This window comes from Pseudomonas sp. TH08 (genome assembly GCF_016651275.1).
Lineage (GTDB): Bacteria > Pseudomonadota > Gammaproteobacteria > Pseudomonadales > Pseudomonadaceae > Aquipseudomonas.
The window spans coordinates 1,440,172-1,497,842 of the sequence record NZ_JAEKEE010000001.1 but is presented as its reverse complement, the minus strand read 5'-3'; the positions used below and the strand labels follow the sequence as shown (position 1 = coordinate 1,497,842).

Annotated in this window: 51 protein-coding genes and 1 tRNA gene (2 of these 52 only partly in view); 12 read left to right on the top strand and 40 right to left on the bottom strand. The window is 60.1% G+C overall.

All coding sequences use genetic code 11. The features are described from left to right. The 8 genes from JFT91_RS06965 to dibA all read right to left on the bottom strand — a co-directional run. Positions 1-309, bottom strand: the 5' portion of a protein-coding gene (locus tag JFT91_RS06965; RefSeq protein ID WP_201199578.1) for a sorbitol dehydrogenase. The gene continues 204 nt to the left of window position 1, outside the view; the window shows 309 of its 513 coding nt (coding positions 1-309); its start codon is at positions 307-309; its stop codon lies beyond the left edge, outside the window. Next, complete coding sequence (locus JFT91_RS06960) at positions 306-1,673, bottom strand: cytochrome C (RefSeq protein WP_201199577.1); 1,368 nt, start codon at positions 1,671-1,673, stop codon at positions 306-308. The genes JFT91_RS06965 and JFT91_RS06960 overlap by 4 nt, the downstream gene beginning before the upstream one ends. 256 nt (positions 1,674-1,929) lie before the next feature. Next, positions 1,930-2,919, bottom strand: coding sequence for a sulfate/molybdate ABC transporter ATP-binding protein (locus tag JFT91_RS06955; RefSeq protein WP_115988479.1), 990 nt, complete (start codon positions 2,917-2,919; stop codon positions 1,930-1,932). 3 nt (positions 2,920-2,922) lie between these two features. Next, positions 2,923-3,795 carry a sulfate ABC transporter permease subunit CysW gene (gene cysW, locus JFT91_RS06950; protein ID WP_108224225.1) on the bottom strand — a complete coding sequence of 291 codons (873 nt, stop codon included), beginning with the start codon at positions 3,793-3,795 and terminating at the stop codon, positions 2,923-2,925. A 12-nt stretch (positions 3,796-3,807) separates the two neighbouring features. Further along, positions 3,808-4,626 (bottom strand): sulfate ABC transporter permease subunit CysT, encoded by an 819-nt coding sequence (gene cysT, locus JFT91_RS06945; protein ID WP_007917680.1) that lies wholly within the window; start codon positions 4,624-4,626, stop codon positions 3,808-3,810. A gap of 204 nt (positions 4,627-4,830) precedes the next feature. Then, positions 4,831-5,844 (bottom strand): sulfate ABC transporter substrate-binding protein, encoded by a 1,014-nt coding sequence (locus JFT91_RS06940; RefSeq protein ID WP_201229765.1) that lies wholly within the window; start codon positions 5,842-5,844, stop codon positions 4,831-4,833. 133 nt (positions 5,845-5,977) lie between these two features. Then, positions 5,978-6,160: a sulfur starvation response protein OscA gene (gene oscA, locus JFT91_RS06935; RefSeq protein WP_007917682.1), complete on the bottom strand. Its 183-nt coding sequence runs from the start codon at positions 6,158-6,160 to the stop codon at positions 5,978-5,980. Between the two features lie 280 nt (positions 6,161-6,440). Then, positions 6,441-8,360 carry a phosphodiesterase DibA gene (gene dibA, locus JFT91_RS06930; RefSeq protein ID WP_201229764.1) on the bottom strand — a complete coding sequence of 640 codons (1,920 nt, stop codon included), beginning with the start codon at positions 8,358-8,360 and terminating at the stop codon, positions 6,441-6,443. A 146-nt stretch (positions 8,361-8,506) separates the two neighbouring features. On the opposite strand from dibA, the gene desA reads away from it, so the two are divergent. Beyond that, the gene (desA, locus tag JFT91_RS06925; protein WP_201231907.1) at positions 8,507-9,691 is read left to right on the top strand and encodes a delta-9 fatty acid desaturase DesA; all 1,185 of its coding nucleotides are present in this window, start codon (positions 8,507-8,509) and stop codon (positions 9,689-9,691) included. 236 nt (positions 9,692-9,927) lie between these two features. Further along, positions 9,928-10,917 carry a GGDEF domain-containing protein gene (locus JFT91_RS06920; protein ID WP_201231906.1) on the top strand — a complete coding sequence of 330 codons (990 nt, stop codon included), beginning with the start codon at positions 9,928-9,930 and terminating at the stop codon, positions 10,915-10,917. A 136-nt stretch (positions 10,918-11,053) separates the two neighbouring features. On the opposite strand, the gene JFT91_RS06915 is transcribed toward JFT91_RS06920, so the two are convergent. The 3 genes from JFT91_RS06915 to gabD form a co-directional block, all read right to left on the bottom strand. Further along, positions 11,054-12,265, bottom strand: a complete 1,212-nt coding sequence (locus JFT91_RS06915) for a response regulator (RefSeq protein ID WP_201229760.1) — start codon at positions 12,263-12,265, stop codon at positions 11,054-11,056. A 141-nt stretch (positions 12,266-12,406) separates the two neighbouring features. Next, complete coding sequence (gene gabT / locus JFT91_RS06910) at positions 12,407-13,684, bottom strand: 4-aminobutyrate--2-oxoglutarate transaminase (RefSeq protein ID WP_008080000.1); 1,278 nt, start codon at positions 13,682-13,684, stop codon at positions 12,407-12,409. A 185-nt stretch (positions 13,685-13,869) separates the two neighbouring features. Beyond that, on the bottom strand, positions 13,870-15,312 hold the full coding sequence (gabD, locus tag JFT91_RS06905; protein ID WP_095191630.1) for an NADP-dependent succinate-semialdehyde dehydrogenase: 1,443 nt from the start codon (positions 15,310-15,312) through the stop codon (positions 13,870-13,872). 441 nt (positions 15,313-15,753) lie between these two features. Here gabD and JFT91_RS06900 point away from each other — a divergent pair. Further along, a tRNA-Arg gene (locus JFT91_RS06900) sits at positions 15,754-15,830 on the top strand. A gap of 76 nt (positions 15,831-15,906) precedes the next feature. Here the strand turns inward: JFT91_RS06900 and JFT91_RS06895 are convergent. The 7 genes from JFT91_RS06895 to JFT91_RS06865 all read right to left on the bottom strand — a co-directional run bounded on the left by JFT91_RS06895 (position 15,907) and on the right by JFT91_RS06865 (position 20,590). Further along, positions 15,907-16,215, bottom strand: coding sequence for a type II toxin-antitoxin system RelE/ParE family toxin (locus JFT91_RS06895; RefSeq protein WP_201231905.1), 309 nt, complete (start codon positions 16,213-16,215; stop codon positions 15,907-15,909). Continuing rightward, complete coding sequence (locus tag JFT91_RS06890) at positions 16,212-16,511, bottom strand: type II toxin-antitoxin system Phd/YefM family antitoxin (RefSeq protein ID WP_201231904.1); 300 nt, start codon at positions 16,509-16,511, stop codon at positions 16,212-16,214. Before JFT91_RS06890 ends, JFT91_RS06895 begins: the two co-directional genes overlap by 4 nt. 257 nt (positions 16,512-16,768) lie before the next feature. Further along, entirely contained in the window at positions 16,769-17,029 is a 261-nt protein-coding gene (locus JFT91_RS06885; protein ID WP_201199551.1) for a hypothetical protein, read from the bottom strand. A gap of 20 nt (positions 17,030-17,049) precedes the next feature. Next, positions 17,050-17,646 carry a hypothetical protein gene (locus tag JFT91_RS06880; protein ID WP_201199546.1) on the bottom strand — a complete coding sequence of 199 codons (597 nt, stop codon included), beginning with the start codon at positions 17,644-17,646 and terminating at the stop codon, positions 17,050-17,052. Next, positions 17,643-18,224, bottom strand: a complete 582-nt coding sequence (locus JFT91_RS06875; protein ID WP_201232246.1) for an RNA polymerase sigma factor — start codon at positions 18,222-18,224, stop codon at positions 17,643-17,645. The genes JFT91_RS06880 and JFT91_RS06875 overlap by 4 nt, the downstream gene beginning before the upstream one ends. A gap of 29 nt (positions 18,225-18,253) precedes the next feature. Continuing rightward, positions 18,254-19,939, bottom strand: coding sequence for a vWA domain-containing protein (locus tag JFT91_RS06870; protein ID WP_201231903.1), 1,686 nt, complete (start codon positions 19,937-19,939; stop codon positions 18,254-18,256). Between the two features lie 87 nt (positions 19,940-20,026). Continuing rightward, a complete protein-coding gene (locus JFT91_RS06865) occupies positions 20,027-20,590 on the bottom strand; it encodes a YbhB/YbcL family Raf kinase inhibitor-like protein (protein WP_201229738.1) in 564 nt (187 codons plus the stop codon). Between the two features lie 139 nt (positions 20,591-20,729). Here JFT91_RS06865 and JFT91_RS06860 point away from each other — a divergent pair, with 139 nt between their 5' ends. After that, a complete protein-coding gene (locus tag JFT91_RS06860; protein ID WP_201231902.1) occupies positions 20,730-22,256 on the top strand; it encodes an FAD-dependent oxidoreductase in 1,527 nt (508 codons plus the stop codon). 26 nt (positions 22,257-22,282) lie between these two features. Here JFT91_RS06860 and pgaD read toward each other — a convergent pair whose 3' ends face one another. The 11 genes from pgaD to JFT91_RS06805 form a co-directional block, all read right to left on the bottom strand. Continuing rightward, positions 22,283-22,816, bottom strand: a complete 534-nt coding sequence (pgaD, locus tag JFT91_RS06855; protein ID WP_201231901.1) for a poly-beta-1,6-N-acetyl-D-glucosamine biosynthesis protein PgaD — start codon at positions 22,814-22,816, stop codon at positions 22,283-22,285. Beyond that, positions 22,813-24,168 (bottom strand): poly-beta-1,6-N-acetyl-D-glucosamine synthase, encoded by a 1,356-nt coding sequence (pgaC, locus tag JFT91_RS06850; protein WP_201229732.1) that lies wholly within the window; start codon positions 24,166-24,168, stop codon positions 22,813-22,815. Before pgaC ends, pgaD begins: the two co-directional genes overlap by 4 nt. A gap of 1 nt (position 24,169) precedes the next feature. After that, positions 24,170-26,167 (bottom strand): poly-beta-1,6-N-acetyl-D-glucosamine N-deacetylase PgaB, encoded by a 1,998-nt coding sequence (gene pgaB, locus JFT91_RS06845; RefSeq protein ID WP_201231900.1) that lies wholly within the window; start codon positions 26,165-26,167, stop codon positions 24,170-24,172. A 12-nt stretch (positions 26,168-26,179) separates the two neighbouring features. Next, positions 26,180-28,660: a poly-beta-1,6 N-acetyl-D-glucosamine export porin PgaA gene (pgaA, locus tag JFT91_RS06840; RefSeq protein ID WP_201229728.1), complete on the bottom strand. Its 2,481-nt coding sequence runs from the start codon at positions 28,658-28,660 to the stop codon at positions 26,180-26,182. Positions 28,661-28,917: 257 nt separating this feature from the next. Then, a complete protein-coding gene (locus JFT91_RS06835; RefSeq protein ID WP_201229720.1) occupies positions 28,918-30,423 on the bottom strand; it encodes a YdgA family protein in 1,506 nt (501 codons plus the stop codon). Between the two features lie 319 nt (positions 30,424-30,742). Beyond that, on the bottom strand, positions 30,743-31,378 hold the full coding sequence (locus JFT91_RS06830; RefSeq protein ID WP_201231899.1) for an NADH:ubiquinone oxidoreductase subunit N: 636 nt from the start codon (positions 31,376-31,378) through the stop codon (positions 30,743-30,745). Positions 31,379-31,471: 93 nt separating this feature from the next. Then, the gene (locus JFT91_RS06825; RefSeq protein WP_201231898.1) at positions 31,472-32,914 is read right to left on the bottom strand and encodes an efflux transporter outer membrane subunit; all 1,443 of its coding nucleotides are present in this window, start codon (positions 32,912-32,914) and stop codon (positions 31,472-31,474) included. Next, a complete protein-coding gene (locus JFT91_RS06820; RefSeq protein WP_201231897.1) occupies positions 32,911-33,813 on the bottom strand; it encodes an efflux RND transporter periplasmic adaptor subunit in 903 nt (300 codons plus the stop codon). Before JFT91_RS06820 ends, JFT91_RS06825 begins: the two co-directional genes overlap by 4 nt. Continuing rightward, entirely contained in the window at positions 33,810-34,019 is a 210-nt protein-coding gene (locus tag JFT91_RS06815; RefSeq protein ID WP_007917703.1) for a DUF1656 domain-containing protein, read from the bottom strand. Before JFT91_RS06815 ends, JFT91_RS06820 begins: the two co-directional genes overlap by 4 nt. After that, positions 34,016-36,079: an FUSC family protein gene (locus JFT91_RS06810; RefSeq protein ID WP_201231896.1), complete on the bottom strand. Its 2,064-nt coding sequence runs from the start codon at positions 36,077-36,079 to the stop codon at positions 34,016-34,018. The genes JFT91_RS06815 and JFT91_RS06810 overlap by 4 nt, the downstream gene beginning before the upstream one ends. Next, positions 36,076-36,504: a MarR family winged helix-turn-helix transcriptional regulator gene (locus JFT91_RS06805; protein WP_201229710.1), complete on the bottom strand. Its 429-nt coding sequence runs from the start codon at positions 36,502-36,504 to the stop codon at positions 36,076-36,078. The genes JFT91_RS06810 and JFT91_RS06805 overlap by 4 nt, the downstream gene beginning before the upstream one ends. A 198-nt stretch (positions 36,505-36,702) precedes the next feature. Here JFT91_RS06805 and JFT91_RS06800 point away from each other — a divergent pair, with 198 nt between their 5' ends. Next, complete coding sequence (locus JFT91_RS06800; RefSeq protein ID WP_201199492.1) at positions 36,703-36,981, top strand: antitoxin of toxin-antitoxin stability system; 279 nt, start codon at positions 36,703-36,705, stop codon at positions 36,979-36,981. Further along, positions 36,978-37,259: a type II toxin-antitoxin system RelE/ParE family toxin gene (locus tag JFT91_RS06795; protein WP_201199490.1), complete on the top strand. Its 282-nt coding sequence runs from the start codon at positions 36,978-36,980 to the stop codon at positions 37,257-37,259. Before JFT91_RS06800 ends, JFT91_RS06795 begins: the two co-directional genes overlap by 4 nt. A 3-nt stretch (positions 37,260-37,262) precedes the next feature. Here JFT91_RS06795 and JFT91_RS06790 read toward each other — a convergent pair whose 3' ends face one another. Continuing rightward, positions 37,263-37,508, bottom strand: coding sequence for a DUF2789 domain-containing protein (locus JFT91_RS06790; RefSeq protein WP_201229708.1), 246 nt, complete (start codon positions 37,506-37,508; stop codon positions 37,263-37,265). A 154-nt stretch (positions 37,509-37,662) separates the two neighbouring features. Continuing rightward, positions 37,663-38,124, bottom strand: a complete 462-nt coding sequence (locus JFT91_RS06785) for an aminoacyl-tRNA deacylase (protein ID WP_201199488.1) — start codon at positions 38,122-38,124, stop codon at positions 37,663-37,665. A 153-nt stretch (positions 38,125-38,277) separates the two neighbouring features. On the opposite strand from JFT91_RS06785, the gene JFT91_RS06780 reads away from it, so the two are divergent. Further along, a complete protein-coding gene (locus JFT91_RS06780; protein ID WP_201231895.1) occupies positions 38,278-38,829 on the top strand; it encodes an NfeD family protein in 552 nt (183 codons plus the stop codon). A gap of 2 nt (positions 38,830-38,831) precedes the next feature. After that, the gene (locus JFT91_RS06775) at positions 38,832-39,590 is read left to right on the top strand and encodes a slipin family protein (protein WP_003220464.1); all 759 of its coding nucleotides are present in this window, start codon (positions 38,832-38,834) and stop codon (positions 39,588-39,590) included. Positions 39,591-39,661: 71 nt separating this feature from the next. On the opposite strand, the gene JFT91_RS06770 is transcribed toward JFT91_RS06775, so the two are convergent. The 7 genes from JFT91_RS06770 to JFT91_RS06740 all read right to left on the bottom strand — a co-directional run bounded on the left by JFT91_RS06770 (position 39,662) and on the right by JFT91_RS06740 (position 52,552). After that, complete coding sequence (locus tag JFT91_RS06770; protein ID WP_201199486.1) at positions 39,662-40,606, bottom strand: sulfotransferase family protein; 945 nt, start codon at positions 40,604-40,606, stop codon at positions 39,662-39,664. Then, positions 40,594-41,379 (bottom strand): aspartyl/asparaginyl beta-hydroxylase domain-containing protein, encoded by a 786-nt coding sequence (locus tag JFT91_RS06765; protein ID WP_201205081.1) that lies wholly within the window; start codon positions 41,377-41,379, stop codon positions 40,594-40,596. Before JFT91_RS06765 ends, JFT91_RS06770 begins: the two co-directional genes overlap by 13 nt. Then, positions 41,376-41,984 carry an adenylyl-sulfate kinase gene (gene cysC, locus JFT91_RS06760; RefSeq protein ID WP_201199485.1) on the bottom strand — a complete coding sequence of 203 codons (609 nt, stop codon included), beginning with the start codon at positions 41,982-41,984 and terminating at the stop codon, positions 41,376-41,378. Before cysC ends, JFT91_RS06765 begins: the two co-directional genes overlap by 4 nt. Next, positions 41,968-43,485, bottom strand: a complete 1,518-nt coding sequence (locus JFT91_RS06755) for a TolC family protein (protein WP_201229702.1) — start codon at positions 43,483-43,485, stop codon at positions 41,968-41,970. The genes cysC and JFT91_RS06755 overlap by 17 nt, the downstream gene beginning before the upstream one ends. Positions 43,486-43,529: 44 nt before the next feature. Beyond that, positions 43,530-49,919 (bottom strand): Ig-like domain-containing protein, encoded by a 6,390-nt coding sequence (locus JFT91_RS06750; protein ID WP_201231894.1) that lies wholly within the window; start codon positions 49,917-49,919, stop codon positions 43,530-43,532. 56 nt (positions 49,920-49,975) lie between these two features. Beyond that, positions 49,976-50,821: a sulfotransferase gene (locus JFT91_RS06745; protein ID WP_201229700.1), complete on the bottom strand. Its 846-nt coding sequence runs from the start codon at positions 50,819-50,821 to the stop codon at positions 49,976-49,978. Positions 50,822-50,971: 150 nt separating this feature from the next. Next, positions 50,972-52,552 (bottom strand): glycosyltransferase family 39 protein, encoded by a 1,581-nt coding sequence (locus tag JFT91_RS06740; protein WP_201231893.1) that lies wholly within the window; start codon positions 52,550-52,552, stop codon positions 50,972-50,974. 240 nt (positions 52,553-52,792) lie between these two features. On the opposite strand from JFT91_RS06740, the gene JFT91_RS06735 reads away from it, so the two are divergent. The 4 genes from JFT91_RS06735 (at position 52,793) to JFT91_RS06720 (ending at position 56,195) form a co-directional block, all read left to right on the top strand. Further along, positions 52,793-53,380 carry a phage tail protein gene (locus tag JFT91_RS06735; protein ID WP_201199479.1) on the top strand — a complete coding sequence of 196 codons (588 nt, stop codon included), beginning with the start codon at positions 52,793-52,795 and terminating at the stop codon, positions 53,378-53,380. 53 nt (positions 53,381-53,433) lie between these two features. Further along, positions 53,434-53,745: a DUF6916 family protein gene (locus tag JFT91_RS06730; protein WP_201199478.1), complete on the top strand. Its 312-nt coding sequence runs from the start codon at positions 53,434-53,436 to the stop codon at positions 53,743-53,745. 219 nt (positions 53,746-53,964) lie between these two features. Continuing rightward, positions 53,965-55,296 (top strand): hypothetical protein, encoded by a 1,332-nt coding sequence (locus JFT91_RS06725; protein ID WP_201199477.1) that lies wholly within the window; start codon positions 53,965-53,967, stop codon positions 55,294-55,296. 104 nt (positions 55,297-55,400) lie between these two features. Further along, the gene (locus tag JFT91_RS06720; protein WP_342367167.1) at positions 55,401-56,195 is read left to right on the top strand and encodes a hypothetical protein; all 795 of its coding nucleotides are present in this window, start codon (positions 55,401-55,403) and stop codon (positions 56,193-56,195) included. Between the two features lie 102 nt (positions 56,196-56,297). Here the strand turns inward: JFT91_RS06720 and JFT91_RS06715 are convergent, their stop codons facing one another. Further along, positions 56,298-56,792: a GNAT family N-acetyltransferase gene (locus JFT91_RS06715; RefSeq protein ID WP_201231892.1), complete on the bottom strand. Its 495-nt coding sequence runs from the start codon at positions 56,790-56,792 to the stop codon at positions 56,298-56,300. 10 nt (positions 56,793-56,802) lie between these two features. Next, positions 56,803-57,671 carry the 3' end of an efflux RND transporter periplasmic adaptor subunit gene (locus JFT91_RS06710; RefSeq protein WP_201231891.1) on the bottom strand. It continues 1,228 nt past the right edge of the window, so the window shows 869 of its 2,097 coding nt (coding positions 1,229-2,097); its start codon lies beyond the right edge, outside the window; the stop codon is at positions 56,803-56,805.

Here is a 57,671-nt window from a genome sequence, read left to right as displayed (position 1 = left end):
CTGATACCAGACGCCCAGCAGCCAGAGCTTCATGATCGAACGGGCGGCTTGCGCCGTTTGCGTGGTGGCCGGTTGCGTGCCGTTCATCAACACCGCTTGGGCGATCTGATCCGGCGGCACTTTATCCGCCAGCAAGGTCGCGTATTGGGTTAGTAACGCCTGCAATACCGGGGGAGTGATGCGTGGCCCGATGAACGTCAGGAACTGAGTCGGCAGGTCGATCGGATCGACAGAGGGTGCAATGAACGTTAGCGGAATGCCGGTCAGGGCCGAAGACAGACCGGCAAAATTATCCAGATCGATGCTCATGGCTGACTCCTTGTCGCGCCAGTCGATTGCGCGCGTTCGAGCAAGTAGGTGAAGTCCGCGAAACTGGTGCGCGGCGACTCGGTGACATGGGTGGCGGCGTTGCCGTGGCAGGCGATGCAACTGGAGGACGCTTGCGGCACGGTGCCCTGGATGTAGGTTTCCAGCGTGGTATTGGCGAGGAACGCAGGCGCCGGTCGACCCAGAGGCTCGGTTTTCGAGATCTGGCACGGTGGCTGCGGCGTCAGTGTCGGCCATTGCGTGCTGATCAACTGATAGTTGGCCCACACGCTGTTCGGGTTCACCGTGCGCAACAGCGTCTGATAGGTGCTGTTGAGGGTTTTGGTGGCCGGGGTCAACGACGCTTCGCGCACGATCTGCGATGGCGTTGCCTTGACTGCCGGGTTCCACGGACGCGGCGGTGGCTGGTTGATTTCCGCCTGACTGTTAGCGTTGTAGAACAGATACGGGCCTTTGCGCTCGGCCACGGGGGTGGACTGCTCCGGCACGTTGTCGACGTGTTCGAAGGTCGACCAGACCCACTGCGGCGCACTGCTGGTCTTGTGCACGATGTGCAAGCCCACCAACCCGACCGGTTCGGCCTTGCACGACTCCGGCACTACCGGGCCTTTGCTCGGGTCGCTGTTGCCCGGCGTGTAGACCAGCGCATCGACGGTGTGGAATTTCTCTCGTCGGTCATTGCCGTCGAGGACTTTCCACGACGCCTTCACCATCAGCGATCCGACCTGGCGGGTGTCGTTGTTGCCGCAACTGAACGCCACCGTATTCTTCGGATCGGCCGCAAAGTACGCCTGCTGGCCCTGAATGCTGTACAGACCCTTGTTGACGATGTCGTCGAACATCGGCTGGTTGACGACGATTTCGTTGCGCGTATAAACGCCGCTCTGATCGACCAGCGGCCCGCTCTGGAACGGCTGGATAAACTCGTCGAGCACGTCCGGCACTTTGCCCATCTGTTGCAGCAAGCGCCCGGAACCCAAGCCTTCGCAGGCTTTCGGAATCGTCGCGGGCGCGTTCCAGGGATTCGGCGTCTGGCCGTTGGCGAGGAAAATCTGATAGCTCTCTTTCCAGTTCTCCCAGACCGTCGCACCGTCCTGTTGGCCGATCGGCGTGCCCGTATTCGGGGCGCCGTTTTCCAGCGCCGGCCAGTTCAAGGCGATAAACGTCTGCCACGACATATCGTCGAAATTCTGTTGCAGGCTGGTCAGGGAAAACGGCGGGGTCGCCGTGACATCGAAAGGTATTTGCGTTGACAGCGTGGGGTCGGCGTTGGCCAGTGGGCTGAGCATTGCGCCAAACAGCGCGCAACCGAGCCACGGCGCGGGCCGGTGGACTTCCGTTCTCATCGTTATCTCCTTGGCATCAGGGTCCAGGAGATACGCCGGTCCGTCATGGACTCTTCACTGCGCCTCCTGGCACAGCCTGGAGATTAGGCAAGGAACGCGTCACGGTTGGTGGGGCAGTTAGATCAAATCGAGTTAAGCCCAATAGCCACACAACACCCCCCCTGTAGGAGCTGTCGAGTGAAACGAGGCTGCGATCTTTTGACTTTAAAATCAAAAGATCGCAGCGTGCCGCAGCTCCTACAGGAGCTTTTTAGTTTCAGAGGCTGGCGACTTTCTGCCAGACCTTCGGTTTGAAGAACAGGGTCTCACCCTTGGCCAGGCCGATCAGACTGTCGTGGTCTTTCACCACTTCGGCTTCGATCAGATCGGTCTGCCCTTCCACCTTCAACGTCACCCGCGTGGTCGCGCCCAACGGGCGGATATCACGCACTTCAGCGGCGTGGTGATCTTCCAGTTCATGCCTGGACAACGACACTTCGTGCGGACGGAACAGCACGTGGTTGTCGTCACTCAGCAACAGTCGGTTCGAATCGCCGAGGAAGTGATAAACAAAATCGCTGGCCGGGTTTTCATAAACGTCGCCCGGCGAGCCGATCTGTTCGATCACGCCCTTGTTCATCACCACGATACGGTCGGCGACTTCCATCGCCTCTTCCTGGTCGTGGGTCACGAACACCGACGTCAGGTTGATGTCTTCGTGCAGACGGGCGAGCCAACGGCGCAGTTCTTTGCGCACCTTGGCGTCGAGGGCGCCGAACGGTTCATCCAGCAGCAACACTTTTGGCTCGACCGCCAAGGCACGGGCCAGAGCGATGCGCTGACGCTGACCACCGGAAAGCTGTTCCGGGTAACGATCCGACAGCCAGTCCAGTTGCACCATGTTCAGCAGTTCATGCACCTTGGTCGCGATCTGGCTTTCGCTCGGGCGCTGGTTTTTCGGTTTCATGCGCAAGCCGAACGCGACGTTGTCGAACACCGTCATGTGCCGAAACAAGGCGTAGTGCTGGAACACGAAACCGACGTTGCGATCACGCACGTCGTGACCGGAAACGTCTTCACCGTGAAAGACGATGTTGCCCTGATCCGGAGTTTCCAGACCGGCAATAATGCGCAGCAAGGTGGTTTTGCCGCAGCCCGAAGGGCCGAGCAACGCCACCAGCTCACCGCTGTGAATGTCCAGGCTGATGTTGTCCAGCGCCTTGAAGGCATTGAAATTCTTGCTGACGTTACGCACTTCGATCGACATGAATTATTCCTCCGCGGCGCTGGCGCGCAGGCGGTTGATACGGTTTTCGCTCCACTGCTTGAGCAGCAGGATGAAGAGCGCCAGGATCAGCAACAGGCTCGCCACGGCGAACGCGGCCACGTGGTTGTATTCGTTGTAGAGGATCTCGACGTGCAGCGGCAAGGTGTTGGTCACCCCGCGAATGTGCCCGGAAACCACCGACACCGCACCGAACTCACCCATGGCCCGCGCGGTACACAACACTACGCCATAGATCAGGCCCCACTTGATGTTGGGCACGGTGACGTGCCAGAACATCTGCCAGCCGTTGGCACCAAGCAGGCGCGCGGCCTCCTCTTCCTGCGTGCCTTGTTCCTGCATCAGCGGGATCAGCTCGCGGGCCACGAACGGCACGGTGACGAAAATCGTCGCCAGCACGATGCCCGGCAGGGCGAAGACGATCTGGATGTCGTGATCCTGCAGCCACGGCCCGAACAGGCCCTGGGCGCCAAACATCAGCACGTAGACCAGACCGGCGATCACCGGCGACACCGAAAACGGCAGGTCGATCAGCGTCACCAGCATGCTCTTGCCACGGAACGAGTATTTGCTCACGCACCATGCGGCGCTGACCCCGAACACCAGGTTCAGCGGCACCGAAATCAGCACGGCGAACACCGTGAGTTTCAGCGCGGACAGGGCATCCGGTTCAAAGATCGCGGTGAAGAATGCGCCGAGGCCATTCTTCAAACCCTGCGATACGACGATGAACAACGGCAACAGCAGAAACAGGAAAAACACCAGCCAGCCAAGACCGATCAGAACTCTGCGCGAGGTGGCGCTGCCACGGCGTGCAGCGTTGGCCGAAGAGGCGGCCGCAATAGACGATTGGGACATGTTCGCGCCTCCTTATGGGGTTTCGATGCGCCGCTGCAGCAAGTTGATCAGCAGCAACAGGACGAAGGAAACCACCAGCATCAGCACGCCGATGGCCGTGGCGCCGGTGTAATCGTATTGGTCGAGTTTGACCATGATCAGCAGCGGCAGAATTTCGGTTTTCATCGGCATGTTGCCGGCGATGAAAATCACCGAACCGTACTCACCGACTCCCCGTGCGAACGCCAGAGCAAAACCGGTCAGCCAGGCAGGCAACAGCGCCGGCACCAGAATATGGCGGAACACCTGCCATGGCTTCGCACCCAGGCACGCGGCGGCTTCTTCGACTTCGCGGGGAATGTCGGCCAGCACCGGTTGCACCGTGCGCACCACGAAAGGCAGGGTCACGAAGGTCAATGCGAGGGTGATACCCAGCGGGGTGTAGGCGATTTTGAAACCGAGGTCGGCGGCGAATTGCCCGACCAGACCAGCCGGCGCGTACAGCGCAGTCAGCGCAATACCGGCGACGGCCGTCGGCAAAGCGAACGGCAGATCGATCATCGCGTCGATGACCTTGCGCCCGGGGAAGGTGTAGCGCACCAGCACCCACGCCAGCAACGTACCGATGATGCCGTTGATGATCGCGGCGCACAGCGCAGTGCCGAAGCTCAGCTTCAATGCCGCCAGCACCCGCGGTGCGGAGATGATCGTCCAGAACTGATCCCAGGTGAGTTGGGCGGCGTGGACGAACATCGCCGCCAGCGGGATAAGCACAATCAGGCTGAGGTACACCAAGGTGTAGCCCAGCGTCAGCCCGAAGCCGGGTATGACGGGGGAGATACGACGCGACATAAAAGTCCTTGGTTAAAAACGCATCAATGTGGGAGCGAACCCTGTGGCGAGGGGATTTATCCCCGTTGGGCAGCGAAGCTGCCCCAAAACCATCACATGCGGTGTATATGGTTTTCCGCATTTGCCGATTTTGGGGCTACTGCGTAGCCCAACGCGGATAAATCCCCTCGCCACAAAAGCCCGCTCCCACAGTTTGTAGTCAGATTACTGCGCCTGATAAATCTGGTCGAACACGCCACCGTCGTTGAAGAATTTCGGCTGCGCGGTTTTCCAGCCGCCGAAGTCTTTGTCGATGGTCACCAGGTCCAGTTTCGGGAATTGCTGGGCGTACTTCGCCGCCACGTCCTTGTCACGCGGACGGTAGAAGTTCTTCGCGGCAATTTCCTGACCGGCCGGGCTGTACAGGTGTTTCAGATAGGCTTCGGCGATCTGCTCGTTGCCCTTCTTCTCGGCATTCTTGTCGACCACGGCCACTGGCGGCTCGGCGAGGATCGACAGCGAAGGTACAACGATGTCGAACTTGTCGGCGCCGCCATCTTCTTTCAGGGCCAGGAACGCTTCGTTTTCCCAGGCCAGCAACACGTCACCCTGACCGTTGTTGACGAAGGTGATGGTCGAGCCACGAGCACCGGTGTCCAGCACGGGCACATGCTTGAACAGGGTCTGTACGTATTCTTTGGCTTTGCCTTCGTCACCGCCGTTGGCTTTCAGGCCGTAGGCCCACGCGGCGAGGAAGTTCCAGCGCGCACCGCCGGAGGTTTTCGGGTTCGGGGTGATCACCGAGACGTCGTTCTTGACCAGATCGCCCCAGTCCTTGATGCCTTTCGGGTTGCCCTTGCGCACCAGGAACACAATGGTCGAGGTGTACGGCGTGCTCGCTTCCGGCAGACGCTTCTGCCAGTCGGCGGGCAGGGTCTTGCCGAGTTTGGCGATTTCGTCGATGTCGCCAGCCAGGGCCAGGGTCACGACGTCGGCGCGCAGACCGTCGATGACCGCACGGCCCTGCTTGCCCGAACCACCGTGGGATTGCTGGATTTTCACGGTGTCGCCGGCATGATCCTTCTGCCAGAACTTGATGAATTCGGCGTTGTAGTCCTGATACAGCTCGCGCGTCGGGTCATACGACACATTGAGCAGTTCGTAATCCTTGGCAACCGCGGAACCGGCAAACACAGCGCTGGCCAGCGCGGCCAAAGCGTAACGGCGAATCGACGACATGGTGAAAGCTCCTGGAATTCTGGTGGTGGCTTTTTCTTATGTATTTCGGAAATCGTGTTGCCGGTTCAAAGATCGCAGCCTTCGACAGCTCCTACATAAATCCCCCGTAGGAGCTGCCGCAGGCTGCGATCTTTTAGCCCGGTTGTTTGCCGGGTTGCTGCAAGCGGAATTTCTCTTTGCGTTCGATCTGCACGACTTGTGCGTTATGCACAGTGATCTCCACCGCGCCGAAACGCAGATCGCGCAAAGCGCTCTGGATTTCACGCAAGATGGTGCTTTCGTCCTGACCGTCAACGCTGCGAAGGGATGCGCTCATGGTGCTGCTCCTTTGAATGGGATATGCCTGGCAGTGGGCGGCACTGCGTTCGGCGTGGGAGCAATATAAAAGAGGCGCAGATATTCTTAAAAATACTATTTAAGAATGTTTATATAACCAGAAAACATTATGTGGTGGAGCAAGGGTTTGCGCGGACCCGGAAGCCGACAGATCACCCTGTGGTGAGGGGATTTATCGGCGATGGACTGCGTAGCAGTGCCGATTTTTGGGGCCGCTGCGCGCCCCATCGTGAATAAATCCCTTCGCCACAGGATCGGACTCAGCCGATAACCGGTGCGCGCGCCCAGTCAATCTCCAACGCCGGCACCGGTCGCCCAAACCAGTAGCCCTGCCCCAGATCACATGCCTGTTCCAGCAAAAACACCGCCTGCTCAGCCTGTTCGATCCCTTCGGCATGCACCTGCATGCCCATGCTCTGCGCCAGCGCGATGATCACCCGGACAATCGCCGCGTCATCCTCATCCCCCGGCAAGCCAGCGACAAATCCCTGGTCGATCTTCAACTTCTGCACCGGCAGCCGCTTGAGCCGCAGCAGCGACGAATAGCCTGTGCCGAAATCGTCGATTGCCAGACGAATGCCCAGCTCACGCAGGCGATGCATCTGCTCCAGCGCCACTTCCGGGTCATCCATCACCGCGCTTTCAGTGACTTCCAATTCCAGATACGCCGGATCCAGCCCAGTGTCGCGCAGCACTTGCGCCACCTGTTGATACAGCTCACGCCGCGCGAACAGTCGCGACGAAACATTCACCGCCACAAACGACAACACCACCCCGGCCTGCTGCCATCGGCACATTTGCAGGCAGGCTTGTTGCATCACCCAGGCATCGATTTCGGCGATCAACCCGGTGCGTTCGGCAATCGGGATGAACTCCGCCGGCGACACCAGGCCACGCTGCGGATGCTGCCAGCGCACCAAGGCTTCAACGCCGATCAGACGACTGGTTTTCAGGTCATGCACCGGTTGGTAATAGACCCGCAGTTCCTGCTGTTCCAGCGCGCGGCGCAGTTCGAAGGCGATTTCGACCCTCTGCTGGGCGTGCGCGGTAAGTTCTTCGGTGTACAAGGCGTAACCGTTGCGCCCGCTGCTTTTGGCCTTGAACAGCGCGGCATCGGCATTGCGCAACAGCTGCTCCGCGCTCAGTGCATCGCTGGGGAACAGACTGATGCCGATGCTGGCGTTGATGAACAATTCGTGGCCGTCGATGCCGAACGGCTCCTTGAGTGCATCGATAATGCGCTGAGCCAATGCCGCTGCTTGTCCGGGTTGTGGACAACTTTCAGAGAGTACCGCGAATTCATCGCCGCCGAGCCGCGCCAAGGTAATACCGGGGCCGAACAATGCCTGTAAGCGCGCCGCCACCGCTTTGAGCAGTCGATCACCAACGTTATGCCCGAGGCTGTCGTTGATCATCTTGAAGTGATCCAGATCGAGCATCAGCAACGCACAACCACGCTTATGAGTCTGCGCCGAAGCCAGCGCCTGTTCGGCACGGTCACTGAACAGCAGGCGATTGGGCAGATCGGTCAGCGGATCGTGATGGGCGAGGTGTTTGAGTTCGGACTCGGAGTCCTTGATCGCGCTGATGTCGGAGAACACCGCCACGTAGTGACTGATCCGGCCCTGATCATCGCGAATGACCCGGATGGTTTGCCACTGTGGATAAATCTCGCCGCTTTTGCGCCGGTTCCAGATCTCGCCGCTCCATTCGCCTTGCGCTTCCAGCGTGGCAAACATCGCCTGATAAAAACCCGGCGGATGGTGCCCGGACTTGAACAGGCTCGGTTGCTGGCCGAGTACCTCTTCGCGCTGGTAACCGGTGATCTCGATGAACGCGCGATTGACGTGCACGATCAGCCCCTGATGATTGGTGACCAGCACGCCCTCTCGCGTGCAATCGAACACCGCCGCAGCCTGACGCAAGCGCTCGCGGTCGGCGTGACGCTCGCGCAACCGCGCACCGATCCCGAGAAACTCGCACAAGCGTGCCCGCGCCAGAAAGATCAGCCCGGCGCTGATCGCCGCGAAGACGTAACCGTTGATCAGTTGCCATCGGGCAAGATCGACGGAGTCATCGAAGAAATTGTTTAATAAATGATCAGAACCTTGCAGCCACAGAGCGGCAAGCACGAGATAGAGCAGCGCTGCACGCAAGGCATCGCGATAAGTGGCAGACATTCGGCTGTCCATGTCCCTACAAAAAGGTTGGAATTATAGGTCAAGAAACATTCAGCGACTCTTATCTGAAAGGGCGACTGGTTTTATCTGTGTGCTTAGTGATAATGCAACGGCTGTTTTTATCTTTATCGAGGGCCCTATAGCCTATGTGGTACGAAGGTTTTCTTGGCTTGTCGGCCTGGTCACTGGTCGCAGTCACCCTGCTGATGACTCACGTGACAATTGTCGGCGTCACGGTCTATCTGCACCGTTACTCGGCCCATCGCTCGCTTGAGCTGAATGCTGGCCTGAAGCACTTTTTCCGATTCTGGCTGTGGCTGACCACGGCGCAGAACACCCGCGAGTGGACTGCCATCCACCGCAAACACCACGCCAAATGCGAAACCGAAGATGACCCGCACAGCCCGGTCATCAAAGGTCTTTCCACAGTACTGCGTACCGGCGCCGAGCTTTACCGTACCGAAGCCCAGAACCCGGAAACCCTGCGCATCTACGGCAAGAACTGCCCGGAAGACTGGATCGAACGCAACGTCTACAGTCGCTATCCGCTGTTGGGCGTCGCGATCATGGGCGTCATCGACCTGCTGCTGTTCGGCACCATCGGCATCACCATCTGGGCGATCCAGATGATGTGGATCCCGGTGTGGGCCGCCGGCGTGATCAACGGGCTGGGCCATGCCGTTGGCTACCGCAATTTCGAATGCCGCGACGCGGCGACCAATCTGGTGCCATGGGGCATCCTGATCGGCGGTGAAGAACTGCACAACAACCATCACACCTACCCTAACTCGGCCAAGCTGTCGGTGAAGAAGTGGGAGTTCGACCTCGGTTGGGCATGGATCAAAGTCTTCAGTTTTCTGCGTCTGGCCAAGGTGCAGCGTGTCGCGCCGATTGCCCACCGTGTGGAAGGCAAAGGCAGCCTGGACATGGACACCGCAATGGCGATCCTTAACAACCGCTTCCAGATCATGGCCCAGTACCGCAAGTTGGTGATCGGCCCACTGGTCAAGCAAGAGCTGGCCAAGGTCGATCATTCGGTGCGCCACCAGTTCCATCGGGCCAAACGCCTGCTGTCGCGGGAAACCAGCCTGCTGGAAGACCGTCATCACCTGCGCATCCAGAACATGCTCGAGCACAGCCAGGCGCTGAAGGTAATTTACGAAAAACGCCTCGCCCTGCAGCAGATCTGGGTCAAGACCAGCGCAAATGGCCACGACATGCTCGCGGCCATCAAAGAGTGGATTCACGAGGCCGAGGCCAGTGGCATCCAGTCCCTGCGCGATTTTGCTGACCAGTTGAAAACCTACTCGCTGCGCCCCGCCGCAGCCTGATTGTGTTGTATGAATCCCCTGTGGCGAGGGGATTTATCCCAGATCGGTAGCGTAGCTAGCGCAATTTTGACGACGCGTTCTCATTGTTGAAACGCGTCGCCACTACCACCCGGCAGAACCCCTCTGCCGCTGGGAACTTCGCTTCCATTCCCCTATCTCAAAGACACTTCGCCACCCCGGCGGGCTGTACTGTGGCTGTTGTCGAACTCCCGGCACGCCCTTTGAGACGAGTGCCGATGGTCAATAACAATCAAAAAGACTCATCCCTTGCGCAGTGGCCCGAGGCCGCGCAAACCCTCATGGCATTGATGCACGCCCAAGGCGAAGTCGCGCGGCTGAGCGAACGCGAACAGCTGTTCAGCTCGCTGCTGGTCAGCGTCAACGCCGTGCTTTGGGCCTTCAATTGGGAAACCCGCCAGGTGCTTTACGTCAGCCCTGCGTATGAACGAATTTTCGGCCGCTCTGCCGGGCTTTTACTCGCTGACCACAATCAGTGGCGCGACAGCATCTATCCCGATGACCTTGAATACGCCGAGCGCAGCCTCGCCGACGTCCTGCACAAAGGCGCGGTGGAAGATCGCGAATATCGGATCATCGCCGCTGATGGCTCGGTGCGCTGGCTCAGCGACAAATGCTTCATCAATCGTCAGGACGAACCGGGGCAACCGGTGATCATTGTCGGCATCGCCGAGGACATCACCGACAAGAAGCAGATGGAAACCGAACTGCATCGCCTGGCGACCACCGACGTACTGACCCAAAGCAGCAACCGTCGACACTTTTTCGAATGCGCCAATCGCGCGTTTGAAGAGGCGCGCCTGCAAGGCTTGCCACTGGCGTTTCTGTTGCTGGATATCGATGACTTCAAACTGATCAACGACAGCTACGGCCATCCCGAGGGTGACAACGTGCTGCAAAAAATCGCCGAGTGCGGGCGCGGTTCGTTACGCCGGGGCGATCTGTTCGGGCGGATTGGCGGGGAAGAGTTTGCCGCCGTGTTTCCAGGATGTGCGCCGGACATGGCCATGCAGGTGGCCGAGCGGCTGCAACAGGAGATTCAGCGTTTGAGTTTCAGCCATGACGCCCAGACGTTCGGCATCACCGTCAGCCAGGGTCTGACCAGCCTCACCGAGGCAGATGAAAACCTCGACAGCCTGTTCGCCCGTGCGGACGCGGCGATGTACGAGGCCAAGCGCCAGGGCAAGAACCGCATCATTTCTGCCTGACCCGTATCTCAGCTACACAGAAATCCATTGTAGGAGTGAGCCTGCTCGCGATAGCGGAGTGTCAAGCGAACCATTGTTGTCTGACACTCCGCTATCGCGAGCAGGCTCACTCCTACAGAGGTTTGTGTAAGTCAGGTTATTTGCGCATTCGTATCAACTCCGGCAAGCCGATCTTGAGCAGCCGTGCCGTGCGGCTCTTGGCCAGTTCCTCTATGCCTTCGCGCTCGGTCAGATGGGCCATCTGCGCCGCCATGTTCATCACCAGCGCCTCACGCGAATACACCCCGCCACCGAGCTGGTAGACCGCGGCAATCAACTCACGCAACTCCAGCGGCAAACGCCAGCGGGCTCGCAGCGCCGAACCATAGGCCGCGCCAAATTCTGCCAGTGCTTCGCCGACCTCCTCCAACTCATCCAGCTCTCCACCGGCCTGCTGCCATTCCTGTAAACAACGCAGCAATGCCAGATCACCGAGGCGATGCAGTATGCCCGCGCAATAGCAGCGCTCCTGATCGAGATCGAGCAAGCGCGCCAACGTGCGCGCATATTCAGCGGTGTGCAGCGACAGTCCCCAGTAACGCTCGGCATAGTCAGCCAGACACGGGTCGCTGAGCCTGGCACTGCGCTTGAGCGCCAGCCCCAGAATCAGGTTCATGCTCTGCCCGGTGCCCAAGCGCTGCAGTGCCTGTGCCAGGGTCTGCACCGGCGCGCCATGGTGTTGCGCGGCGCTATTGGCGGCGGCAATCAACACGGCCGTGATCTGCGGATCGGTGCGAATCTCTTCTTCCAGCAGCTTCAGGTCCAGCCCATTGGGATTCAGGCTGCGTTTGACTGCCACCTGCACATCAGTCATCAACGGCGCACCATCGGCCTGCTCACGGCGCCGCTCAAGAAACACCGACAAGGTCATGCCCGATGCCAGGGCCGGTACTTCGCAAAATACCTCTTCGCCAGCATTGAGCAGCAAACCCTGCAAGCGGTCGGTCAGGCTTTCCATGTTCAGCGGTTTGGCAAGGTAAGCGGTCGGCGCCAGCGGCAGGGCTTCGCGCACGCTGGCGCTGTCAGTGCGACTGCTCATCAAAATGAACGGCAGCGGCGGATTGCGTTTGCGCTGACGAACGCTGCGCAGCACGTTGAGACCATCGGTGCCGGGCAATTCCCAGTCAACGATCGCTAGGTCATAGGGCACGTCACGCAGCAGGTCCAAGGCCTGCTGGCCATCGGCACACAAATCGACACGAGCATCGCAACGCACGTTCAGCAACACTTGTTTGAGCAAGTCACGAGACCATGGATCAGCCTCGGCAATCAGCACTCGGGGTACGGCGGGTAATTCAACGGCAGTCATGCGCGCTCTCCCTTGCAATGCCTGAACCTTAGCCAATGCTGGCCATTCGATACAGCGCTAAAGCGCCCGATGTGTTTCAAGGGGCGTAAAAAAACCCGCCGAGGCGGGTTTTTTGTCGATCCGATCACACAGCGCCGGGCATTACAGCTCGGAGAAGCACTCTTCGATGATCGCCAGGCCTTTGTCCAGTTGCTCGTCCGGCGAAGTCAGCGGTACGAGTACGCGCAGCACGTTGCCGTAAGTGCCGCACGACAGCAGGATCAGGCCCTTGTCGCGCGCCTTGGCCACAACCGACGCTACTGCAGCAGCGTTTGGTTTGTGGCTGTCGCCGTTTTCAAACAGCTCGACCGCGATCATCGCGCCCAAGGCACGGACTTCGCCGATGACCGGGTACTTGGCCTGGATGGCTTTCAGGCCGGTTACCAGACGCTCGCCGACTGCCTTGCAGCGATCCAGCAGGTTTTCTTCTTCGAACACTTCCATCACGGCCAGGGCCGCGGCGCAAGCGATCGGGCTACCGGCGTAGGTGCCGCCCAGGCCGCCTGGAGCGATGGCGTCCATGTATTCGGCCTTGCCGCAAACACCGGCCAGCGGGAAGCCGCCAGCGATGGATTTGGCGAAGGTGGTCAGGTCGGCAGCAACGCCCATCTGTTCCATGGCGAAGAACGTACCGGTACGGCCAGCGCCGGTCTGTACTTCGTCAGCGATCAGCAGGATGCCGTGCTGGTCGCACAGCGCGCGCAGACGCTTCATGAATTCCTTCGGCGCGACGTAGAAACCACCTTCACCCTGTACCGGCTCGATGATGATCGCGGCGATGTCTTTCGGCTCGGCGTCGTTCTTGAAGATGCGTTCGATGGAAGCGATCGAGTCGTCGATGCTCACGCCGTGCAGTTCGTTCGGGTACAGCGCGCGGAAGATGCCGCCTGGCATCAGGCCCATGCCGGCCGAGTAAGGCACGACTTTACCGGTCAGGCCCAGGGTCATCATGGTGCGACCGTGGTAAGCGCCGGTGAAGGCGATCACGCCAGCGCGGCCAGTGGCGGCACGGGCGATTTTCACGGCGTTTTCTACGGCTTCGGAACCGGTGGTGACCAGCAGGGTTTTCTTGGCGAAATCACCCGGGATCTTGGCGTTGATCTTTTCGCACACTTCTACGTACGGCTCGTAGGCCAGAACCTGGAAGCAAGTGTGGGTCAGCTTGTTCAGCTGTTCGGTCACGGCGGCGATGATTTTCGGGTGTACGTGGCCGGTGTTCAGTACCGCGATACCGCCAGCGAAGTCGATGAACTCACGACCTTCAACGTCAGTCACGGTAGCGTTCTTCGCGGACTCGGCGAAGATCGGGTGAATCTGGCCGACGCCACGTGGTACAGCAGCGGTACGGCGGGCCATCAGTTCAGCGTTAGTCTTGCTCATTACAGTCCTCATTCGCCGCTCATCGGGCGGCGTGGTTCAAGGATTAAGCGGGAGGAAGCGACGGTGGCAGCATGCGATGATCGACTGCCACGGCGTTCCCGGCCGCAGAGAAAATTCCGGTTTGAAACGACGCAAAGGGACAGCGCTCTCGTGCCCTTTGCGTTTGCAGCGATCTCTTTCTCGGCTTAGATGCCCAGGCAGAGGTATTTGATTTCCAGGTAATCTTCGATGCCGTACTTGGAGCCTTCACGGCCCAGGCCCGAGGCCTTGATGCCGCCGAACGGCGCGACTTCGTTGGAGATCAGCCCGGTGTTGACGCCAACCATGCCGTATTCCAGCGCTTCCGCCACACGGAACACACGGCCCAGGTCGCGAGCGTAGAAGTACGAAGCGAGACCGAACTCGGTGTCGTTGGACATCGCGATCACTTCGGCTTCGTCTTTGAAGCGGAACAGCGGCGCCAGTGGGCCGAAGGTTTCTTCCTTGGCCACGGCTGCGTTTTTCGGCACGTTGGTCAGAATGGTCGGCTCGAAGAAGTTGCCTTCCATCGCCTTGCCACCGGCCAGTACGGTAGCGCCTTTGGCCACAGCGTCAGCAATGTGTTCCTGCACCTTGGCCACGGCTTTTTCGTCGATCAGCGGGCCAGTGGTGGTGCCGTCTTCCAGACCGTTACCGATCTTCAGCTTGGCGACTGCCACTTTCAGCTTCTCGGCGAACGCGTCGTAGACCGAATCCTGAATGTACAGGCGGTTGGCGCAGACGCAGGTCTGGCCGTTGTTGCGGTACTTGGAAATGATCGCGCCTTCGACGGCCTTATCCAGGTCCGCGTCGTCGAACACGATGAACGGCGCGTTGCCGCCCAGTTCCAGCGAGACTTTCTTGATGTCCTTGGCACATTCCGCCATCAGTTGACGACCGATTTCAGTCGAACCGGTGAAGGACAGTTTGCGCACGATCGGGTTGCTGGTCAGCTCGCTGCCGATGTCGCCAGCGCTGCCGGAGACCACGCTGAATACGCCCGCAGGAATGCCGGCACGCTGAGCCAGTTCGGCCAGGGCGAAAGCGGAAAACGGAGTTTGCGAAGCAGGCTTGAGCACCATGGTGCAACCGGCCGCCAGCGCTGGGCCGGCTTTACGGGTGATCATCGCCGCCGGGAAGTTCCACGGAGTGATCGCTGCGGTCACGCCGATTGGCTGCTTGATCACGATCAGGCGTTTGTCCGGCTGGTGGCCAGGAATCACGTCACCGTAGATGCGCTTGGCTTCTTCGGCGAACCACTCGATGAACGAAGCGGCGTACACGATTTCGCCCTTGGCTTCGGCCAGCGGCTTGCCCTGTTCGAGGGTCATCAGGCGAGCGAGGTCGTCCTGGTTCTCGATCATCAGTTCGAACCAACGACGCAGCTTGCCTGCACGCTCCTTGGCGGTCAGTGCACGCCAGGCCGGCAGCGCCTTGTCAGCGGCTTCGATGGCACGGCGGGTTTCGGCGGCGCCCATTTTTGGCACGGTACCGAGGATTTCGCCGGTGGCCGGGTTATTGACCTTGATCGTCTGACCGTTGTCCGCATCAACCCAAGCGCCATCAATGAAGGCTTGCTGGCGGAACAACTGGGTGTCTTTAAGCTGCATGTCGGCTTTCCTTAACAGCACCGCGGCCTGCGCGGAGCAAATTATGATTGTAGAAAGGCGCCTCGCAAGGCTGCCGTCAGGGAAATCAGTGACCGGGTGTGGCGCATCAACCGTGGACATTTCGAACCACCAGCGCTGCAACACCCATCAAAGAGCGTTTGAAATCTCAAACGGATCGTAGGATCAAAGGGGGTAAAGGACAATAGGTCGTTCGAAAAAAAGAACAAAAACGCCGCGTTTGTGGAAATTTTCAGATCAACGCGCCAAAAGCCTTCGCCCCAACAAAACCTTAGATCAACCACACCGAAGCGCCAAGCGAGGGTTTTGCAGGACGTTACAGCTTTATGGAATGCAGCGATTTCAACCGACACGCGCACTCACAATCCACGCCAAAACCCAGCATGGACGCCCCGAGCCGACCTAGGTATGATGTCGCCCGCTGCACCAGTAGCTCAGCTGGATAGAGTACTGCCCTCCGAAGGCAGGGGTCGTGGGTTCGAATCCCGCCTGGTGCACCATTGATTTAAACGAGAAAGCCCCGGACTGTGATGGTCCGGGGCTTTTTTGTGGGCGACTGTTTTTCAGCTGTTCTGGCTATCGATCCGGATTGTTGGGATCAAATAGTCGAGCAATGTCTCGCGCGCTGTGGAGAACCCGCTCTATCTGAATATCGCTCTCAACAATCGAGTAAAAAATCAGGTATCGACCGTGAGTAATCATTTTCACCCCTTTGGCACAATCCTCTCGGGAAATTCCTTGATTCGGCTGGCTGGCCAATTGAACACAGCGCACACGCAACTCACCTACAAAGCTTCGAGCACGTCCGGGGTTGTCGCGAGCAATGTACCGGGCGATCTGCTGCAAATCCTCTCTTGCAAATGCGGAGAATAACAATCGCCTCATAAACGATTTTGCTCAGCTTCGATGTCATCTATAAGCGCATCAAGCTCAGCAAAAACGGTGTCGGCAGCGACCGCCGGACGAGGATCATTGCGACTTGCAGCAATCGCTTCACGCAACTCAGCCGCTCGCAAACGATCCAGCAATTCCTGATAAGTCGCATGCGCCAACAAGTAGGCAGCGGGACGATTATGGTTAAGAACCGCAATAGGTTCCGAGCCAGCCTGCTCGATCACGGAGCTAGGGCTGCGTTTCAATTCGGTAATGCTCACCGAGCGACTTGCTAGCAGTTGCTCCATGACGGCTCCAAAGGTACGAAAAATAGTACCTTATAGTGCTCTTTTTGGCGTGAACGGTCAACGCGCAACGCGACTGATGTAATTCAGTACTCATTGGCTGCACGCGTTTCAAAACCGACTGTTACGTGCGAATGCAGATCGGCTTTGATTCGATGATCGAGTGTGTCGTTCTTCCCATTCACTTGAGCAATGTAGTCGGGCGTCATCGTAAGCAGAGGTTTGGATATTTTTGAAAATGAACCTCGGGCAAATCGGCGTCACTCCGTCGTCCAGTCAAACTCATCGTAATCGTCGTCATCCTCTTCTTCCTCCCCAGCCTCCTCCTCAAAAACCTCGTCTTCATCAACGACATCTTCTTCCGGCTGGTTCAGCAGAAACTCCTTACGCGCCTCGGTAATCGCCCGGCGTATTTCCGGGTTGTCGAGCAGTTGGGCAATGCGGTCAATTTTCGATGCCACGTTGTCCTCCAGCGTATTGGCAATGGCCCGATATTGCGCGTTTTTGCGGGGCAATGCCAAATGGCTGAGGGTTCAGGGGGTCATTTTTCCTGCAACTGTTCGAGTCGGGTGTCGAGATCGGCGTTCGGGTAGCGTTTGTGCAGGTTGTTGAACAGGCTGTCGGCCGCTTGCGACTGGCCGGATTCGCGCAGGCGCAGGACTTCGCGCAGTTGCGCGTCGAGGCCGTTGGCTGGCGCTGCGGCACGTTTGCTGAACTTGGTTTCGTCAGCGCTGAGCGCTTCGCTTTGCATCGGTTTGGCCATTTCCATCATCGGCGCCGGAGCCGGCATGGCACTGGCCGGGGCGGACAAGCGGTGCAGTTGTGCACCGCCCTCCTCGGCCATCGGCACGGCGAGACTTGGGGCCGGGGCGTAGTCGTACTGGCGCTGCGGTTCGGGCACGCGTTGCACCAGCGACAGCATCAAGGCGACGCCGACCAGACTGGCGAATGCCACTTGCCAGCGTGGTTTACGGCAGGCCTGAAGCCAGCGTTGCCCCAGCGTCGGTGACACGGCCGGGGTTTCTCGGCGTGCGGCATTCAAAATGAATGCATCGAGGTGCGCGGGCGGCTCGCCGTCATGCTGTTCGCGGACATGGTTGATCAGCGGATCTTCGGGTGTCTTGCGGGCGTCAGTCATGTCAGTACCTCCTCGGCCAGCAGCCGACGCAGTTTTTGCTGGGCGTAGCGCAGGCGGCTTTTGACGGTTTCCAGCGGTGTTTCGGTGAGGCTGGCGATTTGTGCCAGGTCAAGATCGCCGTGGGCGCGCAGCAGGAACACTTCGCGTTGTTCGGCGGGCAAGGCTTGCAGGGCGTTTTCCAGGCGCTGGCTGTCGCGGCTGAGGCTCAGCAATTGTGCAGGATCGCTGGCTTCGTCGCTGAGCGCATGCGCCTGCTCGTCGTAACTGTCGTGCAGCGGTTGTTGGGCGCCGTGCTTGCGCCAATGATCGATCAGACGATTGCGGGCAATCTGGAACAGCCACGTACGAAAAGTCGCCCGGCCTTGTGGCTGACTGGCGCTGCGAATCAGGCTCAGCCAAGTCTCCTGAAAGATCTCGTCGGCCAGCTCGGGTTTGCCGCTCAAGCCAAGCAAAAATCGATACAGGCCCTGACGATGGCGGGCGTACAAGATCTCGAACGCCGCGCCGTCGCCCTCGCGATAGCGCGCCAACAGCGCTTCATCGCTGTTGGCGGTTGAGCTGTGCGCAGAGGCGAACAGCTGACTGATAAAACCCTTCAGCCGACTCACTATTCAATCCGTCGCTCAGTGGCCATCGCGTTCGATGCGGTTGCAGTGCGCAGGCTTTGCGCCAGCTCGACCAGTTGCACGAACTCGTTACGCAAGCCGAACCGGTCATCGCCCCGCGCACCACGGGCCAGCGCTTCGGTGTCTTTCAGGCTGAAATCACCGGTGTAGCGACCGTCCTTGAGCTGCTGAGAAAACGCCGCAACTGCTGCGGCAAAACGCAGGTCTTCGCTGGCGGGTGCGACCTGATTGGCGATCGGGCGCTCGATCAGCAGACTTTTCCCACCGTCAGGTTGTTGATAACGCACACGCAGCATCGCCAATTCTCCGTTCTTTTCGGACTCAGCCGCACTCGATTTACCGTAGCGCAGCGGCTCCAGCCAACCCTTCTCGCCCGCCGGGACAATTTCGTAGAGCGCAGTCACGGTGTGGCCTGCGCCGATTTCGCCGGCATCGACTTTGTCATTGCTGAAGTCCTCACGTTTCAACGCACGGTTTTCGTAGCCGAGCAGGCGATACTCGCTGACCTGCGCCGGGTTGAACTCCACCTGCAATTTGACGTTTTTCGCCACCACGGCAAGGGTCGAGCTGAGCTGATCGACCAACACTTTGCGCGCCTCGCGCAGGTTGTCGATGTAGGCGTAGTTGCCATCGCCAGCGTCGGCCAGTTGTTCCATCAAGTGTTCATTGTAGTTATCCACACCGAAACCCAGGGTGGTCAGGGAAATCCCGGTTTTGCGTTTATCCACAGCCATTTGCTTGAGGCTGTCGAAGTCGCTGACGCCGACGTTGAAGTCGCCATCGGTGGCCAGCAGGATGCGGTTGATGCCTGTGGGCATGAACGCCCGCTGGGCCATTTGGTAGGCCAGCTCAATGCCTGAGGCACCCGCGGTCGAACCGCCCGCCGTCAACTGATCGATAGCTGTACGAATTTTCGCTTTTTCCCGTCCGGAAGTGGGCTCCAGCACCACTCTCGATTCGCCGGCATACACCACCAGCGACACACGATCCTGCTCGCGCAATTGATCGACCAGCAGTTTCAACGTGCTTTTGACCATCGGCAGGCCTTCGCGGCGATCCATCGAGCCGGACACATCGACCAAAAACACCAGATTGGCCGGGGCCAATTCCGCCACCGCGCGGTCGGAGGCCTTGATGCCGATGCGCAGCAGCCGCGTGTGCGGATTCCACGGTGACGCGGCCAATTCGGTGGTCACGCCAAAGGGCGAGCCGTCGCTGGGCAAGGCGTAATCGTAGGGGAAGTAATTGACCATTTCCTCCAGTCGCACGGCGCCTTCCGGCGGTAGCCGTCCCTGATTGAGCAAGCGACGGACGTTAGCGTAAGCACCGCTGTCGACGTCGGCGCTGAAGGTTGAAACCGGCGTCTCGGCGACACTGTGGATCGGGCTGTCGGCAAGTTTTTGATACTGCTCGCGCGGCTCGTCGCGATAGCCCTGTGGATAACTATCATCACGGGGCATGGGCGCAAAACCAGGATTGGGCAGGGTGTACACGGCACGCTTGGCCAGTGAGACTTCGGCCTTCACCGCTTCCTGTGCAACAGGCGGCGCAGACGGAACGGGCACCCGCACAGCGCCGGTTTCCGGCGTGGAAGAAGCGCCGCAACCGGCGAGGGCCAGCAAAACACCGACCGCAACAGGGCGCAAGAAAGGCAGAGGAAGAGACATGGGGCTGACCTCGGGATGAAATTGAGCATTCATCCACTGAGACGGCCAGCCCTTCCGATTCGGGTTAAACACCGCTAAAAATATTTTTCAGCGGTGATAACGCCGCACCACGCTGCTGTTGCGCAGCACGTGACCTTTGATTTTCTCCATCAGCTCAGCGCGGGTCAGGCCGGCCGGCAGTGCGTCCGGGGCCAGATCAAGCGCGTAGATCTGGATGATGTAGTGATGCGCGCTGTCGCCCACCGGCGGGCACGGCCCCATGTAATGCGTGTTGCCCTTGCTGTTGGTGCCACCGACACCTTCGAGCGCGGATTTCGCGCCGACACCGGCCGCAATCTGCCGCGTTGTGGCTTTGATGCCGTAGTGAATCCAGTGATCGACACCCAGGCCTTTCTGGCCATCCGGGTCGTGCATGACGATCGCATAGCTCAGGGTACCGGCGGGACCGGCGTTCCAGCTCAGGGCCGGCGACTGGTTCTTGCCGCCGCAACCGGCCGCATCGCTGGCCGCTGCTGCCGTGAACAGGCGGTTATCCGAGACACCGGGGATGTCGAGGGTGAAACGCTCCTGGGCCGCCTGCGCCGGAAACTGCACGCAAAGGGCGACGGCGACGGCCGCCAGCCAAGGGTTGAGAGAGGTCAATCGGGTCATTCCGGGAGCACCTTGTGCAGTTGGGCCGTCGTCGGCCTGCAAACTATAGCTGTACCGTTCATGCCGTGGCAGTAGCAAATGGCTGAACCTCGCACTGTTGTGCAAACTCGTAAGAGAAATACCTGCGAGGAAGCCGAACATGCCCCTGCACCTTGTCGCCCGTAGCGCCGATGTACCTGAAGACCGTGGCCTGCAAGTCGAAATCGGCGACTGCAAGATTGTGTTGCTGCGCTCAAACGGCGAGCTACGCGCTTTTCAGGGCGAATGCCCACATGCCGGCGCGCCCCTGGCTGACGGTGCGTTGTGTCATGGACGCCTGATCTGCCCGTGGCACAAGGCTGCGTTTCGCGCTGAAGACGGCGCCTTGTGCGAACCGCCGGCCCTCGACAGCCTCAAGCGTTATCCACTGGAACTGCGCGGCGAAGAGGTTTGGGTCGATGACCAACCACTGCCGGACGCGCATACGCCGCCTGCCGACGATTCACGCACCTTCGTGATTGTCGGCGCAGGAGCAGCGGGCACGGCGTGCGCGGCAGCTCTGCGGGAGAAGGGTTTTAGCGGTCGCATCAAGATGATCGACCGAGAGCCTGACGCCGGGTATGACCGCACCGTGCTGAGCAAATTTGTCCTCGCCGGAGAAATGCCGGTGCAGGAAACCCCGCCGCTGCGCGATGACGATTTTTATCGCGAACAACACATCAATCGGGTCGCAAGCGAAGTCGTCGGGCTCGACGTCGAGAGCAAAACTCTGCACTTGAAGGATGGCCGGACGCTCAATTACCACGCGGCGGTGCTCGCCACAGGGGCCGAGCCCAATCCGCTGGAGTTGCCCGGTGCCGACTTGCCTCAGGTATTTGTCCTGCGCTCAAAAGCCCAGGCCGAGCAGATCATGAGCGCGGCGACACCGGAGCAACGCGCGGTGATCATCGGCGACAGCTTCATCGCCCTTGAATGCGCCTCGGCGCTGCGCCAGCACGGCCTCGACGTCACCGTGCTCGCACGCCACGCCGTGCCTTTCGTCGCCCAGTTCGGCGAGGCCGTGGGCAAAGCCCTGCGTGCACTGCACGAACAAAACGGCGTGAAATTCATCAGCGAGCATGCGGCCACCGAGATCATTGGCGACGGCAAGGTCGAGGCGGTGCTGCTGGACAACGGCTTACGGATTTCTGCGGATCTGGTGCTGGCGGGGGTCGGCGTGCACCCGGCCACAGAAGCGTTTGCTTCACTGCCACGGGAGAAAGACCAATCGCTGCGGGTCGATGACGGCATGCGCGTCAGCGACAGCCTGTGGGCGATTGGCGACATTGCCACCTTCACGCTCAACGGCCAGCCTCAGCGCATCGAGCACTGGCGCCTGGCCCAGCAACATGCGCGAATCGCTGCCGCGAACATGCTCGGAGGCGAAGAGCACTACCTCGACGTAGCGTTTTTCTGGACCTGGCATTTTGGCAAGAACTACGACTATCTCGGTCACGCCGAACATTGGGATGAGGTCGAGTTTCTCGGCGATCCCGAGCACCCGCCGTTTATTGGGCTGTTCGGCAGAAATGGTGTGCTGGTCGCGGCAGTCGCCTGCGAAAAAGAACGCGCCATGGCCATGCTGGCCGAACGCATGAAACAGCCGCTGTCCATTGCAGAGGCGTGGAAACTGATCCGCGATCAATGACCCTCTCCTACATTGGATTACCGTAATCAGGTCGACCGATTGACCGGATCGCGGTTGTCATCGTCTTCGGCGTGCAGAAAGATCACTCGCGGGTTCTCCAGCGGCGCGAGCGGTGGTGGCAACTCTTGTTGTTCCACCGGCCAGAAGTGCGTCACTACACGACTGATATCGCCTTCCTGATCGTTGTGAATCGTCATGATTCCGGGCGTACGCAGTTTCTGAAAACGATCATCGCAAAGCTTGAAGCTCTTGCTCAGCCCTTCATCGTCGATCACTGGCGACGGTAACCGGCGCTGGGCGAAACTGCGACTTTTGCGCTGTTGATAACGCGCCCAACTGATCAGTATCACTGCGTTGACCAACGCCACCCACAGATAAATCTGCAAGGTCCCCAGCGCTTCGAATGCCGAGTTATCGATGCGCGGCCCGCCCGCGTGCGTTTCGATCAGTGGCCATAACCCACGTATTAGCAAAAACAGCAGGCCAACCCACGCCAACACGGTAAGGATCACGTCGATCACCACCAGAAATGGCCGCTGACGGGTCCGGATGATTTTCATTTGATGACCTCCTCTTCGTCGTCGCCGACCGGTTTGATGCCCCGGTCTGGACTGACCCAACGCGCACGCTTCTGATGTTGGCCAAACAGCACTTTGGGGAAACTGACCAACGTGGTCAGCAGGCTGATGAGCCAGAACACCAACGGATACCAGACCACCCAGAACATGGTCTTGCCCAGACCCGGTTCATAGCGACGGTCGATGACGATGCTGACCGCGAACTGCACCAGACAGACGAAGGCCAGCAGTAAACCGGTGAACGCCGGCGGCATCAAATGATCCACCGCGATGGCTTCGGGCATGACCACGAACTTGCCGACGCCCCAGAAAATCACCGACAGCAGGAAGGTGAAGGCCCAACCGGTCGACAGGCAATATTCGAACAGCAACGGCCACAGATAACGGTGCCGGTACTGCCAAATCCCTCGAATGTTTTTGAACAACACCTCGGCGCCGCCCTGAGCCCAACGCAGACGCTGCTTCCACAGGCCGCCAAGGGTTTCCGGCATGAGAATCCAGCACAAGGCGCGCGGCTCGTAGAAGATGCTCCAGTGATCGAGTTGCAGCTTCCAGCTGATGTCGATGTCTTCGGTGATCATGTCCGGGCTCCAGTAGCCCACCCGGTTCAGCGCTGAGCGGCGGAACGCGACGATCACCCCGGAGACGGTGAAGATCCGCCCGAACACCCGTTGCGTACGTTTGATCAGGCCGATGATCGAGGAGAACTCGCCGACCTGCACTCGCCCGACCAAAGTCGAGCGTGTACGAATCCGCGGGTTACCGGTCACGGCGCCGAGGCGGTTGTTGTCGAGCATCGGCGCTACCAGATACGCCGCCGTGTTCGGCGCCAACAGCGCATCGCCGTCGATGCACACCAGGTATTCGCTACGTGCAGCGATGGCGCCCATGCGCAGCGCCACAGCCTTGCCCTGGTTTTCCGCCAAGTGCAGCACGCGCAGGCGTGGATCTTCCTTGGCCAGCCTGTCGAGCACCTCGGCAGTGTTGTCCTTGGAGCCGTCGTTGATCGCGATGACTTCGATGTTCGGGTAATGCTGGGCCAGCGCCGCGTGGATGGTGTCGGCGGCGTTATCACCTTCGTTGTAGCAAGGGATCAGGATCGAGATCAGCGGTTCGCCTTCCAGTGGTGGCGGCAGCGTGTCGTCCTGCCACGGCCAGTGGCGCTCCCAGTGCAGCCAGAAATACAGGCCGCCGGCAATCCACAGCCCGGACATGAACAACGGGTAGAAGAACACGAAGTCCATCAGGAACTGCCCAGTCACCAGGAAGATCAGCCCCAGCGGTACGCCGAGGACAATCGCCAGAACAAGCAGGGCTAACAGTCTATCCAGCATGTCATGGGTTCCATTTGTTGGAGAGCGCAGGCCTTACGGTTTTCAGGTCCGGCAGGTTGTCGAGGAAGTTGTCCGGGTAATAGCCGAAACTGGTCGCGCCCTGACGCTTGAGGCGACCCATCCAGTCCGCGAGATGCGCGCCATCGATATTGGCCTGATCCTTTTTCGTCCAGTCACGGGCCTGTAATTCGAACACTGTGCGGTTCAGTGCCCCGGGGCGCTTGCTCACGGTTTGCACCAGCGACTCCAGCCACGGGCCGGACTCTGCCTGGGTCTGCTTTTCCATCAACGGCATGGCCATCGGTGCCGTCCAGTCGTAGGTCGCGAGGAAGTCGTCGAGGTTCTGCGCGTACCATTCTTCGCTGTGCGGATTGAGCATCGGCTCGGCGAAGATGTTGCGCGCGGTCAGCACCTGCGGGCCACGAATCGCACGGACTTTGGCGGTCAACTCGTTGGTGAAGTCGATGAGGTATTTGCTCTTGAAGCGCGTCCAGCGCTGCATCGCGGCCGGGTCATCGCGAAGCGCAGCAATAGAACCGGGCAAGCCTTGGGCGGCGTAGGCCTTCAATGCTTCAGGGCTGGCGTCTTCAAAGTCCGAAAGCACTGCGTCGTCGTGATAGAGGATGCCGTCGACCGACGTCAGTCGCGCCACGTCTTCGTAGATTTCACCGATGATCCGCCGCACCTCAGGATCGAATGGCGACAGGCGTTTGTACTGGTCAGGATCGACCAAGGTGGTTCCGGTTTTCGGGTCCCAGCGGGTCACGCGCGGCAATTTCGAATCGAGACCGAAACTCAGCACCGGCATCCATGCGAAGACCTTCACGTGGGCACGGGTGCGCAACTGCCAGGCAACACGGTCGAAGATATCGGCGCGCACCGGCAAGTGGCGGTTGGGGAAGTACAGCGAATGCACCAGGCCGTCGCCCTGTGGATCGGCAAAGGCTTGCAGGAACACCGTGTTGGCGCCCATGTCAGCCATGCGCTGCACCAGTTTGCCAAGGTTGATGTCCTGTTGTGCCGGATCCGGGTCGTAGACATTGTCCAGATCGACATGCACCACACGCATGACGAAATCCGACTGCGCCGCGACCACGCTGTTGGCGAAATGCTCGCCGTCAGGATCGGAGGCGACGAGGAAGCGCGGACTGCTCATCAGGTTATCGAGGGCATCAAGACCGTCGTCGAGGGTCAGGGCCATTTCGTAGCCCTCCTCACCGACCACGGTCAGCGACGTGCCATCCGCCGTGCCGTAAGGCCAAACCCAGACGCGCGGTTTGTAGCCAGTGACCTTGCGGATTTTCTCCGAGATGTTGTTCACGTCGGTGCGAATCCGCGCCTGGAAGTCAGCCTCGGATTCATAACGCTTGGTGACGGGATCGTAGCGCCGGGTCGCGGCGGCAGGCTGCATGTTGCCTTGCGGGTTGGCCAGAATCCCTTTGTGGTTGGCATCGGTGTGCGCTGCGATTTCCACCAGACCCGATTGCGAGATTTCACGCACCTGATCCCAGGTCAGGAAGTCGGAACGTGCACGCGGGGCGCCAGCGAAATCCACCGGTTGATTGAGCGGCGTGTCGATCCAGCTACCGACCGGCGCCAGCAGCGCGTGCCAGTTGTAGGCACGCAAAACAGGGAGCACGCGGGTGTAGAAGCTCGAATAACCGTCGTCGAAACTCAGCAGAATCGCCTTCGCCGGCAGCTCCGGGCCGCCCTTGCGCGCCGCCATGATCTGGTCGACCGTCACCGGTTTGTAGCCGTTTTCCCGCAGCCAGGCGAGCTGCTCGATCATGCGCTCGGTGCGTACCGCCACCACGGCCTGATCGGGGTCGCGGTCTTCGATATCGTGATAGGCGATGCCGAGCACGTGATTTTTCGGCCACGGTTTTTCACTGGCCGCCAGCGGACGCTCGGACGGCGGCGCAAAGGCCGGGGCTTGCTGGGCGCAGGCGCTGACCAGCAGCACTCCCAGCAGAAGGATGAAACGCGAAATCAAAGGCATCTTCAAACTCTTCTAGAAGCGGAAAGTGAGGTCGACGAGCAGACGCAGATCGGTTTCCCGATCACCGTCGTAAGGCCGGTTGATCACACTGAACAAACCGCCCACCTCGAACACGTCGTTCCAGGCATAACGTTGGCCGTAACCGAGCAAAGCCATGCCGCCGGTGCCGTGATCACGCTGGCTATACGTACCCGCCCCTGCCTGGAACTGTTGGCTCCAGGAGGTCTCGTAGCGGTGGTAGAGCACGTGATTGACGTTGACTGTCGGCATCACACTGAAGTCCGACTTCGGATTGAAGTACGGCACGTCTTCAGAGTTGGAGTTGTGGCTGGTGCCGACTTCCAGCCCGGCATCGACCTGCACGTTCGGCGCGCTGTAGACGCCTTCGCGGCCGGTGAGCAAGGCTTCGACGCGGTTGTTGCCGTCGCTGAAGTGCGACGGGCTCACCGACAGTTTCCACTCGCGGCTTTCGTTGGCGCGCCAGCGGATGAAACCGCTGCCACCATTGGCCTTGATGTCGCTGTTGAGCGCGCGCAATGGGGTCTCGGCCGACAGATATTCGAGGCTGCCGCCGTATTGCCAGTTGTCGTTGATGTCGCGGGCGATAGCCAGACGTGCGCCCTGCTTGTCGCCGTAACCGTAGGAGTGGTTGGAGACTTCGGCTTCAAGGGTCATGTCGCGGGTACGACGTTCCAGACCGACGCGCTGGAAGCGGTGATTTCCCGTGCCTTCGGCGAAGTCACCAGTGGCATAACCCGCGCCGGCGAACACGCGCCAGTCTTCATCGATCGGCGGACTGTACAGCGTCGTTTGAATACCGAAATCACGGCTGCCGCTGACGGCCCCGGCATTACCGCCGCTGCCGCCATTGGCCTTGCCACCATAGGCTTCAACGCGCAGTTCGGACATGTCATGCACTTCACGTTCACGGGCCAGACGCTGTACCTGACGGTTGTCCGGATAACGCGCGACCACGTCGTCGGTCAGCGCATCCATCTGCCGCCATTCCTGCAACTCCATGGCGGTGTGCGCCTGGCCGATCTCCAGGCCCATGTCGCGCGGCACCATGCTCTCGGTTTCCTTGAGCTGCATTTCTGCGCGGCGCGGCCAGTTGCGGGCCAGATACAGATCGGCCTGAGCCAGACGCAAGCCGACGTTACCCGGCGCCTGATCGACCAGGGTCTGCAAACGCTCCTCACCATGCGGCAAATCGGAACCGTAAGTGCCGGCCTGCGCTGCGAGTTGTTGGGCGTCCATCCATTCGTCGTTGGGATTGCCGATGGGCAAGCCCTTGAGTTCGATGCGCGGGCGTTGTGACTTGGCCAGGTCTTCGGCGACTTTGCGTGCCTCTTCGGCGCGGTCGCTTTCCAGCAATGAGTAATACAGCGCGGTGCTGTCTTCGAGACGATCACCCGCGTCGGCATCGGGTGCCGACAGGACCTGGCGATACAGGTCAGTGGAAATTTCCGGCTGACGCTGATCGAGATAAGACGCCGCCACCCAACGCAGGGCATAGGTCGGAATCTTCACGCCTTCGGCTTGCAGCTTCTGGTACTCGGTGATGACGTCGGCGGTGCGCGCCCGGGCCTTGAGCGCGCCCATGCGGTCAATGCGCCAGCGGATCACGTCGTCGTGCGCAGTGGCGTCCGGTGTCCAGGTAGCGAGCAGTTTGTCGTAGTCGGCCAGCGCCCGGTCGGCGATGACGTAGCGTTCTTTTTCGCTGCGTGTGGCGAATTCGGCGAGACGCACGCGCTCGGCGGCCAGATCGCCTTCGAGTCGGCGCAAAGTCACTGGATCGATCAGGCCAGGCCGTTGATTGGCCAGGCGCAGCGCCGGTTCCGGCAGACGCGCCTTTTGCAGGGCGACCACGTATTCGCGGGCGACTTCCGGTTTGCTGCCGGCGCGCTTGAAGGCCTGATCGTATTCGAACAGCGCGTCGTAGGGTTTGTTGTCACGCGTCAGCGCGTAGCCCAGCGCGAGGCGGCGAGCAGGGTCATCGGGTTTGCCCGCCACCAGCGCCTTGGCGCGGGTCACTGCTTCGTCGGGTTTGCCGGCGTCGGCTTGAGTCAGGGCCAGGCCAAGCTGCAGATCGGCGTTGTCCGGCTCCAGTGCCAAGGCCTTGTTGTAGACCTGAGTCGCCTGATCCCAACGCTTGAGGTTGCGATAGGCGCGTGCGGTGGCGGTCAGCGCCTGCACCGGCAGCACACGGTCGCGGCCCTCGGTTTCATAAACCTTGACCACTTCGGCGTCGAGCCCGGCCCAACTGGCAATTTGCAGGTGATCGCTGATCTGCCCGGTGGTCGACTGGCCCGGAGGCACCTGACGCAGCACCGTCAGCGCAGGGGTGTACTGCCCGGCACGCGCATCGCGAACCATCTGATCATAGGGCGTGTCGGCAAAGGCCAGCGCCGGCCAGAGCAACTGGCTGCACAGCGCAACACGGAACAACGGGCGTAAACCACGATGCAATACAGGAACATCAATACGCGGCATTCGTCAGCATCCTTACATGGCCAGCCGGGTCGCAATGCCCTCCTTGCCCATTCGGAACGGTGACCGACATAGACAGCATTCGGCCAAGCTTAGTCAGGCAGTCTTGCATGCAAGCGTAGACCAATATCCGCAACGCAATATTTGTTCAGAATCGTCACGGTGGCTCCGCCGCGACAGCGAAAACCCGAACGCCAGACAGCAAAACGCCCGGCGTCTGTTCAACACAGAGGCCGGGCGTTGCTATTAAGAGCGCAGGATTACTGCACTTGCGTGACGCCCGCGAACTTGCTCATCAGGAAACCGACGAACTGCTCAACGGTCATCTTCTGGCCGTTGAATTCCACCTGATTGGCGGCGTAATGCAGCTTGGTCACGACGTTGCTGCCGTCCACGACCGCCAATTGCGAACCGACTGCCATGCCGGCGAACATGTCGGCAGCTTCTTTGGACTGATCAACGATGGCTTTGGCATCGGTCTGGCCGTCCAGTTGCGCCTGCACGCTGAGCAGATCAACCAGCATTGGCTTGGACACCTGAATATTCAGGTCGAGCAACGCGATCAGTTGTTTGCCCAACTGATCCGGCGGCAAATCCATCGATTGCGGTTTGGTCAGGTCGATCACCAGATTGGCCTTGCTTTCGCCGTTGGCGGTATTGAACGAGAGGTTTTCCAGCGCAATCTGCGGGCCGGCGGCCAGCAGTTTCTGCAGATCGGCTTTGACCTGGGCGTTTTCCGCTTCGGTCAGGTTCAGCTCCGGCGCTGGCAGACCTTGAGCGGTCGCTTCGGCAGCGGCTTTCTCGTACGGCTGCAGTTTGGTCTGGTAGATCTGCATCAGCGACATGGTCGACGGGATGTCGAGGTTCTTCAGGCTCATGGCCATGCTCGCCGAACCGATTTTCTTGTCGTTGAGCGTCACTTCGCCAATTTTGTAGTCAGCGCGACCGGAAGCATTGCTGCCGCTTTCTTCGGTGAGGTTCTTCATTTCGAAGTTCTTCACGCCGAGCACCGATTGCTTGGGACCGAAGGTGGTTTTGCTGCTGGTCAGCTCCAGGGTGTTTTCGCCGGTGTAGTAGCCGTAGCTGCTCTTGGCGAGGTTGCTGGCCAGGGTCAGACCGTTGAGCTCGACCTGCACCGGCGCCTGATCTTCAGCCACGGTGACCAGTTTCAGACTGTCCATGTAACCGTTGGCTTTAACCTTCTGCGCTTGCGCGCTGGCGGAGATGTCCATGTTCAGACCGGAGAACTTCAGGCTCGATTGTTCATCCAGTGCGGTCTCAAACGGCTGCAATTCGAGGGTGCTGGTGGTGGATTCGTCGTAACCGATGTTGGTCACGCCTTTAAGCGGTGCGGCACCTTTGGTCGCGGCGAACCACTTCTCGGTGGCGGCATTCTTTTCCAGCTCGTAATTGCTGGTGGCCATGACCGGCAGCCATTTCAGCGAGACCAGACGCGAGAACGGCAGTGGGCCGTGCTCGATGTGGTCGACGAACAGCAGCTCGACCGGCTTGTCACCAAACATCTCGCCTTCACCCTTGAGGCGATAGTGCGCGGTGCTGGTGAAGGTGTGGCGTTCCAGCGAAACCAGTTCCAGCGACGCGGTGCCGTTGGAGCCAGCCATGGCCGTTTGCAGCTCTTTGTTGGCATTGACGACGGCGTTGTTCAGTACGCCTTCGATCTTGGTCCCGGTGTACCAGGCCCCGCCTGCGCTGATGGCGCCGATGGCAACAACAATTCCGAGAAGCACGCCTGCTGATTTATTCATGAATGACCTGATCGATTTCCGTGGCTGTGAGTGTGGTCGTCTTCCCTGAACCCGTGACCGGGTCGCGGCTCGACTCCGCTGAATTCAGCGGTGGAGATTAGCACCGGGCGCGCAAGACGGCCCAATGTTTAAAGGTTAAAGAGTGTCTATGGGGAGAGTGGACAGTCGACAGGCTGGAAGAGTTTCGCTGTTTTTACGGACGCCATCGCTGGCAAGCCAGCTCCCACATGGAGCTCCAGCGAACACAAAATCTGTGAACACCACAAAACCTTGTGGGAGCTGGCTTGCCAGCGATGGGGCCAGATGACTTAGCGAAGAATCAGGAATACTGAACCTCGATCTCATCCAGTTGATGATCAAAGCTTTTCAGCCGCGCGGTCCACGTGTAGACCAGCACTTCAAAGTCCCGATCAATCACCGCCCCACCCGGCCCGTCCGCGCGTGGATCGCAGAAATCCAGTTGATAACGTTCACGGGCCATGGCCGTGGCGACGTCGGACAATTCACGGGCGTTGTTCAGCCAATGCCAGCCCTCGTCAGAGATCTGCTTGTCGAGTTCCAGGCACTGCTTCTTCAGCGCTTCGAGGCTTTTTTCCAGCGGCGTGCCGGTGAGTTCGCCCATGACTTCGGCGAACGTGCGACCGGGCTGCCAGTAACTGCCCCAGAAATACCGGTCGAACACGGTTTCGACCTTGCGCAGAGCCACTTTGGTGTCCCAAATCAGCACCAGCGTTTTGCCCTGCTCAAGCTGCCGTTTTTTGACCCGCTGAACCTGGACCGACGCCGATGCCACCACGACGATCGCCATGACCGCGATCAACGCTGTCGCGCTGTCGAGGAAAACCATGGCCTTGTCGATCTGGTGGGCCAGCATGATGCCGTAGAAATAGGTGGCCGATAGCAGTAGCAGCGCTGCGAGGGCGCACCAGAAGCCGAGAGCGTAAGGGTTTTTCATTATTGGTTTCCCCTAGACCAGCGCTAGCAATGTGCGCTGGAAGGGTGCTTTGCACGGGGCGCCCTTCCAACACTTCAAAGCATAGCTACGGCCTCAGGGTTTGCTCGGGCTTGAGGCTTGCGTTCGTCCGCTTTCCCAACCGCCGCCCAACGCGAGGAACAAATCGATCTGACTCATGGCCACCTGGGTGTTGGCCGCGGCCAGTTGCGCGGTGACATCGGTGTAGGTGCGGGTCGCTTGCAGATCCGCCAGGAACGACTCGCGGCCGGCCTGGAAGAAGCGATGCGTCTGGTCGGCGGCCAGTTTCGCCGACTGCTCGGCATCGGCCAGCGCATCGCGGCGTTGCAGCAGTGCGCTGTACTGGGCGAGGCCGGTCTGGGTTTCGCGAATGGCGTTGAGCACCACGCCGTCGAAATGCGCCAGTGCGCCCTGGGTCGTCGCCTCGGCTTCACGGATGCGCGCGCGGGCGCCGTTGGTCGGCACTTTCCAGCTCAGCGACGGACCGAAGCCCCAACGGTTGGTCGATGGATCACCGAGGTCGTCGATGATGCCGACGGTGCCGATGGTCGCGCCGATGCTGATGTCCGGGTACAGCTCGCCGGTGGCGACGCCGATCCCGGCAGTCGCGGCGGCCAGACGTCGTTCGGCCTGACGAATGTCCGGGCGTCGCTTGAGCAATGCGGCGCCATCACCGACCGGCACCCGTTGCGCGATTTTCGGCAGTTCGGCGCAAGTCGCGGTGCCGGCCGGCAATTGATCCACCGGTTTAGCCAGCAGCATCGACAAACGGAACAACCCGGCCTGACGTGCCGCCTCATAGCGCGGCATGTCGGCGCGCAGGGATTTGAATTGGGTTTGCGAGCGGGTGACTTGAGTTTCGTCGCCACGGCCGGCGTCGCGCAGACGCTGGATCAACGTCGTGCCCTGCGATTGCAGGTCAAGGGAATGCTGGGCGATTTCGCGTTCTTCGTTGGCCGCGCAGACTTGCGTGTAAGCACGAACCACGTCCGCGACCAGGGTGATGCGCGCGGTGTCTGCCGCTGCTTGAGTGGCGTCGGCGTTGGCCTTGGCGCCTTCGATGCCGCGTTGCAACGTACCCCACAGGTCAAATTGGTACGAAGCGCTGATGCCGATATCGCCGACGTTGGCCACCGGGACTTTTTCCGGCAGCAAGAATGCCTGACCGGATTCCTGCAAACGCTGCGCGCCCATTTTCACGCCAGCGCTCCAGCCTCCGGCAGCTTCGGCCTCATCGACCTGAGCACGGGCGCGCTGCAAGTTCGCGGCCGCCACGCGCAGATCAGTGTTCGAGGCCATGGCCTGCTGCACCAGTTGATCCAGACGCGGATCTTTATACAGCCGCCACCAGTCCGCCGGCACCGGCGCCGAGACCACTGGCTTGCCGTCGACCGCCAGCTCGCCCTGAAAATCCTTGCGCTGAACCGCCGCTTCCTCAGGCACGTGATAGTCCGGCCCAACCATCTGGCAGGCCGAAAGCATCACGCCCAACCCGGCGATCATCAGGGCCCTGCTCATTGCTCAGGCTCCTGCTTGCGATTGTCGACTGGCTGATCGTCGATGATCGACACCGTGGCCGTACGCCCGGCGATCATGCGGAAGTCTTCCGGCACGTCGTCAAAGGCAATCCGCACCGGAATCCGCTGCGCCAGCCGCACCCAACTGAAGGCCGGGTTGACGTTGGGCAGCAGGTTGCTGCCGCTGGTGCGGTCACGGTCTTCGATACCGGCAACGATGCTTTCGACATGCCCACGCAACTTCGCGCGGTCGCCGATCACACGGATATCCACCGACTGGCCGACATGAATGCCGTCGAGTTTGGTCTCTTCGAAATAGCCGTCGATGTGGAACGAGTTGCTGTCGACCACCGACAACACCGGACGCCCGGCGGTGACGAATTCCTGCGGGCGTGGCGCGCGGTCGTTGACGTAGCCGTCCACCGGGCTACGGATCACCGAGCGGTCGAGGTTGAGCTGCGCGCTGTCCACGGTGACCATGGCTTCGGCCAGCGCCGACTGCGCGCGGGCGACTTTCGATTGGCTTTCTTCAAGCTGCTCGGCTGGCACCAGGTTGCCGAGACCCCGGTTACGCTTGGCTTCACGCTGGGCCTGAGCCAACGTTTCTTCGCGATCGGCGACCGCCGCTTTGGCCTGTCGCAGCGCTAGTTTGAAGCGGTCCTGGTCGATGCTGAACAGCACCTGGCCGCGCCTGATCAACTGGTTGTCCTTCACTTCAACCTGCTGAATCAGTCCGGACACATCCGGGGCAATCTGGATGATGTCGGCGCGGATATGGCCGTCACGGGTCCACGGGGCGAACATGTAATACATCACCATGCGCCAGACGAGGACAACGGCAAAAGTCACGATCAGCAGGGTCAGTACCACGCGACCGATAGTCAAAAACGGTTTTTTCATGTCATCAGGTATCGACTGAGTGAGTCCACGCCGTACAGCAGCACGGCGTAGAGGGCCACGTTGAACAATGCCCGGTGCCAGACCAGACGGTAAAAGTGCACGCGCGTAAGCACGGCATGCACCAACAAAAACAGCACATAAGTGATGCCCATCAACACCAGCAGGGTCGGCAGGAAAATGCCGCTGATGTCCAGATCACCGATCATAGGGGCGCTCCATCGGGCAGCGGTTCTTCGGGCTCGGCGCTGGAAACGAATTCGACGCCGGGCAGCAACGCCAGACGCAAACCGCTCAAGGCGTGCAACAGGTGGAAACGGGTTTCCTCATCGCCGTGGCCATTGAGCGCGCGGCGGGTACGATCCAGTGTCATCAACAAAGGGGCCGGCGCCGGCAAGCGTTCGCCAGCCTTGAGGCAAGCGCGGAAATACTCACCGACTTCACTGACCACTTGCTGCAACAAAGCGTTCGGCGCGCCCTTCACCCGCGGGGTGTAGGCGAGCAAGTCGAGCAGGTTCAGACCGACGCGCACTTCGCGCATGGCAATGCCGGTGTCCTGGCCAGTCAGCGCCAGGCGCGGCAAATGCTGCATCAGTCGATCGAGCAACTGCACGCCCAACTGACGGTGCTCGGCGAGGTTGGCCGGCTCGGTCATGTGCACGATGTCTTTCCAGCTGAACCGGGTCAGGCGCTTGGCCGCCAGTTCGGCGCCGAACGGGCGCGCCACCAGCGTCCAGATAAACGCGAACAACAGACCAATCGGCCCCGCCAGGTTGGAGTTCACGAAGGCGAAAAAGTCTGCATCGTACGCGCCCTGAATGCTGATGAACGACGAGGTGTTGACCAGCGTCAGCAGCATGCCGAGGTAAAAACGCGGCTGCACCGTGAGTGTGCCGACGCAGATGAACGGGATGGAGAACGCCAGCACCAGCATCGGGAAATCGTGCAGGTTGGGCAGAATCAAAAACAGATAAAGACTGGCGAACAGCACTGACATGCCGGTCCAGAAAAAGAACCGGTAGATCTGCGGTGCCGGGTCGTCCATCGAGGCGAAGAAACTGCACGCCACCGCCGCCAGAATCACCGCGCTGCCGCCGTCCGGCCAGCCGAGCAAAATCCACAGCACCGAGGCGACGATGATCGCCAGAATCGTCGAGGCCACCGAATACATCATCAGGCCACGGTCGAGAAACGGCTTCAGACGACCGAGGCGCCAATGGCGGTAAACCGCGCGCCAGTTGTCCTGCCGCTCACAAACAATCGCGTCCTGCAGGCTGCGGCAGTCCTGCCACAGATCAATGAATTCACCGAGGCGATAAATCGAGTTGGAAAACAGCAACTGGCGGCGATCTTCCAACGCTGCGGCGCTGGGTTGCAGGGCTTCGAGCTGATCTTTCAACGCTTGCCAACGGTCGAGGTCAGCGTCCTGATGGCCGAGCCATTCACGGGTCGCGACCAGCAGCGGTTGGAATTTTTCCACCAGCTCTGGCGTGCGCCGTTCAAGGGCGTACAGCGAATCTTCCAGCGCATCGATCAGTGGCAGCAGATGGATCATCCGCCCGCGCAGTTCCTTGGTATTGCGCACGGTTTGCGGGCGCGAGCCTTCGTGGGGCAACTGGCCGATCATCAGTTCGAGGCTGTTGAAGTTGGCGACCATGGCCATGCGCAGCGCGGTGACTTCTTCGGGCTGCACGTCGCGGCTGAGGAACTTCAGGCTGTAGGTCGTCGCGTCGGCGAACCATTTGCTCACCGCGTCGTTGAACACCGGCGCCAAGCGACGCGGCCAGAACATCGCGCCGACCACGGCGGCAACGGCAATGCCGAGAAAAATCTCTTCGGTACGCGCTTCCGCCACGTCCCACACTGCCAGCGGGTTATCCACCACCGGCAGAGCAATCAGCGGCAAGGTGTAACCGGCGAGCATCAGTGCATAACTGTTGGCGGTGCGCAGATGCAGGGACAGAAACAACAATATCCCCGTCCACAACGCGATCACCACCACCAGCACATACGGGCTCTGGACGAACATCGGCACGAAAAAAACCGCTGCCGCAGCACCGAGAAAGGTGCCGATGGCACGGTACAGCGCCTTGGAACTGGTCGGCCCGAGGAACGGGCTGGAGACGATGTACACCGTGGCCATCGCCCAATACGGACGCGGCATTTGCATGAGCAAGGCGATGTACAGCGCAATCATCGACGCTGCAAAAGTCCGCACCCCGTAAAACCAGTCACGGGCCGGCGGAATGCCGGAGAAAAAACCGTTCAAGAATTGACCACCACTGGCGGATTGGCCGCCTCAAAAGCTCTGAGTACCCGAAGCGTAGCTTCCAGATCGCTTTGATCGATGCCTTCAAGCACCTCGTGACGCAAGCGCACCAGTTCGATCTCGACGGCCTGCACCAGTTCACGACCGCTGTCGGTCAGGCTCAAGCACTTGGCGCGGCGATCGTGCGCATCTTCGGTACGGCAGACGTAACCCGAATGACACAACTGATCGAGCAGACGCACCAGCGACGGACTCTCCATCCCGGCTGCTTGCGCCACCTGCACCTGCCGCACGCCCTCGCCCAACCGCCCGATCATCAACAACGGCACGGCGCAGGCTTCGGAGATTCCATAGTTGACCAGCGTGGTCTGGCAGATCTTCCGCCAATGCCTGGCGGCCACCACCATGGCACTGCTGATATTCATCTGGAGAGCGTCGAGGGAATCTGGCACGGGGAAATGCACACTGTTAGTTTGCTAACTATCAATATCGCATTGGAGGGGAAAATCAGTCAAGTTTTGAAACAAATCTACCCGTTGGTCGTAAGCAGCGACTCAGAGTTCCTAAATGGGTACTAACGATGTATATACCTCGTTAGTACCGGAGCATTTCAAGGAATCAAAATGACAAAACAAGCTGTTTTTACAATGAAACTTGAGCCTGAACTGCGCGAGCAATTCATGGCTGAGGCAGAAGCCTCACATCGTCCCGCTTCGCAGATCATGCGAGAAATGATGCGTCAGTTTGTTCGGACTCAACAGGAAGCCCGAGAGTACGAAATCTTTTTACAACGCAAAGTCGACCTTGCACGAGAATCAATGTCTGCCGGTGACGGTATGTCTAACGAAGAAGTTGAAGCACAATTCGCCGTCAGGCGCAGGCAGGTAGAAAATCAAGGATGAGGATTATCTGGACGAAAAGGGCAGTACAGGACCGTGAAAATATTTGGGACTACCTCCACGCAGCAAACCCAAAAGCAGCCCTCGAGATGGATCGCCGCTTCACTGAAGCGGTTTCCCGAATATCCCAAAACCCCAAAATTGGCCCCGTCGGAATAATTGCGGGCACTCGCGAACTAATACCCCACCCAAGTTATCGTCTTGTCTACCAACCGAATCACGATGTGATCTGGATACTGACACTGGTTCACACGGCGCGGACCTGGCCTTTTCCCACTTAGTAGCTAGCCCGCCCGCCCCTTCCGCAACAACACATTCAACTGATCCACCACCTCCGCCCAATCGGCATCATCGAGAATCTCGTCACGCAAAAAATCCGCCTGACTCTTCGACCAGAAAAACGCGTCCGCCAAATGCAGCTCGGGTTTCAGCGGCGAATGGGTGGCGATGAATTGGTCGATGCTGGTCGGGTCATTGTCCAGGCCGAGTTGTTTGAAGAGGGATGGGAGGCTGTGGGTTGGTTGTTCCATTGCTGAGCTCCTTCAATATGGGGGGTTTGGAAGATTATTCGCGAGCAGGCTCGCTCCCACAGGAGACCTTGGGTGCTCACATTTTTGTGTTCACATGAAAATCCATGTGGGAGCGAGCCTGCTCGCGATGGCGTCAGCACTGGCGCTGAAAAACCTAATGACTCAACTCCCGCACCTCGGCATGCGGCACCATTTTCAGGAATTCGGGCATGCTCATGTGCAGCAGGTTGTGATGGTTGCCGGCCTCCAGATAGATATCTTGCTGGCGGGTCAGCAGCGGGTCGATGACCATGTCCAGCCCGTAGGAATCTCCCAGCGGCGGCACCGCGCCGCGCTCGCAGTCATCGAAGATGTGCGCCAGGTTGCTTTCGCGGGTGATCTGCCACTCGCCGCTGCTACGCACCTTGCTCAAGTCCAGATGCCGACTGGCCGGCAGCACGGCCATCAGGAAATGCCCGTGGTGATCGTCGAGGATCACCGATTTCGCCACCCGCTCGGCCGGAACTCCGGAAACGCGGGCGGTTTCCAGACTGCTGGACGAGTGCGGATGGGCGAGGATGTCGTACTCGCAATGCGCCCGAGTCAGGCTGCCTTGCACTTTTTTGGCCATACGCATGATCCACCTCGGTATTGCGCTGAACGTTTGTTCCTGTGTTTTTGAGTCTAGTTCGACAGGCCACCGACGAAGGGAAATCCGCTCACCGGACACATCCGCACATTGATCAGGACTCGGTCAGGGCAACGCTCAACTAGACTGAAAGAACCAGTCATGACTCTCGCGGAGGGTCACGTGAACAGCCGATGTTGTGCGTTTGCCTTGTTACTCCTGATCAGCGGATCGGTACTCGCTGCCGACACGCCGTTGCCAGCCATGAGCCCGATAGGGCTGTGGCTGATTACGTTGGGCATCGTTTTCCTGATCGCCGAAGCTGCCCTGCCCAATTACGGCGTGATCGGTCTGGGCGGGATCATCATGTTCGTCATCGGTGCGCTGATTCTGGGCAATGCCGAACTGCCGGTGCCGATGATGATCGGCCTTGGCCTGATCAGCGCCCTGCTGCTCCTTGCACTGATCATTCGAGCCCTGAAAACCCGCCCGCGCCACGCCGTCAGTGGCGATGCCGGCCTGGTCGGCAGTGTCACGGCGGTGACCGCTGTGCAGCCGGAGAACGCCCATAGTGGCTGGGTACAACTGCAAGGCGAGCGCTGGCAAGTGCTCAGCGCCACACCGCTGCAAACCGGGCAATCGGTGCGCGTGGTGGCTCGCAAGGGATTGTTGCTGCAAGTGGCCGCGGCTGACGCGGCGCCGCTCGGAGAGTGATCATGGGTCTGCAAATAGGTTTTGTTGCGCTGCTGTTATTGGTGATTGCCCTGGCCGGGTCGACGTTCCGCATCCTGCGCGAATACGAACGCGGCGTGGTGTTCCAGCTCGGGCGGTTCTGGCAGGTCAAAGGGCCCGGATTGATCCTGCTGATTCCGGTGGTGCAGCAAATGGTTCGGGTCGACCTGCGCACCGTCGTCCTCGACGTACCGCCGCAAGACGTGATCACCCGCGACAACGTCTCGGTCAAGGTCAACGCGGTGCTTTATTTCCGCGTGCTCGATCCGCAGAAGGCGATTATTCAGGTCGAGGATTTTCTTTCCGCCACCAGCCAACTGGCGCAGACGACGTTACGCGCGGTGCTTGGCAAGCATGAACTGGATGAACTGTTGGCAGAGCGTGAACAGTTGAACATCGACATCCAGCAGGTGCTCGACGCACAGACTGACGCCTGGGGCATCAAGGTTGCCAACGTCGAAATCAAGCACGTCGACCTCAACGAATCGATGGTGCGGGCCATCGCCAAACAGGCTGAAGCCGAACGTGAACGACGGGCCAAGGTGATCCACGCCGAGGGCGAATTGCAGGCGTCGGAAAAACTCATGCAGGCGGCTGAAATGCTCGGTCGCCAGCCCGGCGCCATGCAATTGCGTTACATGCAGACCTTGAGTTCGATTGCCGGGGACAAGAGCTCGACAATTGTCTTTCCGCTGCCGATCGAATTACTTAAAGGGATGGCGGATTTGTCCGGAAAATCCTGAAAAGCAAAAGATCGCAGCCTTCGGCAACTCTTTCAGGGACACGTGCAGGAGCTGCCGAAGGCTGCGATCTTTCACGAGTTGCGCAGCAACTCCAGATCCACAAAAGAACGCTGAGCAAAATGACGCACTCGCTCTTTCATCAACGCCGAAGCCTCACGACGCTTGTCTTCACCATCGGCAACGAAGGATTGCGACGGCTGCTTCGCGTGTAAATCCACCGCCGCAAATACCTGCTGACGCTGTACATCATCCAGGCGAAAAAACCGCCCCAAGCGCCCCGCCATTGCATCTGGCAACTCGCTGTAATTCACCGGCAGCCCGCCAGAATCGCGGCAATGCGCCAATCCTGCCTCAAGCAACCGGCCCAAGCGTCGGGCGATGAAATCCTCGCGACCTGCGAACGGCAAACCATCCTCCAGCACGCAATCACCGAGCATGCCCGGCACCATGTGCATGCCAGGGCGACGCAAATGGGAGACGGCGATTTCCAAAGGATCGCGATACACAAACAGCCACGGCGTATCAGCAAAACATTCCTGCAACAGCGGCCATTCGCCGATGTTCCAGGCGTCGAGCTTGATCACCAGTCGCTGCTCGACACCGCGCCGTCGCTGCCCGTAGGCCGAGAGCAATCCACAGATCGCCGCCTGTTTTTGCGGGGCAGGCAAATCGCTGCGCAACAACGCATCCAGCGGTGGCGGTTCCGACACCACGATGTGATCGTCGAGTTGCGCGAGCATCTGACTGATCAGCGTCGAGCCACAGCGCGAGGCGTGCAGAATGAAAGCGCTAGGCGCCAGACCCGGACTCTGCGCGTGCCAATCGCCAAGTGCCGACAGCGGTGTCTGGCGACGAAACGCCTGATTGAACGGCAGTCGCAACGCATCATCGACCGCGTCGCGGAAAAACGGCTGGCGCAACGGCCTGTCACCGAACCAACACCAATCCACCTGCCATTGGCCGGCGACCGGCCAGACACGAATCGGCAACCAGCCGTCGAAATTCAGCCGTGCCATTGTTCAGTCCATTGCCGGCGACCGTCGCGCATCGCCGCGCGAAGTTCTTCGCGCGAGAACGGCAAGCCTTGTGCGGCAGCCAACTTCAGGGTTTGGGTGATGAACTGTTCAGGATCGTGCAGCTCCCGCAAGGCTCGCGACAGCGAAGCATCCTTGGCGACCAGCCGTTGAAAACACTGCAATGTCGATTCGGCCAACTGCGGTTCAGGGGTACTCGCCAAGCCCTCGGCAATCCGCTGTTCCAGCCACGCATCGGGCCGGCAATCGAGGACCAGATGAACCCGCGCCGATGTATCGCGGTTGTCCACGCGATGCGCTCGCGCCAGATCGAGAAACCAGCATTCCCCCGCCCTCATCGGGATCCGCTGGCCATCGAGCCAGAAATCCACCTCGGGCGGGCTGAGCAACGGGATGTGCAGGCGCAGATCGGCGTCCGGGCCATTGAGATCGTAGTCCCGATGTTCGTGAATCCGTCCACCCGGCCCCAGACGTAACAAGCGTGCACTGACGATTTTCAACGGCAGATCGCGCAGCCCTTGTTGCCAGCGATCATCCAGCAACCACGGTGCGCGACACAGCGGCGAGCCGCGTCCGGGGGATAACTCGGTCAGTGCATCGGCTGCCGAAATCAGCGCCACGCCGCTCCAGTCTCCCGAAAAGTAATCGGTATTGAAGTGACTGCGCCAAGCGTCATCGGCAATCGCCGCCAGTGCCCGCAACAACAGCGGCAAATCCACCGTCACCGGCAGACGCGAAAACGCCGGTCGGCTCATGCGTGTGGCAACACCGAACATTCGCCGAGCCAGGTCAGCAGGCGATCAAGGCAGGCTTCGACCGATTGCGCGCCGGTGTCGACCACCAAAGATGCCTGCAACGGTGGCTCGTACGGCGCCGACACCCCGGTAAACCCAGGCAGTTCACCGCGTCGCGCCCGGGCGTAATGCCCCTTCGGGTCGCGCTTCTCGCACACCGCCAATGCTGCGCTGCACCAGACTTCGCGATAGTCCTCACCCAAACGCCGGGCGAACACGTCGCGCAACTCTGGCAGCGGCGCGATCATCGCCAGAATCACGATCTGTCCGTTTTCCACCAGCAACGCCGCCAACTCGCTGGCGCGGCGAATGTTTTCGAGCCGATCCGCATCGGTGAATCCCAGATCGCGATTTAGGCCGACACGCAAACCATCCCCGTCGAGCACCACGCTTTGCACACCTCGTTCAAACAACTCGGCGTGCAGCGCTTGCGCCAGCGTCGATTTGCCCGCCGCCGGTAGCCCCGTCAGCAGAATCGCCGCACCGCGATGGCCGTTACGGGCCTCGCGTTGCGTGCGGCTGACGCTGGCGCTCGGTGCCAGCAGATCATTATTGCGCCGGAGCATGGGCCACCACTGGCACCGAAATATCCCCCGCTGCCCACGCCGATTCGCGGTTGGCCAGTGCCGTGGCAATCGACTGCACTTCAGTTGACTGCACTTGATCCGGCAGAGGATCGAGTCCGGCGCTGGCGAAGATCTGGCCGTAGGCGTTGCGCAGATCGGCGTACGACAGATCGCGGCGCAGATCAGCTTGCAGGTTGTTCAATTCACCCTGAATCAACTCCAGTTCACCAATACCGGCAGCCTGATGACGATTGCGCAATTGGCCGACGATTTGCCCGTCGATGTCCGACAGCTGCTGGTTGGTCTTGAACTGGCGCAGGGCTTCTTGATAGTTGGCGTTGGCCACATAGAGCTGTGCCAGCACCGCAATCGACATCGCCTGCCGCCGTGCGGTGGCGACTTCCTCACCGGCCTTGGCGACGTTGATCGCCGCCGGAGCGGAAATCACGCTGAACAGATTCCAGGTGATTTTGACGCCATAGTCGGCCCAGCCCTGTTCGACCAGGAACGAGTTGCTGTCGTAATGCCCACCGGCAGAAAACTCCAGGCCCGGCAACAGACGCAACATGGCTTTGCGGGTTTCGGCGGCGCTGATGCGCGTCTGGTAATCCTGCTCGCGCAGTTCCGGGCGACTGGTCAGGGCTTCTTGCTCAAGCTTGGCCAGATCGACCTTGAGCTCGGGAATCTGATAACCGTCATCGGTGGCCAGGGTCAGGTTGGTGCCCAACGGCAGGTTGATCAGTGTCGCCAGTTCGGTTTTCGCCAACGACAAGGCGCGGCGCTGCTCTTCGAGTTGGCGCGTGGCTTCGATCAGCGAACGTTGATAACCGAGCGCTTGCACCGGATCGCCAATGCGTTGATCACTCAGGGTCTGGCTGTTGTCACGGGCGGTCTGCACCCGCGCCATCAGGCTGTCGATCTGCTTGAGCAGACGCTCGGCCGCCATCGCCCGCCAATAAGCCGAGCGCACGTCCTGGACGATGGTGTTGATCACCTTGCGCCGACGTTCCTGCACGATCAGGCGCTGGTCGCCCTGCTGCTTGGCGCTGATGTAGCTGACGCCGAAGTCGAGGACGTTCCAGACCATGGTCAGGTCGGCGACGTCGCGGTCACGATCCTGCGAGGTCGACGGTTCCAGAGACTGGGTGCCAGTGCGCACGCTCTGGCTGCTGGAAGCGTTGACGTTGTTGCGTCCGACGTAACCGGCGTCCAGCGCCATGCGCGGCAACATGTCGAAACTGGCGAGGTCGAGCTGCCGCTTGGCCAGCGCTTCCTCCATGATTTTCAGGCGGCCTTCGAGGTTGTATTTCACCGCACGGGCCATGGCCTGGTGCAGGGTCAACGGGCCGCGCAGCGGTTCCTGATCCTTGTACATGCTTTGCAGATCGGTTTTCGCTCGTTGCTCGCTGACACTGCGTTCAATCGGCTCACTGGTCACTGCACACCCACTGATCGCCAGCGCCAGCAGGCTGGCGCCGAACAACTTCTGACTTTTCTTCATCCCTGGATCGCCCCTAGGTCCCGCACAGTGTTGAGTAATTGTTTTCAGGCCGATATTTCGCTGATACCGACCTGTTGCAGAGCTGCCGCCAGGCTATCGACCCGGTGCTGCTCGGTGTCTTTGAGTTCTTGCAGTTGCTGCCCCAGCGTCGGTGCGCCAAACACGCCGCGCAGGCCCTGGGAAACATCGCCGGCCTTCAGCGACTGTCTGCCGAAGGCGTTCAAGGAATCACGCTCGGTGGCGCTGTTCTGGTTGAACAGGCTCGCCAGCGTGCTGCTGGCGAATACGCCGCCATCACCACCGCCAAAGCCGAGGAAACCGTGGCCGGAACCATCGCCGCCGCTGTCACTGCTACTGAACACTTGTGCGATGTAGCTGCGGCTGAGGGCCCCGTGATTGATGAAAATATCGCCAATCGGACGAATGCCGTTGCCGATCACTCGTTGCTCGAACAACGGCGCGAAAGTCAGCGGTGAGCCGAGATCACCGGTTGGCGCAGTAAAGATGATCGGTTGCAACGGCACGTTCTGCGGCGGTGGCGGCACCACCGGGTCGCTGCTGCGAATCAGTGGATCCGGGATCACGACGCTGGTCGGCGTGGTCGGCACGATGGGTGGAATGACCACCGGCACGGTGTTGATCGCGTAGTTGTTGGAGCTGCTGACACCGCTGCCGCTGTTCCCGGACGCATCGCTGACCCCGCCACTGTTGACGCTGATCGCGTTGCTGGCGCTGTTGACGTTGGCGTTCGGCGTCAGGGTTGCGGTCCAGGTCTTGCCGCCATCGCTGCTGCTCAGGTTGGACAAGGTGCCATTCGCCACCGCGATGTCTGACAGATCGAAACCGCTGACCGCCTCGTTGAAGGTGATGGTCACCTGCGAGGTCTGGCCGATGCCGATGTTCGGGTTGGCAATCACAACCGTGGCGCTCGGCGGCTCGCTGTCGAGGGCGTAATTGTTCGACACCGCGACGGTACTGCCGACGTTGCCGGCCAAATCGGTGACGTTGCTGGTGTCCAGCGCAATGAAGTTGCTCGGGTCGGTGACATTGGCCGTCGGCGTGAAGGTCGCGGTCCAGGTCTTGCCGCCATCGCTGCTGCTCAGGTTGCTCAAATCGCCATTGGTCACGCTCAGGTCGGACAGATCGAAATTGCTCACGGCCTCGCTGAAGGTGAAGGTCACCGTGGTGGTCTGGCCGATACCCAGGTGTGGATTGGCGACGACAATGTCCACCGTCGGCCGGGTCGCGTCGAGCACGTAGTTGTTGGAAATCGCGATGCTCGCGCCGAGGTTGCCGGCCAGATCCTGAACCCCGGCCGTGTCGACAATGATCAGGTTGGTCGCGTCGTTGACGTTGGCGGTCGGCGTCAGTGTGGCCGTCCAGGTGATGCCGCCATCGCTGCTGGTGAGGTTTGAAAGCGAGCCGTTGGCGACGCTGATGTCCGACAGATCAAAACCGCTCACGGCTTCGCTGAAGGTAATGGTCACCGTGGTGGTTTCACCGATGCCCAGGCGATTGTCGGCGACCACAATGGTCGCGGTCGGCAACGCGGTGTCGATGGCGAAATTGTTCGAATCGGTGGTGCCGACACCACTGTTGCCGGAAGCATTGGTCACGCCGCTGTTGTCGAGGCTGATCAGGTTGCTGGTGTCGGTGATGTTCGCGGTCGGTGTGAACGTTGCGGTCCAGGTAATGCCGCCGTCACTGGAGGACACGTTGCTCAACGTGCCGTTGGCGATAGTCAGGTCAGCATTGGTGAAACCGCTGACGGCCTCGCTGAAGGTGATCGTCACCGTCGAGGTTTCCCCGGCCTTGAGCGCGGTATCCGCCACGACGATGGTCGCGGTCGGCACTTCAGTCTGCACCGCGTAGTTCGCCGAATTGGTGGTTCCGGTGCCGGTATTGCCGGCCAGATCGCTGATGCCGCTGTTGTTCAGGACAATCAGGTTGGTGGCGTCGCTGACGCCAATGGTAGGGGTGAATGTCGCCGTCCAGGTGATGCCGCCGTCGCTCGATGTCACGTTGCTCAGGGTGCCGCTGGCGACGCTCAGATCGGAGTTGTCGAAACCGCTGACCGCTTCGCTGAAGGTGATCGTGACGAGCGCGGTTTCGCCGGGACGTAGATCGGTATCACTCATGACAATCGTGGCGGTCGGGCGCTGGCTGTCGACCGCGTAGTTGTTGGAATCGGTGGTGCCGCTGCCGGCATTGCCAGCCACGTCAGCGATGCCGGTATTGTCCAGAGTAATCAGGTTGCTGGTGTCGGTGATGCCGGCCGCCGGGGTGAACGTCGCGGTGTAAGTGATGTTGTCCGAGGTGGTCAGCCCGGAGACCGTGCCATTGGCCACGGTCAGGTCGGCCGAGGTCAGACCGAACACGGCTTCACTGAAGGTGAAAGTCACCGTCGTGGTCTGGCCAACACCCAGCGCCGTGTCGGCAATCACAATGGTCACGGTCGGACGCTGGGTGTCGATGGCGTAGTTGTTCGAATTGGTGGTGCCGCTGCCCGCATTGCCGGATGCGTTCTGCACTCCGCTGTTGTCGAGGGTGATGAGGTTGCTCGCGTCGGTAATGTTGTTCGTCGGGGTAAAAGTCGCCGTCCAGGTAATACCGCCGTCGCTGCTGCTGACAGCGGTCAATGTGCCGTTGGCGATGGTCAGGTCGGCATTGGTGAAACCGGTGACTGCCTCGCTGAACGTAATGGTTACCGTGGTGGATTCGCCGATGTTCAGAGCGTTGTCGGCAACGACGATGGTGGCCGTTGGCGCCACGGTGTTAATGGTGAAGTTACCGGAGTTGGTCGTGCCCGTGCCGGCGTTGCCTGCCAGGTCGGCGATCCCGGTATTGGCCAGGGTAATGATGTTGGTTGCGTCATTGATCCCGACTGTCGGCGTGTAAGTCGCCGTCCAGGTGATGCCGCCATCACTGCTGCTAACGGCGGTCAATGTGCCGTTGGGAATCGTCAGGTCAGCGTTGTTGAAGCCGCTCACCGCTTCGCTGAAGGTAATGGTCACCAGCGAGGTTTCGCCAGCGCTCAAGGTTGGGTCGGCCACCACGATGGTCGCGGTCGGACGTTGGGTGTCGATGCTGTAGTTGTTCGAATTGGTGGTACCGGTACCGGCATTCCCGGCCAGGTCGGCGACGCCAGTATTGTCCAGCGTCACCAGATTGGTGGCGTCGGTGATGTTCGCGCTCGGTGTGAACGTTGCCGTCCAGGTGACGCCGCCATCCGCGCTGCTGACCGCCGTCAGGGTGCCGTTGGCGATGGTCAGGTCGGCGTTGGTGAAACCGCTCACCGCTTCGGAGAAGGTGATGGTCACCAGTGAGGTATCGCCGATTTTCAACGTGTTTTGCGCGAACACCACGGTGGCGGTCGGCCGCACGGTGTCGACCGCGTAATTGTTCGAGTCGGTGGTGCCGGTGCCGGCGTTACCGCTCAGATCGCTGATGCCGGTGTTGTTCAGGGTGATCAGGTTGGTCGCGTCGGTGATGCTCGCGGTCGGCGTGAACGTCGCCGTCCAGGTAATGCCGCCGTCGCTGCTGCTGACCGCCGTCAACGTGCCGTTGGCAATCGTCAGGTCGGCGTTGGTGAACCCGGTCACCGCTTCGCTGAAGGTGATGGTGACCAGCGAGGTTTCACCGATTTTCAGCGCGTTGTCGGCGACCACGATGGTCGCCGTCGGCCGTGCGGTGTCGATCGCATAGTTGTTGGAGTTGGTGCTGCCAGTGCCGGCGTTGCCGGCCAGGTCATTGACCCCGGTATTGTCCAGAGTGATCAGGTTGGTGGTGTCGGTGACGCTCGTGGTTGGCGTCAGCGTGGCGGTCCAGGTGATGCCGCCGTCGCTGCTGCTCAGTCCGCTCAAGGTGCCGTTGGCCACCGTCAGGTCGGCGGTGGTGAAGCCGCTCACCGCTTCGCTGAAGGTGATGGTCACCACAGAAGTTTCGCCTGCCGCCAGATTGGTGTCGGCAACGACAATGGTCGCCGTCGGCCGCACGGTGTCGACCACATAATTGGCCGAATCGGTGGTGCCGCTGCCAGCGTTGCCGGCCAGATCCGCCACCCCGGTGTTGTCCAGGGTAATCAGGTTGGTGGCATCGGTAATGCTCGCGTTCGGGGTGAACGTCGCGGTCCAGGTGATGCCGCCATCAGCACTGGACACATTGGTCAGCGTACCGTTGGCAATCGTCAGGTCGGCGTTGGTGAAACCGCTCACTGCCTCGCTGAACGTGATGGTCACCAGCGAGGTGTCGCCGATTTTCAGGGCGGTGTCTGCCATCACGATGGTTGCGGTCGGTCGCTGGGTATCGATCGCGTAATTGTTGGAGTTGGTAGTGCCGACGCCTGCCACGCTGTCGGACACCGCCGTCACCCCGGTGTTGTCGAGGGTGATGAGGTTGGTGGTGTCGGTAATGTTGTTGGTCGGCGTAAAGGTTGCCGTCCAGGTGATACCGCCGTCGGCGCTGGACACATTGGTCAGCGTGCCGTTGGCAATGGTCAGGTCGGCGTTGGTAAACCCGTTTACGGCGCGGCTGAAGGTGATGGTCACCAGCGAGGTTTCGCCGATTTTCAGCGCGGTGTCGGCGACCACGATGGTGGCGGTCGGCGGCTCCACGTAAGCGGTGTTGAGCGTACCGCCGCTGGTGTAGATCGCCGCGTAGGCCAACGGAACAGTACCCGACACACCGCCACCGAGTTCCGTGCCGCCAGCGCCGCTGCCGGCAGCGTTGCCGCTGAGGGCGTTGAAGTTGGCGGCGGTGATCAATACCGTTCCGCCCTGATTCCAGATCGCGCCGACGCCGCGCCCGCCATCGCCGCCATTGAGATTGTTGCTGCCCAGGCCGCTGCCACCGCCACCACCGCCGCCCGCACCGATGTTGTTGCTGATGACAGAGGTGCCGACGATTTTCAGGGTGCCGGTGGAGGCGTTGTAAATACCGCCGGCGGCATTGCCGCCGACGCCGCCGACCTTGTCCCAGCCGGAGCCGCCACCGCCGCCGCCAATGGAAATAGTGCCGTTGCTGGCCGTGCCGCCATTGCCACCGTTGCTGTAATCAGCCACGCCGACACCGCCGACACCACCGGTTGTGCTACCACCGCGACCGCCCATGTGCGTCGCGTCGTAACCGCCACCGTAACCGCCGACACCGCCGCTGCCGGCCTGGCCGCCCAGCGTGCCAGTGCCCGGCCCGGCAATGCCGCCATGGCCGCCACCCTGACCGCCGAGGCCGCCACCACCGCCACCGCCGCCGCCATAGTTGGCGCCCGTGACACCACCGCCACCGCCGCCACCCGCCGCGGCGTTACTGGTGACCGAGACGTTGTTCAGCGTGAGAATGCCGGCGTTGAAAATACCGCCGCCCATGGCGCCGGTCGCCCCGTAGCCGCCATTGCCGCCGTTGCCGGAAACAAGGCCGCGAGTGATCACCAGACCGTCCAGCGTCACCGTGCTGCCGGAGGTGACTTCCACCACCCGGGTTTTATACTGACCATCGAGAGTGACGTCGGCGACACCGTCGTTGTTCAGGTCGCCATCGACGGTGATGTTCTTGTTGATCAGCAATTCGGAAGTCAGCTGCACGGTCATGCCGGAACTGAAGGTGACGATATCGCCGTTCTGCGCCGAAGCCAGGGCTGCGCGCAGCGAGCCGACCCCGGTGTTCGCATTGTTGGTAGCGGTCCACGTGGCCAGGCCCCACTGATATTCACTCATGGCCTTGGTCGACAGCACGTTGGCACTTTCGATGTTGCCGGTGGCGATCTCCAGATCCCAGTCGCCACCGACGCCGGTACGGTTGTTCGAAGCCGCCACATCGCGACCGGTCAGCTGCGCCAGCGAATCAACGAAACTCAAGCCGCGATCGCCTTCAGCGGTGTAGCAGCCGTAGATCAGGATGTCGCCGCCGACATTCATGTCCTTGCCGATCTCGCCGAGGATCGCGCTGCGTTGCGCGACGTTGTCGGCAGACAGATAGCTGTTGCCCAGCCACAGATCACCGGCATTGCCGTGAGCAATGATCTGCACCGAACTGACGCCCTGATGCTGACTGAGGTAATCGGCGATCTGCTGCAAACCGTCCTTGCTCGCATCGAGCTTGACCACTTGAGTGCCGGGCGCGACGCCTTTGAGCAGGCTGTCGGCATCCTTCACCCGGGAATCGACGAACACCACGCTTTGGCCCGGCACGGCGACGGGGCTGGCAGCCGGGGCGGCGTCGGCTTGACCGTGGGTGTCCTTGCTCGCCGCCGGATGATCGGTTGCCGGTGCCTTGGCGGCATCGGCGGTCGGGTGACTATCCGCTTGGGCGGCCGTATCGGCCACGGTTGCGGCGACCGCGCCATCGAACAGCATGCGTGGTTCCAGCGACATGATCATTGGCGCAGCCAGCGTCCGTTGGCCCCCGGATACCCGCGACTTTTGCTTGCTCCACCACATGCTGCTCACCCGAAATCGAACGACTGTACGTAACGCATCAATGAAAAACGCCGCGATCAACTGAGCGCGGCGTCGGACTTCATACGAATGACATTGGCGGCGCTGGCTGAGCCATCGAGCCAAAAGGACAAATCCGCGTATTGCTTGAACAAGTCAGGCGGCAGGATAGTGCGGCGCGACTGCAGGGCGACCTTGGGTTTGACCTTGTGCAGGCCAGCCACGCCAAGGGCCTGATCGAATTCCGGGGCGTCATAAGCCAGGTGTTCGAAGTCGTGTTCGAACCACGGCTCGCCGATGAACTCGTAGACCAGCCGCAGCACCCGCTCCGGGGCCTGGGTCAGCAAGTCATAGTCGATGATCAACAGCGAGTCGGCATGTTCGCCGTAATAGGCTTCCTTGAGCGCCGCCCAGGCAAAACCGACCAGCCGATTGCGCTGGGCCAGGGTTTCGCAGCGGCTATAGACCGTGTTGCGTTCAACGGCATCGCCGAACAGCTTGGTGTTTTCATAGGGATTGGCGCGATACAGCCGCTCGAGACTGTCCATTACCCAAGCGACGTTGCGCACACAGGCAATGACCCTGGCCTTGGGAAACAGGTCGTTGATCGCCGGCAGTCGGGCGCTCCACTGCCGGTTGGTGTCGAACACCACCGGTTTGTCGACCTTGTCGGCGTAGAAAGAATCGAACAGACCGCGCAACAGACGACGGCGCATCTGGGTGTCGATGACGGCGCCGAATTCGCTGCCGGCACTGCATTGCTCGAGGACACTGGAGAACAGCGAACCGACCGGGCTGGTCATGCCGGCGTGAAAGCGCGGGTTCTGCAAAAGGATCGCAGAAAGCAGGGTCGAGCCTGAGCGCGGCAAGCCGGAGATAAAGTGGAACTGTTGCAATCCCTTCACCGTAATCGGAAGTCCTTTTGTCCGACAAAGCGTAGTTCAACGGCAACCCTGCGACTAGTAGTGTTTTGACATCAAGTCAGAGCAAAAAGAACTAAAAAGTTAATTTTTAATCGCGAATTTTTAGGTGAAACGTTTTTGTCCATTCAGGACTCATTCAGCCGCCGCTTTCGACACGAACAATCGCGCTTGAACCCCGCCCGCGTGCACCTCGCCGCTGGACTGCCAAGTCTTGGGCAGCGACGGAAATTCTCCAGAATCACCGAAGGTTCCGATCAGCCAGACCCGAGGACTGCCGGCCAGTTCGGCAAGGCTGTCGAGATAGACGTCGGCGGTCACCAGCGTGCCAAATCCATAATCGTTCGGCCGCGTCGAGTGACCATCGGCGGCGGGTGGCGTGAAGAGGCGCACGTGCGCGCCGGTGCGGTCGTAATAAACGTAACTGAGGTACCAGAGCATGTCGCTGGTGATGATTTGATCACCAGCCTGAAAATGCAGATTGACGTAATTCACCACCCGATCGAGCTGATCATTGCTGTCGACCGTGGCGTTGTTGCTGACTCCCACCCACTCGACCCCGACCAGCGACATCAGCACCGCCAACGCCAACACCCGCACGCGGCTGTACAAACGGTCGATGGCCAGCGCCGCCAGCAACGGCAGGCCCAGCGCATAGGCGGTCAGATAACGCTCGATGAACACTGGCGTGATGAACGACACCGCAAACACCAGCACCAGCGGCAGGCCGGTGTACAGGGCCAACAAAACGCTGCCACGTGACACGCTACGATCGCGGATCACCGCCACCGCCGCCAAGGCCAGCAGCGCCAACGGTAATGCGGCGAAAACCGCCACGGGCAAATTCTCGCCATCGTCCTGAATCAGCCAGGACCAGATCATTGACGGCAGCGAACTCAACGTCACCGGCGGTTCCCAGCCCACGTCGCCGCCAACCTTGAGCTGCTCCATGTGCTGCGTCAGATCGAGCAGGTTGGGTAACCATGGCAGGTACAACACGACAATCGCCAGATTCGCCAGCCACCAGGCCGGACGCTGGATGTGGCGGAATCGATAACCGCGCTGCACGCGGATCACGCCCAGATAAATCCAGTGACACAGCGCCGCCAGCACGGCGAAGTAATGGGTGTAAAACGCGGCGCCCATCAACAGCGCATAAAACACCAGGTAACGATGCCGTTGCGGACGCCGGATCCAGTAGACCAGCGCCAGTGTCGCGGCGATCAGCAACAAGCCCAGCAGCGAGTACATGCGCACTTCCTGGCTGTAGCGCACCGCCGTCGGCAACAGCGCCAGCAGTAAACCGGCGAGCATCGCCGCGCGGCGAGTGGCCAGTCGATCCACCAGCCAGATGCCCAGCCCGACGGCCGCAATGCCTGCCAGTGCGCTGAGGCTGCGGATCGCGAGAATGCCGTCGCCGAACAGCTCTATCCAGCCGTGCAGCAACATGAAGTACAGCGGCGGATGCACATCGAACGCCGCGTGGTGCCAGATCTCGCCCAGCGAATATTGCGCCAGCAACAGGCTCGAACCCTCATCGCCCCACACCGCGGCGGCCGTCAGATCGTAAAAGCGTACGGCCGCCGCCAGTAGCAGGATCGGCAACAGCCAGTGTTCTCTGACCCAACGAATCACGCGCAAGCTGCCAAACCACGACCCTGGCGTCGCGTGTGGATCCTGGGTGTCGCCCACCGGCGTTACTCTGTTTACCGCCATTGCTGCCTCTCGCCGCGCCACGACACTACGACCGTATGAATCCGTAAACCTGCCAGTCACTTTAGGTCAGTCGCACAAGAATCGTCGATGCCGGTTTGCGCTTTCACGACATCCGGCAACCTTGCCAATCCGCGTCTACGCTCTGGCGTGGCGTGACCTGGCCACGGAGTGCCAAGGCAACAGCAGCAGCCTGAACCCACTAGCGGCCCGCCGACAACCAATCAGAAGGATGAGGACTTTATGGACGTTTACATGGGCACTGTTCTGACGTTTGCCTTCAACTATGCGCCCAGCGGCTGGGCCTTGTGCAACGGTCAGATCATCGGAATCAACCAGAACCAGGCGCTGTTTGCATTGCTGGGGACGGTGTATGGAGGCAACGGCCAGCAAACGTTCGGGTTGCCCAACCTGCAAAGCCGCCTGCCGATCTGCCAAGGCAACGGCCCCGGCCTGACACCGAGGGTGATGGGGGAAATTTCTGGCGCCGAGCAAGTCACCGCCACCCTCAACAACTTGCCGACCCACACCCACACCCTGGCCGGGCTCACGGCCACCACCACCGTGCAACTGGCCAACCCGGCCAGTAACCCGGCGGGCGCGCCGACTGCGACCAACGCCTACATCGGCGCTTCGGGTACCGGGCCGGGCCTGGCGAATATTTTTTCCGACGCTCAGGGCGCATCTCCGGTACCGCTCAAAGGCGCAGCCACCACCATCAGCGGGACCATCACGCCGACCGGCAATGGCCTGCCCCTGCCGATCATGAACCCGTATCTGGTGCTCAACTTCAGCATCGCCCTGCAGGGCATATTTCCTTCGCGCAACTGACCGATCGCCGGGGGATCTTCTCCCCCGGCCTCCCAACTGGCTGGAGCGAGACCATGCTGCAAACGGTTCAAAGCCAACATTTCCAGGCATTGCTCGGACGGATCGGCACCCTGCACCTGCCCGACGGCACTGCGTTGCAATTTCACATCGACCACCTTGAAGAAAAGCCCATGGCGAAAATGCGCTACAGCGAGCGCATGCCGTTCAGCGTCGAATTGAGCAGTCTGGAACCGACTGAGTTTGTCGACGGCTTGTGTGCTCTGGAGTTACCGGAACTGGGACGGGTCGAGGGTATCTTCGTCTCACGGGTGCCACCGATGGGCCGGGACCCGGCGATGGCTTACTTCCACGTCACCTTCAACTGACTCAATACAAAACACCTTTGGGAGCGGGCTCGCTCCCACTGGTGTTTTGTATTTCAGATCCGGGCATCGAGGTTATCTAGGGCTCGGTTGACGCTCATTACCCCGAGCATCAACACCACAGACAAATCGGAATAGCCCTACACACAAAACAGAATCACCCGGCATTCAAGCTTGAGTTCGCTCGCCAAAGTTCCCCGTTTTGCAGAACGGGACACGGACGTGACCAGACTCATCCCTCAACGCGAACTCCACGGCCAACAGGTACTCGACATCCACCAAGCCATGGACACCTTTCGACAGGCACTCAATCGCCCGGATGAACTGCCGGGTTTCGATGCCTTGCTCGATGCAATGGGCCTCAATCAATCCAACTACCTGCAAGGCGCCAACCAGCGAAAACTCGTCGAAGCCATCAGCAACGGCGAGTGGGTCTTAGTGAAACCACGCGTTGTTACCGATAACGGCGGCGCCTCTTGGAACGCCTTCAAACCCAAACCCGAGCCACCTCCCGCCCAGCATCTGGTGGAAGAACACGCCTACGCCCTGCCCCAACCGGCAGAGTCGGGTTTTCACATTGTCCAAAAACCCATAACCCTCGAAGTGCTGGAGCGTGCGCTGTACGAAACGACACCCAGCGATGCCCTGCGCCGCGAATTCCGTTCGCTCAATCGTCACCTCGGCGAACAGGTCAAACCGGGGCAAATGGTCATCTTCAGCGACTCGCGCAACTACATGTGTCGACGCGAAGAGGCGCATATGATGGCGGCGGCGGAGAAAGTGAATGAAGCGCTTAAGGATCTGACGGATGAAGAGGCTTCGTTCATGGTTGAGCACCATGATGTGATTGAGCCATTTCTAGGGGTTTCTTCCGGCGGGCTGGGTGTCGCGTCGATCATGGTGGGGCAGCACATTGAAACGCTTGAGAACACGCTTAAAGAATTGAAGCGCCTGCACGAAGAGCAATATCGCCAATATGGCAATCTCAACTCACCGGAGTTTTTTGCCCAACGCAAAAGATTGATGACGAAGCTTGATGTCAGTTTGAGCCCGTTGGTTCGAAAGACAACGGGTATTCCGGATCACCCGAAACTTAAGCGGGCGCTAGGTTTATCTTCACGAAGAATCGTACATAACTGGAACAAGGCAGGTGCACCGACTCAATTGCCTGGCTACGCGACAAATATCCAGGGTGTGGCGCGAGCCGCAAAATACATGAAGGCCGGTGGATACGTGGCCATTGGCCTTGGCGCCAGTTCTGCGGCGATGAAGATTTACGAAACGTGTCGCACCGGACGTGAGGAGGAGTGCCGTCAGGCTAGATTTATAGAGGGATCGAAGCTGTCTGGAAACGTTCTAGGCGGAGTGATAGCGGGCAGACTGGCGCCGACTATAGCTCCAATGACATGTGCCGCAATTGGTGTAGGAACTGCCGGGGCGGGTGGAGTCGTATGCATGTTGGTTGTGAGTGGTGTACTAGCCGCGCAAATGGCAGATGGCGGTACCCAAGCCGGGGATGTAATCGGTGAGAAACTTTACGAGATGAGTAAATAATCCCCTTGAAAAATTGATGAATTACCGTGCGCTAAAATTCTTATATCAAGTTATGCCCATCCGTTTATGAATTCAGGACGCTGGATAAACGTTAAGGACTACACGTGATCCCCTCTCATCTTCATCTCATTTTTACCTGCTCATGGGCAGTAGTTCTGTTGCTCTTTATCCTGAGCGAAGCGTTGGTGTTGTTCGCAGCCTATTTTCGACTTAATCAGATGGAAGACCACTTCGTTACCTCTGATCTTGTAAGCATTAATAGGAAAAAAATGGGAAACGGACCATTGGGAAGAATGAGAAGAGTCAGGCAAATAAGAGCGCTGACAGGCCGCTTCGATCATTTTCAAATGCTGGACCCGCAAGCGATCATGGAAGCTGAGACTTTTCCTGATCGTCTGAAAAAATGGGTGAACATCTCAGGCTGTCTCTTCCGACTCGGCGTGGCTGGTGCGGCTCTATTTGTGTTTTGGCTGAGTTTCGAGTGGTTATGCACTGCCCTCTCAAAACCCGCCAGCGACCTGAAACTTGTCTTTATCGCAACGTTGATCGCCTGTCTGGTGCTGGCTTTTATGGCAGTGCTTGCAAAGGTATACATCAGCTTTGTCAAATTGGCAGAGATCGAATCCCTGCTCAGGAAGTCGTACTTTATCGCCCGAAATCGTCGAGTGATGGGAGACGGCGCCTATGGTCGATACTGTCGCTTGTCCCACGTTTCAACCATGCTTTTGCTGGATGATGATTTTTTGTCTTTCACTGATTCTCAGGCAATTAACGAGATTGTTCGCTTCCCCTCAAATCTACGTTGCCTGGTCATAATTCCGACGAGGATTCTTGCCTATTCTTTCCTGGGCTATTGCTCAATCCATATCGGTGGAAATGCGTTAGGTGTATTTGTCTGAAGCTGTACCCAGGTCGGAGCTGCCGAAGACTGCGATCTTTTGATCTTGTTGTTAAAAAAACAGAATCAAAAGATCGCAGCCTTCGGCAGCTCCTACAGGGGGTTATTGGGGGTACCAGACGAGGCGTTCGGCGGCGGGGTTGCGCTCTTCGACGGCGAAACCCAGCGCCAGGTAATGTCGGCGCGCGTGGGGATTATTGGTCCAGACCACCGTCGCCACCGGGCAGCGGATCTGTTGCGCGGCCTTTTGTACGCCTTGCAGCACCGCTCGGCCGAAGCCCTGGCCGCGCGCCTGCGGGATGAACGCCAGGTACAACACGCGAATTTCATTGGCGCCGAAATCGGTGCTCAGCGCGCCGATGGCGGTGCCGAGTTTTTCCACCACGTAGTGCATGGCGTTGGGGTAGTTGTCGCCCATGCCCTGCTCTTGCACCTGAAACTGCTGGGCGACGACTTGCTGCACGTGTTCCGGCTCGCCGTCGATCCATTGCAGATCCGGCCGCGCCGCTTGATAAAGACTTTGCAAAAACGGCCCGTCGGTTGCCCGCGAAGGCCGTACTACCAATCCCTCTGCCGCCACTGCTGCGTTGTCCGTCATCCTGCTCTCCCTAAAAACCGCTTTCCCTGACGCCCAGTGCCGCCACCCGGCGCCACGCCACACCCAGCAGCGATTCGCCGCTGCCCTGCAACACCACCACGCCGCGCAATGGTTGCGTCGGGGTCGAGGCCGTCGTCAATGCACTCAGGCGCACGCCATATTGCGCCTGCACCGGCTCCGCGCGCTGCTGTTGATCGCGACGCACAGCGATCGGCCCGTGGTGATCAGAGGTCAACGCCTCCTGATCGACGTAAGCCACGCCATTGGTGTCGATTTCATTCAATTGCACAGCGAGCGCCGGGTGCATGGGATCGTCGGCGATGAACCGACCATTGGCGCCGGGTTTGACCCGCCACAACTCGGCTTCGGCCAGATATCCGCGCAGCCGTGCACCATCCTCGACGACCCGGGCCAATGCATCCTTGGTCGACAGCCAGCGCCCGACGCTCAGGTTCGGCAGCAGATCGCGCACGCTGCCGGCATGTGGTGCGCGCAGTAGCAGCCGTTCGCGCTGGGCGCTCAAGCCGCGGTACTCGGCCACCGCTTCTGCCAGGCGTTGCTCGACGATGCCGGCGTCCGCGGCGGTTTCACTGCGACCGGCCTGACGGCGCATCAGCAACTGCTGAACCTGGATTTCCCGGCGAACAATCGCCAAGCGCGACTCGAGATCCGGCGACTCCAACTCAATCAGCACATCGCCCTGTGCGACCTTCTGCCCATCAGCCACCCTCAGCGCTTTGACCCGCGCCGCTGTCGGCGCATGCAGCGCACTGGCGCGCCCGGCCTCAAGCATCGTCGGCAACTCCACCGAACTGCGCCACGGCACGATCAGCACCAGCAACAGACCGAGCAACGCCGCAGCACTGAGCAACACGCGTG

Bases quoted from the DNA above. Each gene is read 5' to 3' on its own strand.
- JFT91_RS06815 (WP_007917703.1), bottom strand. From the start codon at position 34,019: ATGATCGGTGATCTGGACATCAGCGGCATTTTCCTGCCGACCCTGCTG.
- JFT91_RS06805 (WP_201229710.1), bottom strand. From the start codon at position 36,504: ATGAATATCAGCAGTGCCATGGTGGTGGCCGCCAGGCATTGGCGGAAG.
- JFT91_RS06860 (WP_201231902.1), top strand. From the start codon at position 20,730: ATGCCCCTGCACCTTGTCGCCCGTAGCGCCGATGTACCTGAAGACCGT.
- pgaB (WP_201231900.1), bottom strand. From the start codon at position 26,167: ATGCCTTTGATTTCGCGTTTCATCCTTCTGCTGGGAGTGCTGCTGGTC.
- JFT91_RS06880 (WP_201199546.1), bottom strand. From the start codon at position 17,646: ATGACTGACGCCCGCAAGACACCCGAAGATCCGCTGATCAACCATGTC.
- JFT91_RS06795 (WP_201199490.1), top strand. From the start codon at position 36,978: ATGAGGATTATCTGGACGAAAAGGGCAGTACAGGACCGTGAAAATATT.
- JFT91_RS06770 (WP_201199486.1), bottom strand. From the start codon at position 40,606: ATGGCACGGCTGAATTTCGACGGCTGGTTGCCGATTCGTGTCTGGCCG.
- JFT91_RS06870 (WP_201231903.1), bottom strand. From the start codon at position 19,939: ATGTCTCTTCCTCTGCCTTTCTTGCGCCCTGTTGCGGTCGGTGTTTTG.
- JFT91_RS06895 (WP_201231905.1), bottom strand. From the start codon at position 16,215: ATGAGGCGATTGTTATTCTCCGCATTTGCAAGAGAGGATTTGCAGCAG.
- JFT91_RS06865 (WP_201229738.1), bottom strand. From the start codon at position 20,590: ATGACCCGATTGACCTCTCTCAACCCTTGGCTGGCGGCCGTCGCCGTC.
- JFT91_RS06790 (WP_201229708.1), bottom strand. From the start codon at position 37,508: ATGGAACAACCAACCCACAGCCTCCCATCCCTCTTCAAACAACTCGGC.
- JFT91_RS06800 (WP_201199492.1), top strand. From the start codon at position 36,703: ATGACAAAACAAGCTGTTTTTACAATGAAACTTGAGCCTGAACTGCGC.
- JFT91_RS06785 (WP_201199488.1), bottom strand. From the start codon at position 38,124: ATGCGTATGGCCAAAAAAGTGCAAGGCAGCCTGACTCGGGCGCATTGC.
- JFT91_RS06960 (WP_201199577.1), bottom strand. From the start codon at position 1,673: ATGAGAACGGAAGTCCACCGGCCCGCGCCGTGGCTCGGTTGCGCGCTG.
- gabT (WP_008080000.1), bottom strand. From the start codon at position 13,684: ATGAGCAAGACTAACGCTGAACTGATGGCCCGCCGTACCGCTGCTGTA.
- JFT91_RS06750 (WP_201231894.1), bottom strand. From the start codon at position 49,919: ATGTGGTGGAGCAAGCAAAAGTCGCGGGTATCCGGGGGCCAACGGACG.
- JFT91_RS06735 (WP_201199479.1), top strand. From the start codon at position 52,793: ATGGACGTTTACATGGGCACTGTTCTGACGTTTGCCTTCAACTATGCG.
- JFT91_RS06740 (WP_201231893.1), bottom strand. From the start codon at position 52,552: ATGGCGGTAAACAGAGTAACGCCGGTGGGCGACACCCAGGATCCACAC.
- dibA (WP_201229764.1), bottom strand. From the start codon at position 8,360: ATGTCTGCCACTTATCGCGATGCCTTGCGTGCAGCGCTGCTCTATCTC.
- JFT91_RS06915 (WP_201229760.1), bottom strand. From the start codon at position 12,265: ATGACTGCCGTTGAATTACCCGCCGTACCCCGAGTGCTGATTGCCGAG.
- JFT91_RS06920 (WP_201231906.1), top strand. From the start codon at position 9,928: ATGGTCAATAACAATCAAAAAGACTCATCCCTTGCGCAGTGGCCCGAG.
- cysC (WP_201199485.1), bottom strand. From the start codon at position 41,984: ATGCTCCGGCGCAATAATGATCTGCTGGCACCGAGCGCCAGCGTCAGC.
- pgaD (WP_201231901.1), bottom strand. From the start codon at position 22,816: ATGAAAATCATCCGGACCCGTCAGCGGCCATTTCTGGTGGTGATCGAC.
- desA (WP_201231907.1), top strand. From the start codon at position 8,507: ATGTGGTACGAAGGTTTTCTTGGCTTGTCGGCCTGGTCACTGGTCGCA.
- JFT91_RS06830 (WP_201231899.1), bottom strand. From the start codon at position 31,378: ATGAAAAACCCTTACGCTCTCGGCTTCTGGTGCGCCCTCGCAGCGCTG.
- JFT91_RS06890 (WP_201231904.1), bottom strand. From the start codon at position 16,511: ATGGAGCAACTGCTAGCAAGTCGCTCGGTGAGCATTACCGAATTGAAA.
- JFT91_RS06835 (WP_201229720.1), bottom strand. From the start codon at position 30,423: ATGAATAAATCAGCAGGCGTGCTTCTCGGAATTGTTGTTGCCATCGGC.
- JFT91_RS06940 (WP_201229765.1), bottom strand. From the start codon at position 5,844: ATGTCGTCGATTCGCCGTTACGCTTTGGCCGCGCTGGCCAGCGCTGTG.
- JFT91_RS06775 (WP_003220464.1), top strand. From the start codon at position 38,832: ATGGGTCTGCAAATAGGTTTTGTTGCGCTGCTGTTATTGGTGATTGCC.
- oscA (WP_007917682.1), bottom strand. From the start codon at position 6,160: ATGAGCGCATCCCTTCGCAGCGTTGACGGTCAGGACGAAAGCACCATC.
- JFT91_RS06780 (WP_201231895.1), top strand. From the start codon at position 38,278: ATGACTCTCGCGGAGGGTCACGTGAACAGCCGATGTTGTGCGTTTGCC.
- JFT91_RS06755 (WP_201229702.1), bottom strand. From the start codon at position 43,485: ATGAAGAAAAGTCAGAAGTTGTTCGGCGCCAGCCTGCTGGCGCTGGCG.
- JFT91_RS06955 (WP_115988479.1), bottom strand. From the start codon at position 2,919: ATGTCGATCGAAGTGCGTAACGTCAGCAAGAATTTCAATGCCTTCAAG.
- cysW (WP_108224225.1), bottom strand. From the start codon at position 3,795: ATGTCCCAATCGTCTATTGCGGCCGCCTCTTCGGCCAACGCTGCACGC.
- JFT91_RS06730 (WP_201199478.1), top strand. From the start codon at position 53,434: ATGCTGCAAACGGTTCAAAGCCAACATTTCCAGGCATTGCTCGGACGG.
- pgaA (WP_201229728.1), bottom strand. From the start codon at position 28,660: ATGCCGCGTATTGATGTTCCTGTATTGCATCGTGGTTTACGCCCGTTG.
- cysT (WP_007917680.1), bottom strand. From the start codon at position 4,626: ATGTCGCGTCGTATCTCCCCCGTCATACCCGGCTTCGGGCTGACGCTG.
- pgaC (WP_201229732.1), bottom strand. From the start codon at position 24,168: ATGCTGGATAGACTGTTAGCCCTGCTTGTTCTGGCGATTGTCCTCGGC.
- JFT91_RS06715 (WP_201231892.1), bottom strand. From the start codon at position 56,792: ATGACGGACAACGCAGCAGTGGCGGCAGAGGGATTGGTAGTACGGCCT.
- gabD (WP_095191630.1), bottom strand. From the start codon at position 15,312: ATGCAGCTTAAAGACACCCAGTTGTTCCGCCAGCAAGCCTTCATTGAT.
- JFT91_RS06820 (WP_201231897.1), bottom strand. From the start codon at position 33,813: ATGAAAAAACCGTTTTTGACTATCGGTCGCGTGGTACTGACCCTGCTG.
- JFT91_RS06825 (WP_201231898.1), bottom strand. From the start codon at position 32,914: ATGAGCAGGGCCCTGATGATCGCCGGGTTGGGCGTGATGCTTTCGGCC.
- JFT91_RS06765 (WP_201205081.1), bottom strand. From the start codon at position 41,379: ATGAGCCGACCGGCGTTTTCGCGTCTGCCGGTGACGGTGGATTTGCCG.